The organism is Achromobacter sp. 2789STDY5608621 (assembly GCF_001299375.1).
In the GTDB taxonomy this organism is placed as follows: domain Bacteria; phylum Pseudomonadota; class Gammaproteobacteria; order Burkholderiales; family Burkholderiaceae_B; genus Achromobacter; species Achromobacter insuavis.
In genome coordinates this window covers 81,724-136,132 of sequence record NZ_CYTU01000004.1, presented here as the reverse complement: position 1 = coordinate 136,132, position 54,409 = coordinate 81,724, and the positions used below count along the sequence as shown (strand labels likewise).

Here is a 54,409-nt window from a genome sequence, read left to right as displayed (position 1 = left end):
GCCGCGACGCGCTGGAAGGCGGCGATCAGCAGGATCTGCGCCAGCCCGCTGCAGGCGCCCAGGCCCACGATCAAGGCCATGTCCGTCAGGTCCGGCCAGGGATCCGGCAGGAAGAACGGCGCGGGCAGCGCGGTGACGATCAGGCAGATGAAGGCGGTGTAGGCGTATTGCACCGGGCCGGCCACCTTGCCCGACAGCTTGCGGGTCAGCACCTGGAAGATGGCGTAGCTGACCGCCGAGACCGCCATCAGCAGGGTGCCCAGCGCCGGCAGGTCGGCGCCGGGCCGCACGATCAGCAGCATGCCGGCAAAGCCGGCCGCCACCGCCGTCCATTGCACCGGCCGCACCCGTTCGCCGAGCAGCCAGGGCGACAGCGCCACCATGATGAGCGGCGAGGTGAAGTAGATGGCCGTGGCTTCGGACAGCGGCATCCAGATCAGCGCCGTCATGAAGCAGGTCCCAACGGTGGCCAGCATCAGGCCGCGCAGGATCAGCAGGGGTTTTTGCGGCGCGCCGCGCAGGTCCGGCCAGCCGTGGCGCCACAGCAGTCCCAGCGCCAGCGTCGCCACCGCGATGTAGCGCATGATGTTCAGGAACGGCGCCGGATAGCGCATCAGCATCTGCTTGGAACCGGCGTCGAAGGTGGCGAAGGCCACCAGCGCCGCGAAGAACAGCAGGATGCCGGCCTGGCGCGAGCCGGTGGCCGGGATGGCGCCGGGCGCCGTGGCGGAGGAGGTGGCCATGGCGTGGCTCAGGCGCGGGCCAGGCCCTGCAGGAACGCGTCCAGCGCCGGGCCGATGGCCTGCACCATGTAGCCGCCTTCCTGCACCACCACCGTGGGCAGGCCCAGGCTGGCCACGCGCGCGCCGATGTCGCGGTAGGCGTCGATGTCCAGTTTCAGCACGCTGATGGGATCGTCCTTGTAGGTGTCGAAGCCCAGCGCCAGCACCAGCGCTTGCGGCCCGTAGCCGGCCAGCGCCGCCAGCGCGCTGTCCAGCGCCCGCAGGAATGGGTCGTTGCCGGCGCCATGCGGCAGCGGCAGGTTGAGATTGCGGCCCTCGCCGGCGCCGTGGCCGCGCTCGTGCGCGTAGCCGGTGTAGAACGGGTAGTAGCCGGTGGGGTCGGCGTGCAGCGATACCGTCATCACGTCGGCGCGCTGGTAGAAGATGTTCTGGGTGCCGTCGCCGTGATGCGCGTCCACGTCCAGCACCGCCATCTTGGACCAGGTCTGCAGCAGCCGGGCGGCGGCGGCCGCGCTGCTGTTCAGATAGCAGAAGCCGCCGGCGCGGTCGCGGTGGGCGTGGTGGCCCGAGGGCCGGCACAGCGCATAGGCCGCGCCGCCGTTGGCGGCCACGTGTTCGGCCGCGGCCACCGCGCTGTGGGTCGAGCGCAGCGCCGAGCGCCAGGTATGCGAGCCGATGGGGCAGGACAGGTCGCTCAGGTAGTAGCCGGTCTGCGCCACGATCGACGGCGACGGGCAGGGGCCGCGCCCGGCCGCTTCGACGCGGCCGCTGTAGTAGGGCGACAGGTTCGGCAGCACTTCGGGGCCGGGATCCACGCCCGGCGCCTTGAGCGCCTGCCAGCGGGCGAATGCGGTTTCCAGGTAGTCCAGGTAGTCCGCGCTGTGGATGGCTTCCAGCGGCTGGCGGCCGTAGTCGGGCGGCGCCTCGACCGCGATGCCGCGGGCGGCCAGCGCCCCTTGCAGGCTGTGGGCGCGAGAGGGCAGGTCGGTGGGGGCGCTGATGCGGCCCAGCCGCATGAACTGCTGGGGGGTGTGCAGCAGTTGTTCTTCCGAGAAAAACGCCTTCATGGTGTTCCTTTGCGCGTCAGTGCGAGCAGCCGGCGGCCGGGGCCTGCCCCGGCTGCTTGATCTCGATCTCGACGAACACGAATTCGGTGTCGCCCGGGTTGATGACGTTGTGCTCCACGCCCACCGGCCGGTAGTAGGACACGCCGGTGGTGAGCTGGCTGGTGACCTGGCCGTTGGGCGTGTCCAGCAGCAGCGGGCCGGTGGTCTGCGGCACCACCACGTAGTTCATGCCGTGGCGGTGCCAGCCGGTTTCCCCGCCGGGCGGAAAGCGCCATTCGGTGACGGTGACCTGGTCGTTGTCGATCTGGACGGTGGGCACGGCGGGGGGGCGTTGCATGCAAGTCTCCTGGTTGTGATGGCCGCTTCAGGCCGCGGCCTGCGCCTGGGTCGGATCCCAGTGCTGGCCGGGCACGGCGGCGATGAGTTGTTGCGTGTAGGCGTGCTGCGGGTTGTCGAAAATCTGGCTGGGCGATCCGTATTCCACCACTTTGCCCCGGTGCATGACCAGCACCGAATTGCAGATCTGCGCGGCCACGCGCAGGTCGTGGGTGATGAACACCAGCGCGATCTTCAGGCGCTGCTGCAGGTCGTGCAGCAGTTGCAGCACCTGGGCCTGTACCGACACGTCCAGCGCCGACACCGATTCGTCGGCCACCAGCACCTTGGGTTCCAGCGCCAGGGCGCGGGCGATGCCGATGCGCTGGCGCTGGCCGCCCGAGAACTGGTTGGGGTAGCGGTCGAAGGCCGACGGGTCCAGGCCCACCAGCGACAGCAGCTCGCGCACGCGGGCCTCGGCCTGGGCGCGCGGCACGCCGTTGGCGACCGGGCCGTCGCTGATGATGCGGCCCACGGTATGGCGCGGGTTGAGCGAGGCGAAGGGATCCTGGAAGATCATCTGGATGTCCTTGCGCAGCGGCCGGAAGCGCGACTCCGGCATGGCGGCGATGTCCTGGCCATTGAAGATCAGCTGGCCGCCGTTGATGCCGACCAGCTTGAGCAGGCACTTGCCGATGGTCGACTTGCCTGAGCCGGACTCGCCGACGATGCCCAGCGTCTCGCCGCGGCGCACGCTGAAGCTGACGCCATCGACCGCGTGCACTTCGCGCTTGCCGCCCAGCCAGCCGTGGCCGATGACGTAGGTCTTCTTCAGGTCCTTCACCTCCAGCACCGGCCGTTCCTGCTCGGCGGCGGCGCGCTCCTGCCCGCGGCGGTGCGGCACCGCCGCGATCAGGCGCTGGGTGTAGGGATGGCGCGGGCGGTTCAGCACTTCCTCGGCGGGGCCCTGCTCGACCAGCACGCCTTTTTCCATCACCGCCACCCGGTGCGCGATCTCGGCGACCACGCCGAAGTCATGGGTGACGAACATCACGCCCATGCCCTTTTCCTTCTGGATGCGGGCGATCAGCGCCAGGATCTGCGCCTGGGTGGTGACGTCGAGCGCGGTGGTCGGCTCGTCGGCGATCAGCAGCGCCGGTTCCAGCGCCAGCGCCATCGCGATCATGACGCGCTGGCGCTGGCCGCCCGACAGGCGGAACGGATAGACGTGGTAGAGCGTGGCCGGGTCCGGCAGGCCGACGAAGGCCAGCAGTTCCAGCGTGCGCCGCATGCGTTCCGGACCGGGGTAGGCGTTGTGGACGCGCATGACCTCGTTGATCTGCTCGCCCACCGTCATCAGCGGGTTCAGGGCCGACAGCGGCTCCTGGAAGATCATGGCCATGTCCTTGCCGCGCATGCCTTGCAGCGTGGCCTCGTCCTGTTGCAACAGGTCGGCGCCGCGGAACAGGATGCGGCCCTGCTGCGGCGTCAGGTAGTCGGGCAGCAGGCCCATGATGGCGTTGGCGCTCATGGACTTGCCCGAGCCGGATTCGCCGACGATGCAGAGGATCTCGCCGGCGTTGATGTCGTATGAGACGTCCTGCACCGCGAACGGGCGGTCGCCGCCGCGGGGCAGGGCGATGCTGAGGTTCTGGATGGAAAGCAGGGGCGCGGATGCGTTCATGCCGGTCTCCTATTCGCCGCGCTTGCGCAGTTGCGGGTTGAGGGCGTCGTTCAGGCCTTCGCCGATCAGATTGATGGCCAGCACGGTCAGCAGGATCGCCACGCCCGGCCACACACTCATCCACCAGGCTTCGCGGATCATGGTGCGCGCGGCGCCGATCATGAAGCCCCAGCTCATCTCGTTGCGGTCGCCCAGCCCCAGAAAGGACAGCGACGATTCGGTCAGGATGGCGGTGGCCACCATGAACGAGGCCGAGACGATGATGGGCGACATGGCGTTCGGCAGGATCTGCGTGCCGACGATGCGCGCCGGCGTCTGGCCGATGACGATGGCCGCCTGCACGAACTCGCGCTGCTTGAGCGTCATGAATTCAGAGCGCACCAGGCGCGCCGCGGGCGGCCAGGACACCACCGCGATCGCGCCCATGATGGAATACATCGAGGGGCTCAGGATGGCCACCAGCACCACCGCCATCGCCAGTTGCGGAATGGTCTGGAAGAACTCGGTGAAGCGCATCAGCAGGTCATCGACGCGGCCGCCGCAGTAGCCGGCGACGGCGCCGACGACGATGCCGAACACCAGCGCCACCGCGGTCGACAGCAGGCCCACCATCAGCGAGACGCGCGCGCCCCACACCAGGCCGGCGGTGATGTCGCGGCCCAGCATGTCGGTGCCGAAGGGGTAGGCGGCGTCGGTGAAGGGCGGGATCAGCGGATCGGCCACCATCATCCAGGGCGAATCCTGGTACAGCAGCGGCGCGGCCAGCGCCACGATGACCACGGCCAGCACGATGGCCAGTCCGGCCACCGCGCCGTAGTTGCGCATATAGCGTCGGGCGAATTGCTTCATGCCGCGGCTCCTTGCTGCGCGCCCGCGCCGATGCGCGGATCGATCAGGCGGTACAGCACGTCGGTCAACAGATTGAACACCACCACCATGATCGAGGTCACCAGGAAAATGCCCAGCAGCAGCTGGTAGTCGCGCTGCAGCAGCGCATCGAACATCAGCCGGCCGATGCCCGGCCAGGCGAACACGGTTTCGGTCAGCACCGCGCCGCCGGCCATCTGGCCCAGCTGGATGCCGGCGAAGGTGATCACCGGCAGCAGCGCGTTGCGCAGCACGTGGGCGCGGATCACGCGGCTGGGGCTGACGCCCTTGGCGCGCGCGGTCTTGACGAAGTCCATGCCGATCACTTCCAGCATCGAGGCGCGCGTCAGGCGCACGTACACCGCCATGAAGAAGCAGCCCAGCGTCACCGTCGGCAGGATCAGGTGCTGCGCGATGTCGGCGGCGCGCGCCCAGCCCGTCAGGCCGGCGCCCACGGTTTCCATGCCGAACGCCGGCAGCCAGCCCAGCACCACCGAGAACAGCAGGATGCCCATCAACGACAGCCAGAACAGCGGCGTGGCGTACAGCAACAGGGCGCCGGTCATGACCGAGCTGTCGATCCAGCGGCGCTTGTTGCGGTAGCGCGCCTTGGCCGCGACCACGCCCAGCAGCACGCCCAGCACGATCGAGAAGACGAAGGCGCAGGACATCAGCAGGAAGGTGGCGGGCAGGCGTTCGACGATCAGGTCCAGCACCGGCACGTGGTTGCGGTAGGAAAAGCCCAGGTCCAGCTGGACCACGCCCTTCAGGTACAGGAACAGCTGCGTCAGCACCGGCTTGTCCAGCCCGAACGCGACGCGCAGTTGCTCGACGTAGGCGGCATCGCCCGCGCCGGCCTGCCCCGCCAGCACGGCGGCGGGGTCGCCGGGCGCCAGGCGGATCAGGAAGAAATTGATGATGACCACGCCCAGCACGACCACCAGGGCCTTGCCGATGCGCGAAACCAGGAAAGACAGGAATTTCATGCTCTGGGTCCTCCGTGGACGGGCGCGGACGTCCGTCGCGCGGCCGGGCGCCGCGGGCGGGCCGGATGGCGCGCCCGCGGCTTGCGGCGTTTACTTCTCGATGTAGACGTCGTCGAACGACTCGTTCAGGCCGATGGCCGTCTTGACGAGGTTCTTGACGTTGGCGCGATACAGCGTGGGGAACTCCATGTCCACCAGGAAGCCGTTGGCGACTTCATTGACCAGCGTGGTCTGCAGCTGCGTGTAGAGCGCCTGGCGCTTGGCCGGGTCGACCTCGGACGCGGCGGCTTCCCACTGCTTGTCGGTCTCGGGGTTGCTGTAGCCCTGCACGTTGGCGAACGGCGACCCCTTGACGATGTTCGACGAGATGTACAGGCGCTGCACGCCCAGCGCCGGATCGCCGTACTGGTAGGTGAAGTTGGTGGTCAGGTCGAAGTCCCAGTTGCCGGTGCGGCTGGCCCAGCCGCCGGCGTCGGTCGATTCCAGGTTGACCTTGAAGCCCAGCTGTTCGAGCGCCTGCTTGGTGTATTCGCCCAGGCGGTCCCAGGTCGAGCCGTAGGGGAAGCTCAACTGGCGGATGGTGTAGTCGCCGGGCTTGATGCCCGATTCCTTGATCAGCTCGCGCGCCTTCTTCATGTCGAATGGCATCGGCGGCATGTTCTTGTCATAGAACATCTCGGTCGTGACGAAGGGGCTGGTCGAGACCTTGCCCAGGCCGAAGAAGATGTTGTTGACCACCATGTTGCGGTTGATCGCGGCCATCACCGCCTGGCGCACCTTCAGGTTGTCGAAGGGCGGCTTGCGCATGTTGAAGATCAGGTAGGCCTGGGGCGAGAACATCTCCCAGCCGGCGGTGGTGTATTCCACCTTGGGCAGGGCGCGCAGGCGCTTGATGTCGACGTTGTCGACGTCGCCGCCGCGCAGCACGTCGACGCTGCCGCGCTCGAACGCCACCGCGCGCGAGGCCGCGTCCGGAATCACGTTGAACACCAGCTCGTCCAGGTAGGGCTTGCCCGGTTTCCAGTAGTCGGGGTTGCGCACCAGCTTGATGTACTCGCCGCGCTTCCATTCCTTGAACATGAACGGGCCGGTGCCGATCGGCTTCTGGTTGGCCGGGTTGGCCATGTAGTCGGTGCCGGCATAGATGTGCTTGGGCATGATCGGCGCGAAGCCCGGCTCGAACATCAGCATGAAGGCCGGGAACGGCGACTTCAGCTTGATGACCACGGTCTTCGGATCCGGCGCCTGCACCGAGTCGACGAACTTGTTCAGGATCACGCGGGCCCGCGCATGGGTCTTGGGCAGCATGTCCGCCAGCGTGAAGACCACGTCGTCGGCGGTGAACGGCTTGCCGTCGTGCCACTTGACGTTGTCCTGCAGGTGGAAGGTGTAGGTCAGGCCGTCGGCCGCCGCTTCCCACGACTTGGCCAGGCCGGGCTGCGGCTTGAGGTCGGTGGTGTAGGTCAGCAGGCTTTCATAGATCTTGCCGGCGACGAATTGCGTCGGCCCCTGCTGGTTGATGGCCGTGACGATCACGGGCGGCTCGGGCTGGACGATCATGTTGAGCGTGCCGCCCTTGGTCTGGGCCAGGGCCTGCGTGGCGGGCAAGGCGGCCGCCAGGACCAGGGCGCCGATGCTGAGGGAGAACCAAGTCTTCGATTTCACTGCGAGCCTCCGGGCTGGAAGAGGGTTGTCAGGTGGCCGCGCGTCACGCGGCGTGTGCCGGCTATGACAAGCAAACCTCGTGCCACCTGTTTCTCGGGGAACTGCGGGGTGGAGCTGCTACAACAATGCTTCGTATGGGTGCAGGCCGCGCGCCGCGCACCAATGCGGCGATAGGTGAGGTGCACGGCGCGGCCCTACAGGGTGATGTCGATCCAGGTGGTTTTCAGGTCGCTGTACTTGTCCAGCGCGTGCAGCGACTTGTCGCGGCCGAAGCCCGATTGCTTGACGCCGCCGAACGGCACGGTGATGTCGCCGTCGGCATAGCAATTGACCCAGACCAGGCCGGCGCGCAGGCGGCGCGACAGGCGGTGCGCGCGGCCCAGGTTGGCGGTCCACAGGCCGGCGCCCAGGCCGTACGAGGAATCGTTGGCCAATGCGATGGCTTCGTCTTCCGTATGGAAGCGCTGCGCCGCCAGCACCGGGCCGAAGATCTCTTCGCGGATCAGCGCGCTGGACGCATCGGCGCAATCGAAGATGGTGGGCTCGATGTAGAAGCCGCCGCTGTCGGTGCGCACCTGCCGTCCGCCGATGCGCAGCGTCGCGCCCTCGGCCTGGCCGGCCGCGATGCGCGCCATGACCGAGCGCGTCTGGCGCTCGTCGACCATGGCGCCCAGCGCCGTGGCCGGATCCAGCGGATTGCCCGGCCGCATCTCGGCGGCATGGCGGGCCACTTTTTCCAGAAAGGTGTCGTAGATGGCGTCGTGCACGTACAGGCGCGAGCCGGCGATGCAGACCTCGCCCTGGTTCGAGAAGATCGCCAGCGCGGCGATCAGCGCGGCGCGGTCCAGGTCGGGGCAGTCCTCGAACACGATGTGCGGCGACTTGCCGCCGCATTCCAGCCACACGCGCTTGAGGTTCGATTCGCCCGAATAGCTCATGAAGCGCTTGCCGGTGGCGGTGGAGCCGGTGAAGGCCACGCAGTCCACGTCCGGATGCAGGCCCAGCGCGCTGCCCGCGATGGGGCCGGTGCCGGGCACCACGTTGAAGACGCCCGCCGGGATGCCGGCCTGCTCGGCCAGCGCCGCCAGCCGCAATGCGCTCAACGACGACTGTTCGGCCGGCTTGAGGATTACGCTGTTGCCGGCGGCCAGCGCCGGCGCGACTTTCCACGCCGCCATCAGCAGCGGGTAGTTCCACGGCACCACGGCGGCCACCACGCCGAGCGGCTCGCGCGTGACCGTGGCCAGGGCATTGCCTCCCGTCGGCGCGATCTCGTCGTAGCGCTTGTCGATGGCCTCGCCGTACCAGGCATAGCAGTGCGCGGTCTCGGGCAGGTCGAAGGCCAGCGCGTCGCGGATCGGCTTGCCCATGTCCAGGGTCTCGATCAGCGCCAGCTCCTCGCTGTGCTCGGTGATGAGCTGCGCCAGCCGCACCAGGCGCGCCTTGCGTTCGCGCGGCGCCAGGCCGGACCAGACGCCGGCCTCGAAGGCGCGGCGGGCGGCCGCCACGGCGCGATCGACGTCGGCCTGGCCGCAGGCGGCCACATCGGCCAGCTTGCGGCCGTCGATCGGGCTGGTGGCCGCGAAGGTGGCGCCGTCGGCGGCGTCGGCGTAGGCGCCGTCGATATAGGCCTGGCCGCGCAACGTCAGCATTTCGGCGCGGGCTTGCCAGTAGTCGAGAGTATGCAGGGTCATGACGATGTCCTCGGTTCAGCGCGCGGCGTTGGCGCGGGCCACCATGGCGTCCAGCAGCACGTTGCAGCCGGCTTCCAGGTGCGCGGGCTGCGCGTCCTCGATTTCGTTGTGGCTGATGCCGTCCTTGCACGGCACGAAGATCATGGCGGTGGGCGCCACCGCGGCCATGTAGACGGCGTCGTGGCCGGCGCCGGTGACGATGTCCATCGCCGGCAGGCCGCGGCGCGCGGCGCCCTGGCGCACCTTTTCGATCAGGTCCGGATCGAACGGGGTGGGGCGGAAGTACTGCACGTCCTTCACTTCCACCTGCACGCCGTGCTTCTCGGCGATCTCGCGGCAGGCGTCGCGCCACAGCTGGTCCATGCGCGTGAGCGTGGCCTCGTCCTCATGGCGCAGGTCGGTGGTGAAGCGCACCTGGCCCGGGATCACGTTGCGCGAGCCGGGATGCGCGTGGATCTCGCCCACGGTGCCGCGCCCGTGCGGCTGGTGGGCGTTGGCGATGTTGACCACCGCCTGCAGCAGGTAGCTGGCGGCGAACAGCGCGTCGCGGCGGATGCCCATGGGCGTGGGGCCGGCGTGCATTTCCATGCCGGTCACGGTGACGTCGTACCAGCGCAGGCCGAGCGAGCCGGTCACCGCGCCGATCACTTTCTCTTCGTGTTCCAGGATCGGGCCCTGCTCGATGTGGGCCTCGAAGTAGGCATCCACCGGGCGGCCGCCGACCGGATCGGCGCCGGCGTAGCCGATGGCCTGCAGCTCGTCGCGCACCGCCAGGCCCTTGGCGTCGCGCGCGCTCAGCGCCGTCTCCAGCGAGAACTTGCCGGCGAACACGCCCGAGCCCATCATCACCGGCACGAAGCGCGAGCCTTCCTCGTTGGTCCAGATGGCCAGTTCCAGTGGCGCCTCGGTCTGCACGCCGGCGTCGTTCAGGGTGCGCATCACTTCGAGGCCGGCCAGCACGCCGAAGCAGCCGTCGAACTTGCCGCCAGTGGGCTGCGTGTCGATGTGGCTGCCGGTCATCACCGGCGCCAGCGCGTCGTTGCGGCCGGCGCGGCGGGCGAAGATATTGCCCACCTGGTCCACGCGGATCGTCAGGCCGGCGTCGCGCATCCAGCCGGTGACGAGGTCGCGGCCCTGGCCGTCGAGCGCGGTCAGGGCCAGGCGGCAGTTGCCGCCCTTGGGCGTGGCGCCGATCTCGGCCAGATCCATCAGGGATTGCCAGAGCCGGTTGCCGTTGACGGACAGGGATGAAGTCATGGTGGTCCTCGTTCGGTGTCAGTGGGTGGAGGCGGCGGCCTGGCGCGCCAGCGCCGCGTCGCGAATGGCGGTAAGGGTCTGGCCGGGGGCGATGCCGTCGGCGTCGTAGCGGATTTCCAGCAGCGCGGGGCGTTGTTCGCGCTCGGCGTAGGCCAGCGCGCGGTCGAACGCCGCGGCGAAATCCTCGGTGCGTTCGACGGCTTCGCCGTAGCCGCCGTAGCCGCGCACGATCTGGGTGAAATCGGGATTCTCGAAGTCCAGCGCGATCGGGCGGCCGGGGAACTCGCGTTCCTGGTGCGCGCGGATCGTGCCCCACATGCCGTTGTTGAACACCAGCACCACGATGCCCAGCCGGTACTGCTGGGCCACGCCCAGTTCCTGCAGATTCATCTGGAAGCAGCCGTCGCCGGCGTAGCAGACCACGGTCTTGCCGGGATGTTCGAGCTTGGCCGACACGGCCGCCGGCAGGCCGTAGCCCATCGACCCGACCGTCGGCGCCAGGCTGGTGCCCAGGCCGGTGAACTGGCGGTAGCGGTGCGGATACAGCGCGTAGTTGCCCGCGCCCACCGTGATGCAGGCGTCCGGCGCCAGGCGCTGGTTGACCAGCGCGGCCACGGCGTCCAGGCCCAGCGGGCCGGGCGAGGGCAGCGGCTTGAGCGAATCCAGGTATTCGGCGTGGGCCGCGCGCACCGCGGCGCCGCGCGGCGTGGCGTGGGCCGGTTGTAGCAGGGCAACCGCCTGCGCGAAGCCTGCGACGCTGGCGGCGATCGCCTGGGTCGGGGCATAGACGCGGCCCGGTTCCTGCGGATCGGGATGGACATGGATCAGCGCCTGTCGCGGCAAGGGGCTTTCGATAAGTTGGTAGCCCTCGGTGGTGGCTTCGCCCAGGCGCGTGCCCACCGCCAGGATCAGGTCGGCTGCCTGGATGCGGGCGCGCAGCGCCTCGGTCATGCCCCAGCCCATCTGGCCGGCGGCGTTGGGATGGCGCTGGTCGAAGCATTCGAGCCGGCGCCAGGCGGTGGCCACCGGCAGTTCGAAGCGTTCGGCGAAGGCGGCGATCTGCTGGATCGCGTCGGCATTCCAGCCGCTGCCGCCCAGCACCATCACGGGCCGCTCGGCCTGGTCGAGCAACTGGCGCAGGCGGTCCAGGTCGGGCTGGCCCGGGCTGGCGGCCACGCGCTGGTAGCGCGGCATGTCGGCCACCGTCGCCGTGCCCCACAGCGTGTCTTCCGGCAGCGCCAGCACCACCGGGCCGGGGCGGCCGCTGGTGGCGGTGGCGTAGGCGCGCGCCACGAATTCCGGGATGCGGTCGGTGCGGTCGATCTGCGCCACCCACTTGGCCATCTGGCCGAACATGCGGCGGTAGTCGATCTCCTGGAAGGCTTCGCGTTCGTAGAAGTCGTTGCCGACCTGGCCGACGAACAGGATCATCGGCGTCGAATCCTGGAACGCGGTGTGCACGCCGATGCTGGCGTTGGTGGCGCCCGGGCCGCGGGTGACGAAGCAGACGCCGGGCTCGCCCGTCAGCTTGCCATGGGCCTCGGCCATGTAGGCGGCGCCGCTTTCCTGGCGGCACACCACCGGCTCGATGGCGCCGCGATGCTCGTTCAGCGCGTCGATGCAGGGCAGGTAGCTCTCGCCCGGAATCATGAAGATGCGGCGCGTGCCGTGGATGCGCAGCTGCTGCATCAGGATCTGGCCGCCGTTGCGCGGCAGGGGGGATACAACCGTCATGCAAACACTCCCGGGATGGGCTGTCCGCGCCAGGCGCGGGCTTGGGGTTCGTGGCAAGGGGGGCGGTCGGCGCCGCCGGCGGGTTGGCGAGCGGGGCCTAGATGTCGGGGCGGATGCTCCCGTCGTCGTCGCCGAAGTCTTCCCTCAGGCGGGCCAGGATGCCGATCAGGTGCGCATGCATGGCATGGCGCGCGCGGATCGGATCGCGCGCCAGGATGGCGGTCAGGATGCGCTGGTGCTCGGCGTGGGCGACCGCCCACACCTTGGTGTTGACGAAGTAATCCTGCATGCGGCTGAACACCGGGCTGGCCAGGCTCAGGTTCCACAGGTGGGCCACCGAGGCCGCCAGCGCCGCGTTGCCGCAGGCGGCGGCGATGGCGCTGTGGAATTCCCGGTCGTGCCAGCCCGGCGCGTCGGTCAGCGACATGGCCTCGTGGGCCGCGCGGATGGCGGCGATCTGTGCCGGCGAGCCTTGTTGCGCGGCCAGCGCGGCGCATTCGGGTTCGATCAGCATGCGCGCCTCGAGCAGGTCGAAGGGGCCGATCTCGTCCTGCGGGGCCGCCGGCGCGGAGGCCGTGGCGGCGGGCGCGGCCTCGCGGGTGGCGGTGACGAACACGCCGGTGCCCACGCGCACTTCGACATAGCCTTCGATCTCCAGCGCAATCAGGGCTTCCCGGATCGAGGCCCGGCTGACCTGCAATTGCTCGGCCAGCTCGCGCTCGGACGGCAGGCGGCCGCCGCGCGGAAAATCGCCCGCGCGGATCCGTCCGGCGATCTGGTCGGCGATCATGCGATAGAGGCGGGTGACGGCAACGGCTTGGAAGGTGTTCATCGTGGACTTGCGGTACGTATGGTCTGGTGGTCAGGCCACCAATATAGGCAGCGTCTCCTTGAAATAAAAGTAAAAATCGCTTTATCAAGGGAAAACGATCAGAGGGATTCCCCCTCTTCCTATCCAGTGGTCAGGCCAGCTAGGCGACCCTTTTCCAAGCGCCGCGCTTTACAGTTTTCGAACAATTGCCGGACAAATTCATCGACGTCGTGACATGTTCCGGACCCGATAATCCCTGCGTCCCGGAAACCGGGAGGAGAGGGCGGGGCTTTGCGTACGCCATGACAGGGAGTGTGGCGTGCGACGGAATGGCAACGAGGCCTGGAAACCGGATCCATGGCGGGTCGGGATCGGCATGCTGGCGTTCGCGGCCGCCTGGCTCTGGCTGCTGGACCGGGCCGTGCTGGCCCCGCCGACCGACAACATCGAGCAACTCATCTGGGTACGCAGCCTGGAGTGGGGCTACTACAAGCATCCGCCGCTGCCGACCTGGCTGCTGTGGCCGGTGGCGCAACTGATGGGCGGGACCGCCTGGGCCACCTATGTCATGGGCGCGGCCTGTGCGCTGGGGGCGTTCGCGCTGATGTGGCGACTGCTGCGCGACATGCGCGGCGAGGCCCATGCCGCGACCGCCGCGCTGGCGGGCCTGTGCGTCACCTTCTATAACGGCCGGCTGTATTTCTACAACCACGAGATCGTCCTGATCCCGCTGGTGGCCGGCTGCGCGCTGGCTTGCTGGAAGGCCTACACGACCCGCAAGATCGGTTGGTGGATCGTGCTGGGCGGGTGCCTGGGGCTGGGCGCGCTGGCCAAATACCAGATCGCGGTCGCCGGGTTGGCGGTGCTGGTGTTCTGGTGCATCCGCAAGGCCTGGCGCGATCCCATGCACGTATTCGGCCTGCAGGTGGCGGGCCTGACCGCGCTGGCGGTGTTCGCGCCGCACCTGGTCTGGCTGATCCAGCACGATTTCGAGCCGTTGAACTACGCCATGTCATCGTCGCTGGCGGCCGGCCTGCCGTGGCTCGCGCGGGGGCATGAGGTCGCCCGCTGGTGGGCCGACCAATTGCTGAACCGGGCCCTGCCGGCCTGGCTGTTCCTGGCCGTGCTGTGGTTGCTGGGCCACCGCGAACGGCGGCGCCTTGCCGTCTCACTCAACGCGACTTCGACCGCAACCTCTACCGCCTGCCCCACCAGCGGCGACGCAGGGCGCACCCTGCTGCTGTCGTTCGGCCTGACGCCGCTGGTGTTCGTCAGCGTCTTGGCGCTGATCTCGGGATCGCACATCCAGCTGCATTGGGGCACGCCGTTCCTGCTGTTCATCGTGCCGGCCGCGATGGAATGGGCGCGCGCGGCCTGGAGCGAACCGTTCCGGCCGCGCCGGGCGATGCTGGTGTTCATCGTCATCCAGCTGATGTTGATGCTGCGGGTGGAGCTGACGGCGCCCAATGGCCTGGCGCTGCTGCGGCGTCCGACCGACTGGCGCTACTTCGATGCGCAGGCGCTGGCCGACGCGCTGCATGGCCGCGCCGTTGCCGCGCTGGGCGGGCCGGTCCGGGTCATTTCCGGTCCCTGGGAAGAATCGGGCGCGTTGTCGTTGCGGCTGCCCGAAAGGCCGCTGGTGCTGATCCACGGGCAACTGCGATTCAGTCCGTGGGTCGACGCCACCCTGGTGGCCGATTGCGGCGCGCTGGAGTTGAGCAAGGCGCGGGTGTCGCCCGAGGGGTTCGAGCCGGTGGGAGCGGGATTTCCCAATCTGCACTGGCGCGTCAGGCCGCCTGTCGCGGCTTGCGGCGCCGGCCCCGCGCGCTAGCGGGGGCCGGAAGCGACGCGGCAACGGCCACGCCGGCTGGGCCCTATGCGCCGTCGCTGTCCGGTTCGGGCGTCTGGGTGAAGGCCCGCACCAGGCGCGCGATGCCCTCCAGTTCGTCGTGCGCGCCGAGCGCCCATTCGGGTTTTTCGAAGGGGCTGTCCGACGGCGTGTTGTCCAGGTTGGCCTTCAGGTCGTCCAGCAGTTCCAGCGCCATGTCGGTGGCCTGGGGGCTGCCGCGGGTGGACAGGGCGATGGCGATCGCCATCGCCTGGCGCAGGGCGAGCAGGCGGCCGTCGAGTTCGGTTTCCACGAGGATGTCCTTGTAATGGAGGAATCCCGCCATTTTACGGGGCGCCGGCAGGCGCTGGCGCCCCGCGGATTCAGGCGCGATGCCTCAATGGGACGTCATCGCCTGGCGCAGGAACGCCAGGATGTCCGGCGTGACCCAGGTGCCCGCCAGCAGCTCGGGTTCCTGGGCCATGGCGTGGCGGAATTTCTCGTGCGTGGTAGGGTTGTCGCCCGCGTACGAACGGAACAGTTCCAGCCAGCGCCGCGCCAAGGCCCGCGACGCGGGCGCCTCGGGCGCCTCGCCGTTGGCGATGGCGCGATGCACCTGCGCCACCAGCGGCATCCATTCCTTCACGCGCTTGCCGTAGTGGGCGCGCAGATGGGCGATTTCATCGGCGTCCAGGTACTTTTCGTACAGGCGCATCTTGGTCTCGGCGAACGCCGCGACGATGAAGTCGATCATGGCCGGCGTGACGCCCTGGCCCTGCTGCAGCGCCGGTTCGCTACTGAACATATGGTCCAGCCGCGCCGCCAGTTCCGGGTTCGACGCCGTGTCGTGCTCGAGCTGCAGCATCCAGCGGCGCGCCAGGTCCTGGGCCCGTTCGTCGGCGGGCGCCATGCCCGCGGCAAGCGCGGCGGCGGCTTCGCGCGCCAGCGCGGCCCAGCGTTCCTGGACCCCGCTATCGGGAGCGAAGTAGGGCAGGGTGCGCAGTTCGTGGTCGGTAAAGTACTTGTCGTACATGGTCATCAGCTCCAAAGTTTGCAACCAGTCGGCAAGGTCGGGCGTGGCGCCGCTCGCGTGCTGCGTCCGCAGGCGCAGCAGCCGGTCGCGCAGCCTCGCGGTTTGCGCCAGCTGGTGTTCCAGCATGTGGATCTGCTGGTCGATCACGCCAGCCAGCGACACGTCCGGCCTTGCCAGGAGATCTCCGATGTCCGCCAGCGGCAGGCCCAGGCGACGCAGCGCCTGGATCTGGTGCAGCCGCGCGATGTCGTCGCGGTTGTACAAGCGGTAGCCGGCATCGGAGCGTACCGACGCGACCAGCAGCCCGATGCTGTCGTAGTGGTGCAGCGTGCGCACCGTGAGGCCGGCGCGCCTGGCCAATTCACCCACTTTCAACAACATGCAAAGCTCCTGTTCGAATCGTGACGGGACTGATGGTGGAACCTGACGCGACGTGAGGGTCAAGCGCCTTGCGCGCAAGCTTATCGCGGGTTGCGTCCCCGCTTGGAATGGGGCGGCGCGTTTGCGCAAGATCAAGGCGGGTGGGGCGGCACAGGCGAATAATTCGAGGTATGCAAGCCGCCCTACGCCCAGCCTCCGCCGACCCCGCGGCTTCCGCCGCCGAACCCTTCTTTCCGCCGCAGTTGCTGGCGCGCCTGGACAAGAACGGGCCACGCTACACCTCCTATCCCACGGCCGACCGCTATCACGGCGATTTTGGCGTCGAGCAATACCGCCAGGCCCTGCGCCAGCGCCGCGATTCCTGTACCACCGAGCCGCTGTCGCTCTACGTGCACATCCCGTTCTGCGATTCGGTCTGCTACTACTGCGCCTGTAACAAGGTCGTGACCCGCCATCACGACCGCGCCGCCCGCTACCTGGACGCGCTGGCGCGGGAAATCGCGCTGCACGTGGCCGAACTGGGCCCGGGCGTGCCGGTCTCGCAGCTGCATTTCGGCGGCGGCACGCCGACCTTCCTGTCCGACGAGGAACTCGACCGTCTGATGGCGGACCTGCGCGGCGCCTTCCGCTTCGAGCCCGACGCCGAAATCTCCATCGAGGTGGATCCCCGCACCGCCACGCCGCAGCGGCTGGAACGGCTGCGCAAGCTGGGCTTCAACCGGCTCAGTTTCGGGGTGCAGGATTTCGACGCCAAGGTGCAGGTGGCGGTCCATCGCGTGCAGTCTTTCGAGGACGTGCGCGACCTGATGCAAAGCGCCCGCGCGCTGGGCTACGCCTCGATCAACGTCGACCTGATCTACGGCCTGCCGCTGCAGACCACCGAATCGTTCGCCCGCACCATCGCACAGGTCAGCGCGCTGCGGCCCGACCGCATCGCGCTCTACGCCTACGCGCACCTGCCGGAACGCTTCAAGCCGCAGCGCCGCATCAATCCGCTGGACCTGCCCGACCGCGCCACGCGCGTCGGCCTCTTGAGCGCCGCCATCGAGGGCTTCCTCAAGCAGGGCTACACCTACATCGGCATGGACCATTTCGCGCTCAATACCGACGCCCTGGCCATCGCCAAGCAGCGCGGCGAGCTGCACCGCAATTTCCAGGGCTACAGCACCCAGCCCGATCGCGACCTGGTGGCGCTGGGCATATCGGCCATCGGCCGCATCGGCAATACCTACAGCCAGAACGCCAAGGACCTGGACGGCTACTACGCCGCCATCGAATCCGACCGCTTTGCCACCGAGAAGGGCCTGGCGCTCAGCGCCGACGACTTGGCGCGGCGGGAGGTCATCATGGACATCATGTGCCAGGGGCGGGTGGATTTCGCCCGGGTCGAGGCGCGCCATGGCCTGCGTTTCGGCGACTACTTCGGGCCGGAGCTGTCGCAGGTGGCCAACCTGGCCGAACTCGGCCTGGTCAACCTGCGGGCCGGCGAACTGCGCGTGACCGGCCTGGGCTGGTATTTCGTCAGGGCCGTGGCCATGGCGTTCGACGGCTATCTGCGCACGGTCAGCACCGGCGCCAGCTATTCGCGCATCATCTGAGGCGCGCGCCGCCTCGCCGTGAGGACGTGGCCGACCGCGTCGGCCACGTCGTTGTCTATTCGGCGAACTTTTCCCGCAGATACAAGGCCAGCGACAGATCATCCGACAGCTGCAGCTTGCGCATGGCGCGGCGCTTGTGGGTGCTGACGGTCTTCTTGCTGCGCTTGAGGCGCGTGGCGATCTGCGTGACCGACATGCCCTGGCTGATGTGGCGCAGGACTTCGACCTCGGACGTCGTCAGCAGGGCGTGCGGCGGCCGCGGCGACAGCGGCCGGATCTTGCCATCCTGCACCGACAGGAACGGGTTCTTCTTGCTGAGGACGCCGTGGATCATCTCGGGCAGCAGCAGCATGCCCCATTGCTTGGCCAGGTAGCCGTTGGCGCCGGCGCGGAAGGCGGCGTACTGGGTCTCCTGGCGGTTGCCAGCCGAGAACGTGATGATCGCAAGATTGGGGTGATAGCGCCGCAGCCGGCGCAGGTAGTTGACGCCGTCCCAGGGTTCCTGCGGCAGGTAGAAGTCGACCAGGGCGATGTCGCACGGCGTGGTCGCGAGCTTGTCGAGCAGCCGGCGCGCGGAGGTCTCCTGGTGGATGACGCGAAAGCCGGGACGGGCGTCGAGGTAGGCGCCCAGGCCCAGCGCCACCACCGGGTGATCGTCCAGGATGGCCACCCGGATGACGGGGGGCGGGCGTGACAGCAGCAGGTGCTTGCGGGAATTGGGGCGGTCACCTGCATCGGGGGATCGCGGCTCGGACGAGACGACGGTGTCCGGCGCTGAGGGAGTATTCATCTAGGCTCCACAGAATGGAAAGGCACACATCGGTGCGGAGAGGGGAGCGCCCGAGGGCGGGGCCGCGCACACGCCGTAACCAGTCCGAAATTCGAGTGCGAAGCTTATGGTCTTACGGCGCCATACAGACGAAAACTAAGCGAGAATCAGACAAAGCGACGCCGACGGTGGCGTCGCGCGACGTTAAATCGCGGCGCGCGATCGTTGTCCGCAAGGCATAAAATCGCAGGATTTCCGGGCCGGCCGTTGAACGGCCCATGGCGCAGGACTGGCAAGGCGGCGGACGGCGGATGTCCAAGAAAATTCTGGTGATCGGCAGGGACGGGCAGCTCGGCTTCGAGCTGCGGCGCAGCCTCGCGCCGCTGGGCGTGGTGACGGCGGTCGGGCGGACCGACTGCGACCTGACCTATCCCCTGCAGATCGCGCGGCTGGTGCGGCGCGAAAAGCCCGACGTCATCGTCAACGCTGCCGCCTACACCGCGGTTGAGCGAGCCGAGGAAGACGGGGTGCGCGCCATGCGCATCAATGCCGAGGCCGCGGGCGAACTGGCCGCGCTGGCGGCCGACCGCGGCGCGCTCATCGTCCACTATTCCTCCGACTACGTGTTCGACGGCGCCAAGGCGGGCAGCTACGACGAGCAGGACGCGCCCGCGCCGCTGAATGTCTATGGCCGCAGCAAACTGGCCGGCGAGCAGGCGGTGCGGGCGCTGAACCCGGCCCACCTGGTATTTCGAACGTCGTGGGTCTATGGCGTGTTCGGCAACAGCTTCCTGAAGACCATGCTGATGGCGCTGCGCCAGCCGGAAGCGCTGCGCGTGGTGAGCGACCAGCGCGGCGCGCCCACCGGCGCCGCGTATATCGCCGATGCCACCGCGCAGGTCCTGGCGCGCTATCTGGCGCGGCCGGCCGAGGCGGCGTTTCCCTTCGGCCTGTATCACCTGGCGGCCACCGGCGACGCCAGCTGGCACGAATACGCCTGCTTCATCGCGCAGCAGGCCCGGCGCGCGGGCCTGGCGGTGACGCTGACGCCGGGCGACATCCGGGCCGTGGCGTCCGACCAATACCCCACCTCGGCGCGCCGGCCCCTGAATTCACGCTTGGACAGCCGGCTGCTGGAGCGCACCTTCGGGCTGCGCGCGCCGCACTGGGAAGAGGGTGTGATGCACGCCCTGGCCGCGATCGCCGACAGCCGCAACCTGGCCTGACGGGCGCCACCGTCCCGTCATTCGCCGCCCGCGGGCCGGGTTCGCTCCGTCATCCGCCCCTTTTGTAGCGTAAATGTCACGAAATGGGCCCAAAGGGTGCTACAATCGGCAACGATAAGCACGCCATTTGTCCCGGCGCTGCGCACCGCAAGTCAATCCCGAAGGCCCGAGCACCATGTTTTTCCCGCTGGCACGAACTACGACCCGGAACTTTCGCCCTATGTCGCGTTAGTTTTTCGTGCGTCGGGTTTCACCGTGTCAGGTCAGCGGTAAGACTCAGCAAGACAACCAAATGAACGCGGCTACCAGCCGCGTTTGTCGTTTCTGAATTTCGTTTTTTCTCCCAAGAACCCCAGGAAGCACTCCCGATGGTACAGATCACATTGCCCGATGGTTCGCAGCGCCAATACCCGGGGCCGGTCACGGTCGCCGAAGTGGCGCAATCGATCGGCGCGGGATTGGCCAAAGCCGCCTTGGGCGGCCGCGTGACCTTTGACGGCGCCGACTCCACGCTGGTCGACACCAGCTACCGCATCGAGGGCGACGCCCGCCTGGCCATCGTGACTGCCAAGGACGCCGACGGCCTGGACATGATCCGCCATTCGACGGCCCACCTGCTGGCCTACGCCGTCAAGGAGCTGTTCCCGGATGCCCAGGTCACCATCGGCCCGGTGATCGACAACGGCTTCTACTACGACTTCTCGTACAAGCGCCCGTTCACGCCCGAAGACCTGACGGCCATCGAGAAGAAGATGGCCGAGCTGGCCAAGAAGGACGAGATCGTGACGCGCGAAGTCTGGTCGCGCGACGACGCCGTCGAGTTCTTCAAGGGCATCGGTGAAAAGTACAAGGCCGAGATCATCGCCTCGATTCCGTCGAACGAGCCGCTCAGCCTGTATCGCGAAGGCGAGTTCATCGACCTGTGCCGCGGCCCGCACGTGCCGTCCACGGGCAAGCTCAAGGTCTTCAAGCTGATGAAGGTGGCCGGCGCCTACTGGCGCGGCGACAGCAAGAACGAGATGCTTCAGCGCATCTACGGCACGGCCTGGGCCACCAAGGAAGAACAGGAAGCCTACCTGCACATGCTGGAAGAGGCCGAGCGCCGCGACCACCGCAAGATCGGCCGCGAACTCGACCTGTTCCACTTCCAGGACGAAGCGCCGGGCCTGATCTTCTGGCACCCCAAGGGCTGGGCCCTGTGGCAGCAGGTGGAGCAGTACATGCGCTCCGTCTACCGCGACAACGGCTACCAGGAAGTGAAGGCGCCGCAGATCCTCGACATCTCGCTCTGGAAGAAGACGGGCCACTGGGACAACTACCGTGAAAACATGTTCACGACGGAGTCCGAGAACCGCGTCTATGGCCTCAAGCCGATGAACTGCCCGGGCCACGTGCAGATCTTCAACGCCGGCCTGCACTCGTACCGCGAGCTGCCGCTGCGCTACGGCGAATTCGGCCAGTGCCACCGCAACGAACCGTCCGGCTCGCTGCACGGCATGATGCGCGTGCGCGGCTTCACGCAGGACGACGGCCACATCTTCTGTACCGAAGAACAGCTCCAGGACGAGTGCGCCGACTTCACGGCCCTGCTGCAGAAGGTCTACCGCGACTTCGGCTTCACCGAAGTGCTGTACAAGGTCGCCACGCGCCCTGAAAAGCGCATCGGCTCGGACGAGGTCTGGGACACGGCCGAACAGGCCCTGATGGAAAGCCTGCGCCGCACCGGCTGCGAATTCGAGATCTCCCCGGGAGAGGGCGCGTTCTACGGCCCCAAGGTCGAATACACGCTGAAGGACGCCATCGGCCGCCACTGGCAGTGCGGCACGATCCAGGTCGACTTCTCCATGCCCGTGCGCCTGGGCGCCGAGTACGTGGACCAGAACGACCAGCGCCGTCCGCCCGTGATGCTGCACCGCGCCATCCTGGGTTCGCTCGAGCGTTTCATCGGCATGTTGATCGAAAACCACGCCGGCGCGATGCCGCCCTGGCTGGCTCCGGTGCAGGCCGTGGTGTGCTGCATTTCCGAACCTTCGGCCGATTATGCGGCTGAAATCACGCAAAGCCTGAAAAAACAAGGCTTTAGAGTAGAGTCCGATTTGCGCGGTGAAAAAATCACTCGTAAAATTCGGGAGCACAGCCTGCAGAAGGTGCCGTACATCCTCGTCGTCGGCGACAAGGAGAAGCAAAACGGTACCGTCGCCGTACGCGGTCTGGGTGGTCTGGACCTCGGCGCCATCGCGTTCGACGACTTCGTCGCCCGCCTGTCCGAAGACGTATCCACCCGCCGCGACGTCAATCAACCCGATGGCAGCGCTGCTTAACATTTGTAGGAGCTTTCAACATCGCCACTGAAAAAGCCAATCGCATCAACGGTGAAATCCGCGTCCCCGAGGTGCGCCTGATAGGTCTGGACGGAGAACAGCTGGGCATCGTCAAGATTGCCGACGCGTTCCGTCTTTCCGAGCAAAACGACGTGGATCTGGTGGAAATCGCGCCGAACGCCGAACCGCCGGTCTGCCGTTTGATGGACTACGGTAAGTTCAAGTACCAAGAGCAGAAGCGCCAAGCCGAAGCTCGTTCGAAGCAGAAGGTCATCCAGGTCAAGGAAGTCAAATTCCGTCCGGCCACCGACGAGGGCGACTACCAGGTCAAGCTGCGCAACCTGCGCCGCTTCCTCGAGGAAGGCGACAAGGCCAAGGTGACGCTGCGGTTCCGTGGCCGTGAAATGGCCCACCAGGAACTGGGCATGCGGGTACTTGAGCGTGTGCGCGACGATCTGCTGGAATTGGCCCAGGTCGAAGCCATGCCGAAGCTCGAAGGCCGTCAGATGGTCATGGTGCTGGCGCCCAAGAAGAAGGCTGCCCCCGCGGGCAAGCCGGAATCGGCGGCTTAAAGCTCCTGCCGGCCTTCCTGCCCGGGAAGGCCTGGCCGCTCTTCCCCGCGACCCGCCGTCCAGCCCATGTTCGGCGGGTTCGCTTATTGGGCGGCTCTGCGCTACGATGTCATAGATAGCCGCCTTCCCGAAAGGGAAGGCGGCGTACGTTCGGGGTGTCGCGATGCATGTTTTGTTCGTTTTGGATCCCTTGCCGCTCTTGAAAGCGTACAAGGACAGTTCTGTCGCCATGATGCGCGCCCTGGTGGCGCGCGGCCATACGCTCAGCGTGGCCCTGCAGGGCGACCTGTACATCGAGACCGGCACGGTCAAGGCCGTCACCACGCCCATCGAGCTGGTGGAAGGCGCGGACCTGCACGGCCATGACTGGTGGCGCGAATCGGCGTCCCGCGACCTGCCGCTGGCCGATTTCGGCGCGGTGGTGATGCGCAAAGACCCGCCTTTCGACATGGAATACGTGTATTCCACCCACCTGCTCGAGTACGCCCAGGCGCAGGGCGCCAAGGTGTTCAACAGCGGCGCGGCGATCCGCAACCATCCCGAAAAGCTGGCCATCACCGAGATCAGCGAGTTCACCGCGCCGACGCTGGTGACGCGCAACATGGCGCGCCTGAAGGCGTTCCACGACACGCACCACGACGTCATCGTCAAGCCGCTGGACGGCATGGGCGGCACCGGCGTGTTCCGCCTGCAGCCCAAGGACCCGAACCTCAACGCCATCCTGGAAACGCTCACCGACAACGGCGCGCGCACCATCATGGCGCAGCGTTACATTCCCGAGATCGTCAAGGGCGACAAGCGCATCCTGCTGATCGGCGGTGAACCCGTGCCGTATTCGCTGGCGCGCATCCCGCTGGCCGGCGAAACCCGTGGCAACCTGGCCGCCGGCGGCCGGGGCGTGGCGCAGCCGCTGTCGCCGCGCGACCGCGAGATCGCCGAGGCCGTGGCCCCCAAGCTGGCCGCGCGCGGCCTGCTGCTGGTCGGCCTGGACGTCATCGGCGACTACGTCACCGAAGTCAATGTCACCAGCCCCACCTGTTTCGTGGAAATCGCCGAACAGACCGGCTTCGACGTGGCCGGCATGTTCGTGCAGGCGCTCGAGAAAGCGGTTGCCGCCGGCGCCGCGGCCTGATCTTCCTGGGACTTTGTCATGACCACGGGTATCGTCATCGTCGTGCATGCGCCCCTGGGCGCCGCCATGCGCGAATGCGCCAGCCACGTCATGGGCAACCTCGACGGCATGCTGGCGATCCACGACATCCAGCCCGAGGACCGGCCGGACGATCTGGCGCCGGCGGTGCTCAAGGACATCCTCGAGCAGGACCACGGCGGCGGCGTGCTGGTGCTGACCGATCTGATCGGCGCCACGCCCGCCAATATCTCCAAGCGGGCCGTGGCCGACGCCCAGGCGCAGGGCATCCAGTGCTGCGTGCTGGCGGGCCTGAACACGCCGATGCTGTTGCGCGCGCTGACCTACCGTAACCTTTCGCTGGCCGAGACCCGTGAAAAGGCGCTGGCGGGCGGGGTGCAAGGGGTATTGCGGGTAGACTGACGGACAGGAACTCGTCCGGTTATTTCGGCTAATATTTCAAGCCGACGAGCGGTTCGACAATTTGCTGCAATCACCAACTGCGGTGTGATGCCGTGGTCATAATATTCACTATGCCTAATACAGACATTGTCATCAGCAATAAACTGGGTTTGCATGCGCGGGCGGCCGCCAAACTGACGCAACTGGCGAGCAAGTTCTCGAGCGAGATCTTCATCTCGCGCGGCGCGCAGCGCGTGAACGCCAAGAGCATCATGGGGGTCATGATGCTGGCCGCCGGCCTGGGCGTGACGGTCAAGCTGGAGGCCTCGGGCAGCGATGCCGAGCAGGCGCTCTCCGAAATTGAAACTCTGTTCGATAGCAAATTCGGTGAACAGGAATAGCAGCGTTTCCGAATCCGCCGGCCCTGACGATGTCGGGGCCGGCATGTCCGCGGCCGGTGCCGCGGTTCAGGCGCATGACGGGGCTGGCTCTGCCAGCCCCGTTATTTGTTTGTACGGCAAGGGCGTGGCGCGCGGTTACGCCATCGGCCGCGCGGTGGTCATGGGCGCGGCGGCGCTGGAAGTCGCGCACTACCGCATTTCGCCCGAGGACGTGCCGGCCGAAAGCCGCCGCCTGACCGAGGCGCTGGCCTCGGCGCAGCAGGAACTGCGGCTGCTGGCCGATACCCTGCCGGCCGACGCGCCGCGCGAGCTGGGGGCCATGCTGAACGTGCACAGCCTGCTGCTGGGCGACCCGCTGCTGGCCGAGCAGACGCTGGCGCTGATCGCCGAGCGGCACTACAACGCCGAATGGGCGCTGACCACGCAGGGCCAGATTCTGGGCCAGCAGTTCGACGCCATGGAAGACGAGTACCTGCGCGAGCGCGGCGCCGATGTGCGCCAGGTGATCGAGCGGGTGCTGCACGTGCTGTCGGGCACCTCGGCCACCTTGCCGGACATGTCGCACATGGGCGGCGACGACGCGCTGGTGGTGGTGGCGCACGATATTTCGCCCGCCGACATGCTGCGCCTGCGCGGCGGCCGTTTCGCCGCCTTCGTCACCGACCTGGGCGGCCCGACCTCGCATACCGCCATCGTGGCGCGCAGCATGGGCGTGCCGGCGGTGGTGGCCATGGGCAATGTGCGCGAGCTGGTGCGCGACGGCGACATGCTGATCATCGACGGCGCCGCCGGCGCGGTGGTGGTCAACCCGTCGGACCGCATCCTGCAGGAATACCGCCGCCGCCAGGCCGTCTACGCCGACGAGCGCGCCGAGCTGAGCCTGCTGCGCGACGAGCCGTCGGTCACCCTGGACGGCATCGACATCGTCCTGCACGCCAACATCGAGCTGCCGGAAGAGGCGGCGCTGGCGCTGGCCTCCGGCGCGCACGGCATCGGCCTGTTCCGCAGCGAATTCCTGTTCATGGGGCGTCCGGACCTGCCGGGCGAGGAAGAACAATACGAGGCCTACGCGTCGGTCGTGAAGGTGATGGCGGGCCGTCCGGTCACCATCCGCACGCTCGACATCGGCTCGGACAAGACGCTGGACGGCGAGGCCACCGTGGCCACCAATCCGGCGCTGGGGCAGCGCGCCATCCGCTACTGCCTGGCGCGTCCGGAGATGTTCGCGACGCAGCTGCGCGCCATCCTGCGGGCCTCGGCCCATGGGCCGGTGCGCCTGCTGATCCCGATGATCGCCCACATGCACGAAGTGATGGCGACGCGGGCGGCCATCGAGTCCGCCCGGCGCGAACTGGATGCGCGCGGGCAGGCCTATGCGCCGCACATGGAAGTCGGCGCCATGGTCGAGGTGCCCGCCATCGCGATCGCCATCGAACCGTTCGCGCAGGCGCTGGACTTCCTGTCGATCGGCACCAATGACCTGATCCAGTACACCCTGGCCATCGACCGCGGCGACCACGACGTGGCGGCGCTGTACGATCCGCTGCATCCCGCGGTGCTGCGGCTGGTAGCCCACACCATCAACGCGGGCGAGCGGGCTGGCAAGCCGGTCGCGGTCTGCGGTGAAATGGCCGGCGATTCGCGCATGACGCGATTGCTGCTGGGGCTGGGCCTGACCGAGTTTTCCATGCATCCGCAGCAACTGCTGGACGTGAAGCGGGAAGTGCGGCGGGCCCACACCAATGCGCTGCGCGTGAAGGTGGCCAGCGCCCTGAACCGGGCCTTGCCCGTGGACCTGGACACGCTCGATCTGGCCTGATCGACGCCGGAGCCTGCCTCCGGCAAACGGAAAAGCCCGTCGCATGCGACGGGCTTTTTTTTGGGCCTGGTCGAAAAAAAGCCCCCTCTCCGAGGGGGCTTTCCGCATTCCCGCCCGGTGCCGGGCGGGAGGGCGACGGATCAGCTGTGGTAGGCCGATTCGCCGTGGCTGGTGACGTCCAGCCCTTCGCGTTCCTGGTCTTCCGGCACGCGCAGGCCGCACAGGGCGTTGGCGATCTTGTAGGCGATCCAGGCGACCACGCCGGACCAGACGATGGTCAGCAGCACGCCTTCGAGCTGCACCCACAGCTGGCCCAGGATCATGCCGGGTTCCGCCAGGCCCGGGCCGCCAAGGACCTGGGCGTTGAAGATGCCGGTCAGCAGGGCGCCGACAATGCCGCCCACGCCGTGCACGCCGAATACGTCCAGCGCGTCATCGGCGCGCAGCAGGCGCTTCAGGCCATTGACGCCCCACACGCAGACCACGCCGGCAATCACGCCGATGATCAGCGCGCCCACCGGGCCGACCAGGCCGGCCGCCGGGGTGATGCCCACCAGGCCGGCGATGGCGCCGGAGGCGGCGCCCAGCATCGAGGGCTTGCCCTTGATGGCCCATTCCGTGAACAGCCAGGCCAGCACGGCGCCAGCGGTGGCGATCATGGTGTTGAAGAAGGCCAGGGTGGCGTTCTCGTTGGCGGCCAGGGCGGAGCCGGCGTTGAAGCCGAACCAGCCCACCCACAGCAGGGCGGCGCCGACGAAGGTCATCGGCAGGTTGTGCGGCTGCATGGCTTCACGGCCGTAACCGACACGCTTGCCGACCACATAGGCGCCCACCAGGCCAGCCACGCCGGCGTTGATGTGCACCACCGTGCCGCCGGCGAAGTCCAGCGCGCCCTTGGCGTTGAGCAGGCCCGGCGCGGTTTCCGAGGCGAACCAGACCATGTGCGCGATGGGGATGTAGGCGAAGGTGAACCAGATCACCGTGAACACCAGCACCGCCGAGAAGCGGGCGCGTTCGGCGAAGCTGCCGACGATCAGCGCGCAGGTGATGCCTGCGAACGTGGCCTGGAACGAGGCGAACAGCAGCTCGGTCAGCGAGTTCGACATGGCGTACTTGCCGTCGGCCGGATTGAACATGCCGGAGAAGAAGGCGCGCGAGAGGCCGCCGAAGAACGCGTTGCCTTCGGTGAAGGCGAGCGAATAACCGTAGATGAACCAGAGGACCAGGCCCAGCACGAACGTGCACAACACTTGCAGCAGCACCGACAGCACGTTCTTGCTGCGTACCAGGCCGCCATAGAACATCGCCAGACCGGGTACGGCCATCATCAATACGAGGAGGGTAGAGACGAGCAACCAGGAGATATCTGCTTTATCCATTTTCAGGCTCCAATGAGTCTTTCTTATTTGTCTACAGCGCAGCTTCGCCGGCTTCACCCGTCCGGATGCGGATCACTTGTTCAAGGGGGGCGGCGAAGATCTTGCCGTCGCCGATCTTGCCGGTGCGGGCGGCTTGTTCGATGGCTTCGATGACCTGGTCGACCAGGTGGTCGGGCACGGCGGCCTCGACACGCAGCTTGGGCAGGAAGTCGACGGCGTATTCCGCGCCGCGATACAGCTCGGTGTGGCCTTTCTGGCGCCCGAACCCTTTCACTTCGGTAACGGTGAGGCCCTGGACGCCGATTCCGGATAGAGCCACCCGCACTTCGTCGAGCTTGAAGGGCTTGATGATGGCGATGATGAGTTTCATGGCATTTCCTCTCATGGTTGCACGTTGGCATCGTCAATCAAGCAAATTCCATGCCATGCAGGCCGGTGCCCGGAAAGCGGAAACGCAGGCGCGTTTGTTGTGCCTGGCTGCACCAATATAGTGCGTCATGCACCAAACGTCAGCCTCAAACCGGTGCATGACGGGGCGGAGTGAGGAATGCAACGGAATATGTTTCACCGCCGCCATTTGTTGCCAGTTGATGCCGGCGCGGTAGCCCTTTGTCGCGTTTGCCGGATGCATGGAGGCCTTGGACGCTTTCTGCCCGACAGGCCGCTGAACGTTGCTGGCCGGGCTTCGGGCGATGGCGGACGTGGGTGTCAGGCGATTGAAAGCGGTCCGGACAGACCGTCAAAACGGGGGCGGGGCGTGATACGAGGGTTTACACGCATAAGCTTGTTGCCAAAGGTAGGCTGAAGAAGAATCAAGTCCAGCTCATGGCGGTATCTGGGCCTGACCGGGCCGCGGCAAAAGACACCGGCGCCGCGGCTCTCTGAACGAAGACAAAAAGCAAGAAAGGAAAGAGGAATGATGACGATCCAACGCAAGACCTTTGCCGTGCTGGCGCTGACCGCCGCGCTGGCCGCCCTGGCCGGCTGCAACAAGAGCGACGAAAAGGCCGCGCCGCCCGCGGCATCGACCACGCCGGCGCCGTCGACCACCACGCCGGGCACGCCGCCCGCGGCCACCACGCCGCCGGCTTCCACGCCCGCGCCGTCCAGCTCGGCTCCGGCCGCCGGCGCCACCGCCGGCCTGCCCGCCGAATGCGATGCCTACCTGACCAAGGTCAGTGCATGCATGGACAAGCTCGGCGCATCCAATCCCGCGGCGGCCAGCTTCAAGCAGCAGCTCGACGCGGCCAAGACCCAGTGGGCCACGATCAGCGACAAGACGCAGCTGGCGGCCCAGTGCAAGCAATCGGCCGACCTGTTCGCGCAGTCGGCGACGCAGATGGGTTGCCAGTAACGATGTTGGTAGGGGGCTGCCCCCAAGGCGGCCCGGTTTTCTCCTGTGCTTTGATGGGCGGTCACCGCATGCGGCCCGCCCTTTTTTTTGCCCGCAGCCCGGCCTGTGGAAAGCACTACACTTGAGGCACCAAGAACATCGTGAGGCCGCTATGAACAATCGCACCCAGTGGATGGAAGACATCCAGAAGAACATTTCCGACCTGATCGCCCGCAGCCCCGCCGCGGACGTCGAGCGCAATGTCCGCGCCATGATGACGCAGGCGTTCTCGAAGCTCGACCTGGTCACGCGCGAGGAATTCGATGTGCAGGCCGATCTGCTGGCGCGCACGCGCGCCCGCGTCGACCAACTGGCCGCCACCGTCGAGCAGCTGGAGTCGCGGCTGTCCGCCCTGGATAAGTAATCCGCGCGGGACCTTTTTGCCACGGCCGCCTGCGCGGCCTTTTTTGTTTTCGCCATACTCGTCTTCGATTGTTATCGGAGACTGCCTTGACGCTAGCCGTAATCGCCAGCCGCACCCTTAGCGGCCTGCATGCCCACGCGGTGCGGGTCGAAACCCACCTGGGGCCGGGCCTGCCCAGCTTCAACGTGGTCGGCCTGCCCGACACCGAGGTGCGCGAAAGCCGCGAGCGGGTGCGCGCGGCCATCATCAACAGCGGCTTCAATTTCCCCGCGGGCCGCATCACGGTCAACCTGTCTCCCGCCGATATTCCCAAGGAGTCGGGCCGCTTCGACCTGCCGATTGCCGTGGGCCTGCTGCTGGCGGCGGGGCAGTTGGCGCCGCCGGGCGAGGGCGCGGCGACAGCGGGCGCCGCCGTCGAGACCGCGCCGGATCCGTTGCTGGCCGGCCTGGTGCTCGCCGGGGAGCTGTCACTGACCGGCGCGCTGGTGCCGGTCGCGGCCGCCCTGGTGATCGCGCTGAGCGTGGCGCGCGAGTCGCCCGGCGCCACCCTGATCCTGCCCGCCGGCAGCGCCGGGCAGGCGGCCTGGGTCGAGGGGCTGCGGGTGTTGTCGGCGCGCAGCCTGGCGGACGTGGCGGCGCATGTGGCGGGCCATTGCCGTCTGCCGGACGCGTTGCCCGACGCCTGGCCCGAGGCGCCGCCGATGCCCTGCCTGGCGGACGTGCGCGGGCAACCCGGGGCGCGGCGCGCGCTGGAGGTCGCGGCGGCGGGCGGTCACAGTCTCTTGATGGTGGGGCCGCCCGGGGCCGGCAAGAGCATGCTGGCCGCGCGCCTGCCGGGTTTGCTGCCGCCGCTGGCGCGCACGCAGGCGCTCGAGGTCGCGGCCCTGGCCGCGCTGGCGGGCGCGCCGCCGGTACGGATGGGCACGCCGCCGTTCCGCTCGCCGCATCACTCGGCGTCCGCCATCGCCCTGGTGGGCGGCGGCGGCCGGCCGCGACCGGGGGAGATCAGCCTGGCCCATCATGGGGTGCTTTTTCTCGACGAACTGCCGGAATTCAGCCGGCGCACGCTGGAGGCGCTGCGCGAGCCGCTGGAGACGGGCAGGGTGGTCATTGCCCGGGCGCTGCAGACGGCGCAGTTTCCCGCCCGCTTCCAGCTGGTGGCCGCGATGAACCCGTGCCCTTGCGGCTGGCGCGGTCATCCGCGCCGGGCCTGCCAGTGCACGCCCGACCAGGTGGCGCGCTACGCCGGCAAGGTCTCGGGGCCGCTGCTCGACCGGATCGACCTGCACGTGGCGTTGCCGCCGACCGACCTGGAAAGCCTGCAGGGGCCGCCAGGCGAGGCGTCCGAGCCCGTCAGGGCGCGCGTGGCGCGTTGCCGCGAACGCCAGCTGGCGCGCCAGGGCAAGCCGAATGCGGCGCTGGCCGGCGCCGAGCTCGAGCGCCACTGCCCGCTGCAACCGCCGGCCCGCGACCTGTTGCTGCAGGCGATGCGCCGGCTGGCGGGCTCGGGCCGGGCCATGCACCGCGCCTTGCGGGTCGCGCGGACCATCGCCGATCTGGAGCAGGCGGACGGGCTGGAGGCGCATCACGTGGCGCAGGCGGTGCAGTACCGCCGCCCAGGGGCATAATGCGGGGCGCAGGCCGTTGCCGTCAGTCGGGCGGACGGGTTCTGTCCCTGGATGTTTCCCCGTGTCTGTCCGCAAGACCCGATCCGGCTCGACAAAACCGGGGAAATCACCATATAATCAAAGGCTTTCCCGGATCCAGGCCATTTTTTTCGCCCGGGCCATCGGGGAAAGTTGCAGTACCCCAGCAGTCGAAGTACCCCAGAAGTACCCCAGAAGTGGCAAGAGGTCCTCAAGTTTTGCCGCAATGGTGTAGGTCGAACGCTCCCGCCTTCATGGCTTGGGGCGGCGCCAACCGCCTTGCGACAAGCACCTCGCGTCATGTAAATCAACAATAGTGTTCAGTTTAGGGAATCATCATGCCCAAGATGAAAACCAAGAAAAGCGCCGCAAAGCGCTTTCAGGTTCGCGGCAGCGGATCCATCAAGCGTGGTCAGGCGTTCAAGCGTCACATCCTGACCAAGAAGACGACCAAGGCCAAGCGCCAGCTGCGCGGTTCGGCAGCGGTCCATGAATCCAACGTGGCTTCCGTGAAAGCCATGATGCCTTTCGCTTGATCTAAGGGAGATCTACTATGCCTCGCGTCAAACGCGGCGTAACTGCCCGCGCACGTCACAAAAAAGTCATTTCCGCCGCCAAGGGTTACCGTGGCCGCCGCGGTAATGTGTTCCGTATCGCCAAGCAAGCGGTCATGCGCGCTGGCCAATACGCCTACCGCGACCGCCGCAACAAGAAGCGCACGTTCCGCGCGCTGTGGATCACGCGTATCAACGCCGCCGTCCGCGAACATGGCGTCAGCTACAGCGTGTTCATCGCCGGCCTGAAGAAGGCTGCGATCGAACTCGACCGCAAGGTCCTGGCCGATCTGGCCGTGCGCGACAAGGCCGGCTTTGCCGCCATCGTGCAGCAAGCCAAGGCTGCCTTGGCTGCCTGATCGCGCGCTTTAACTCATCGCGCATCGCTGCAAACGGGGCTGTAATGGCCCCGTTTGCGTTTTGAAGGCTGGATTTCATGACTCAATCGGTTGACGACCTGGTTTCCCAGGCGCAAGAACGGTTCGCCGCGGCCACGGACGCCGCCGCGCTCGAAAATGCAAAGGCCCGTTTCCTGGGCAAGGACGGCGCGCTGACGGTCCTGCTCAAGGGGCTGGGCAAGCTCGATCCCGAGCAGAAGCGCGACATGGGCGCCCGGATCAATCAGGCCAAGCAGAAGGTCGAGGAGCTCCTGAACCTGCGCCGCGCCGCCTTGGTGCAAGCGGAACTCGATGCCCGCCTGGCGTCCGAAACCATTGACGTATCGTTGCCGGGCCGTGGTCGCGTGCCGGGCGGCATCCATCCGGTCATCCGGACCTGGGAGCGCGTCGAAGAGATCTTCCGCTCCATCGGCTTCGACGTGGCGGACGGCCCCGAAGTCGAAAACGACTGGACCAATTTCACCGCGCTGAACAACCCGCTGGACCATCCGGCGCGTTCCATGCAGGACACGTTCTACGTCGACATGAAAGACGCCGACGGCCTGCCGCTGCTGCTGCGCACGCACACCAGCCCCATGCAGGTGCGATACGCCCGCATGCACAAGCCGCCCATCAAGGTCATCGCGCCGGGGCGCACCTACCGCGTCGACAGCGACGCCACGCACTCGCCCATGTTCCACCAGGTGGAAGGGCTCTGGATTGCCGAGGACATCTCGTTCGCCGACCTGAAGGGCGTGTACACCGATTTCCTGCGTTGCTTCTTCGAGAGCGACGATCTCGTCGTGCGTTTCCGCCCGTCGTTCTTCCCGTTCACCGAACCGTCGGCCGAAATCGACATGATGTTCACGTCGGGCCCGAACCGCGGCCGCTGGCTGGAGATCTCCGGCTCGGGCCAGGTGCACCCGCAGGTGGTGCGCAACTTCGGCCTGGACCCTGAACGTTATATCGGCTTTGCCTTCGGCTCCGGACTCGAGCGCCTGACGATGCTGCGTTACGGCGTCAACGACCTGCGCCAGTTCTACGAAGGCGATTTGCGCTTCCTGCGCCAGTTCAACGAATAACAGACGGCTAGATCATGCAATTTCCCGAATCCTGGCTGCGTACGCTGGTCAATCCTCCGATCGCAACCGACGAACTCGCGCACCGGCTCACCATGGCCGGCCTGGAAGTCGAAGACACCGTGCCGGCCGCGCCCGCGTTCACGGGCGTGGTGGTCGCGCACATCGTCGAGATCGCCCCGCACCCCGACGCAGACAAGCTGCGCGTCTGCCAAGTCGATGACGGCTCCGGCGCGCTGTTGCAGATCGTCTGCGGCGCGCCCAACGCGGCCGCCGGCCTGAAGGTGCCGCTGGCCCGCGTCGGCGCGGAACTGCCCGGCGGCATGAAGATCGGCGTGGCCAAGATGCGCGGCGTGCAATCGTCGGGCATGCTGTGCTCGGCGCGCGAACTGGGCCTGTCGCAAGATCACGCCGGCCTGCTGGAACTGCCGGCCGAGATGGCGCCGGGCCAGTCGATCCGCGAAGCGCTGGACCTGGACGACACGCTCTTCACGCTGAAGATGACGCCCAACCGCGCCGACTGCCTGTCGATCCTGGGCGTGGCGCGCGAAGTCGCCGCGCTGACCGGCGCGCCGTTGTCGGTGCCCACCGCCAAGGCCGTGCCCGTGACGCTGGACGAGCTGCGTCCCGTCAAGATCGAGGCGCCCGACCTGTGCGGCCGCTTTGGCGGCCGCGTGATCCGTGGCGTGAACGCCCGCGCGCAGACCCCCGAGTGGATGAAGACGCGCCTGGAGCGCGCCGGCCAGCGCTCGGTGTCGGCGCTGGTGGACATCTCCAACTACGTCATGCTGGAACTGGGCCGCCCCTCGCACGTGTTCGACCTGGACAAGATCCACGGCGACCTGTCGGTGCGCTGGGCGCGCGAAGGCGAGACGCTCGAACTGCTGAACGGCCAGACCGTCACGCTGGATTCGAAGGTCGGCGTGGTGGTGGCCGGCGATCAAGTCGAAAGCCTGGCCGGCATCATGGGCGGCGAGGCCACCGCGGTCACGCTCGACACGCAGAACATCTACCTGGAAGCCGCGTTCTGGTGGCCGCAATCGCTGGCCGGCCGCGCGCGCCGCTTCAAGTTCAGCTCCGAAGCCAGCCATCGCGGCGAGCGCGGCGTGGACTTCGCCACGATCCCGCAGCACATCGAATTCATCACGCGCCTGATCGTCGACATCTGCGGCGGCCAGGTCGGTCCGCTGGACGACCAGATCGTCAACCTGCCCAAGCGCGAGCCGGTGCGCATGCGCCTGGCGCGCTGCCACCGCGTGCTGGGCGTGCCCGTCACGCAAGCCGAGGTCGCCAGGATCTTCGGCAGCCTGGGCCTGGAATTCACGCTCGACGGCGAAGACTTCATCGTCACGCCGCCGTCGTACCGCTTCGACCTCGAAATCGAGGAAGACCTGATCGAGGAAGTGGCCCGCATCTACGGCTTCGAGAACATTCCCACGGTGCCGCCGATGGCGCGCGCCAAGATGTTCTCGCAGCCCGAAGTGCGCCGCGGCCCGCACGCGCTGCGCCGCCTGGCCGCCGCGCAGGACTACCAGGAAGTCGTCAACTACAGCTTCGTCGAAGCCGAGTGGGAACGCGACTACGCCGGCAACGACACGCCGGTCAAGCTGGTCAACCCGATCGCCAGCCACCTGTCGGTGATGCGGTCGAGCCTGATCGCCGGCCTGGTGGCCAACATCCGCCACAACGCCAACCGCAAGCAGACGCGCGTGCGCCTGTTCGAACTGGGCCGCGTGTTCGCGCGCGACGACGCCGCCCAGGACGGTCCGCTGGAAGTCGCCGGCGTGCGCCAGCCGCTCAAGCTGGCCGGCGCCGCCTGGGGCCCGTCGGTGGAAGAGCAGTGGGGCGCGCCCGCGCGCCAGGTCGATTTCTACGACGTGAAGATGGACGTCGAGGCGCTGTTCGGCGCCCGTGGCGCCCGTCTGCGCTTCGAAGCCGCGGCCCATCCCGCGCTGCACCCGGGCCGCAGCGCCCGTGTCACGCTGGACGGCAAGCAGGTCGGCTGGATCGGTGAACTGCACCCGCGCTGGGCGCAGCAGGCCGACCTGGCGCACGCGCCGGTGGTGTTCGAGCTGGACGTGGATGCCCTGTCCGAAGGCGAGCTGCCGCAGGTGCGCGAGCTGTCGCGCCAGCCGGTGGTGGTGCGCGACCTGGCCCTGTGGGTCGATGCGCCCGTGACCGCGCAATCCATGCTGGACACGGTGGCGGCGACGGTCAAGGCCGATCCGCAGCTGGCCGTGGTGCAGGACGTGCGCCTGTTCGACGTCTGGCGCGAAAAGGTCCAGGGCGACCAGCCCGTGGCCGAGAAAAGTCTTGCGTTCCGTTTCTGGCTACAGGACACTGAGGTCACACTGGACGAAGCCCGGGTGGCCGATTGCCTGGCGCGCATCAAAGACGCTTTGGTCAGTGCCCACGGCGCGCGCCAGCGCGCTTGAACCATGGGGAACAGTATGCTTGCCGAGCCGCGTACCCTGACCAAGGCCGAGCTGGCCGAGCTGCTCTTTGAGCGGGTCGGCCTGAACAAGCGCGAAGCCAAGGACATCGTCGATACGTTCTTCGAGGAAATCCGCGATGCCTTGGCGCGCGGAGACTCCGTCAAGCTTTCGGGCTTCGGAAATTTCCAGGTGCGCGACAAGCCGCCGCGTCCGGGGCGCAACCCCAAGACCGGCGAGACCATCCCCATCGCCGCACGCCGCGTGGTCACGTTCCACGCGAGTCAGAAACTCAAGAGCGTGGTGGAGCAGGCCACTCCCGCAGCGCCAGATGCCGAGGAGTGATACGCTTTGTCGGTAATTGTTATCGGCACTCGACGCATCGCGGCATAGAATTCTCTTATGACACGTACCGAATCCACCGTTACCTTACCGCCCATTCCCGCCAAGCGTTACTTCACCATCGGTGAGGTCAGCGAGCTGTGCGGCGTCAAGCCGCACGTGCTGCGGTACTGGGAACAGGAGTTCACGCAGCTCAAGCCGGTCAAGCGGCGCGGCAATCGTCGCTACTACCAGCATCACGAAGTGCTGCTGATCCGCCGCATCCGTTCGCTGCTGTACGAGCAAGGCTTCACCATCAGCGGCGCGCGCAACCGCCTGGGCGATGCGCGCGACACGCCGCACGACCAGGACGCCGCGGTGCGCCTGACTGGCGCCGAGATGCAAGCCCTGCGCAACGAGCTGGGCAATGTGTCGACGATGCTGAGCGAAGCCCTGGGCTCGCCGGCGCCGGCAGCCGGCGGCAACGCGGTGAGCGCCAGCGCCGCGGCCTGAGCGGCGCACGGTTCAAGCGCAGTTCAACATTCAGTACCTTGCGTGCCATGCGCGAGCCTTGCATGAAAGCGGTGCAGGCATCACGCGGGGCACGCAAATTTTTTTGAGTATTCGGCACTTTTTTTGCACCAATGCGTGCAAACAATTTTTAGGTCTGCTATACTCTTTTTCTTTCGGGGCGTAGCGCAGCCTGGTAGCGCACTTGCATGGGGTGCAAGGGGTCGCGAGTTCGAATCCCGCCGTCCCGACCAGCAATACCCTAAGGGGGTTAGTGATGAAAATCACTAACCCCCTTTCTCATTTCCGGGCGCACATCTTCCGGGCGCACATCGCATGCGATGTGCCGATGGCGTCTTCAGCTCAGAACCTGAACCCGCTGATGTACTCCCCGCACGAGTTGTAGCTGATCTTCCCATTCGTCTTCATGTCGTAGCGCAGCACGGTGCCGGCCTTGTCGGTGTAGAAGATCACCGCGCAGTCGGTGTATTCGGGCACGTAGGCGCTGTAGGACCCATACGTCGTGCCCATCGGGCCGTTGGTGGAATAGCCGCGGCCTTCGTAGTGGCCCGGATGGTAGCCATACACATACGTGTAGCTCGTGGTCTGGTCATCGACCTTGTTCACGAACGGCTTGGCGCCGGTCTCGGGCGGCCAGGCGGGCAGCATTTCATTGATGTTCTTGCCGACCTGCGCATCGAGCTTGTTGCGCGTGGGCGAGTAGACGGACAGGCCCATGCAGGCGGACAGCGTGAGCGGCAGGATGACGGCGGGAGCAATGCGGCAGATGCTTTTTAGCATTTGGTGGCCTCAGTTGGTGCGCATCGGGTGCGCGAGTATAGCCACCAGTTCTTCGGTTTGAGAAGGCAGAACGGGCCCCGGCAAGGATTGGTTTCAACCGTCAGAAAAACTTCAGAAAACCGTCAGACAACCGCACACGTTTCTCCTTGCTTGTCCATGTTCCAAGACCGTCGGGCGCTGACGGTGTTGGCGATCTTGTCCGCGAAAAAGAAGACTGGCTGTTGCTGGACGAGAGCCGAAGAAGCTCTGGGTAGGGCTCGGGCAGAGGGCGGAATTGGCGTGTTGATCTTGTAAGAGGTTGCTGGATCGGCAGGTTGGACGTAGGCGCGTTAATATCGGTGCAGGCTCCAGGCGTGTTGTTTGCGCTGTTCTTTCTCTGAAACGATGGAATGGCTTCAACTTCGTGCCGGCTCGATCCGCGTGCCCTTTTACCGCCTATCGTCTAGAACCATGAACCAGAAATTAAAAGCGTTGCTTGATGCTTTCCCAGTTCCTCATGACATCGCCGACGAGTGCCAGAAACTGAACACCGCGCAGCAACGGGCGTTGGCCAATTTCTTGCATTACGAAATCGAGGGAGGGGATGGATTTCTCTTGCGCGATAAGTCCGAGATGGATTTCTACCAGTTCAATCACGGGTTGAACGAGTTGGTCGCCAGGATACTGGCGCTTCGTTATCCGATGCCTGAATTGCCCGAGTTGTCGCCGATCTTTGGCGAATTGGGAACGCTTGCCGAAGCGGTAAAAACGCTGCGTACGCACGGCTACCTCGTTGCCGATAGAAAACTGCCGGTATCCACGCTGGCAGCAGTCAGAGACGAGATTGGCAAATTTAGTTTCTATGAGAAGAGGCCCGGCGCTACGCTGCGCAGTGGCGAGGAGTTGTATGCGCTCGGCGCTAGCGGGGAACGTCTGGAAAGTGGCACCTTCTGGCTCAGGGATCTGGACCAGGCAACACATAGTGAATTGCTGGGCAGTCTTGCCTTCGACCCTTATATTCTGGCGATGGTGACTCAATATTTCGGCTGCACGCCAGTGCATGTGCAGACCAATACCTGGCTATCTTTCGCGGGAAAAGGCGACAAGAGCCAGCTGTCTTCCAGCGCACAGCTCTATCATCAGGACAAGGAGTTCACCAAGTTTCTCAAGGTCTTCATATATCTCACGGATGTCGGTGCCGATAACGGGCCCCATTGCTACGTGGACGGCAGCCATATTGACGAACTCTTCACCCGCGGCGTACCGTTCTCGACACGACTGACTGATGATGAGGTGCTCAAGTACTTCGATGCGAACCGTCTGAAGTCCGTGACGGGACCAGCAGGTACGATCATCTTTGGCGATACCAGCGCAGTACACAAGGGGTTGCCGGTAACGGGTGGATATCGCTGCATTCTGCAATTTGAGTATGCTGCTTCGCTCTACATGTCGCCCATCGAACCATTCCCGGACTTACCGGTTGCGCGGCTTGAAGCCATCCGGCAGCGGGACATATCGACTCGCCTGGTACAGAATTACGATAGCGCGGCACGCGACCGCTACCGTGGCTTTGCGAATACCAGCAAGTCTGCCAGCATCATGGATCGTGTCCGTTCCCGCATTCAGCAGCAGATCGTCATGCCTTGGAAACTTCGCAGACTCAAACGAGTAGCCTAATCCTGCTAGTGGCGTGCATGCGCGATCAGTCGATCACTTCCGCGCAGGCATCGGTCGGCGCGGCGGCGACGCCGCCCACCACCGGCACGATCTTGATGACCGCGGACGTGACGCGGCAGGGCGCGGCGGCGAGGCCGCAGCCCGTACAGGGCAGGCAGAGCAGGGAAATCAGCAACCACTTCATGGGATTCGTCGGCGAGGGATTGGCGCTGCGGGCGGGGCCGCGTCGCAATGCCTGGATTCTGCGCCGCGGGCCGGTCATGAATAGTGGGGAATTGAGCGGCGAATGTAATGACGTTTGCGCGAGGGCGCTCAGGATGTAACGCGGCCGGGCAATACGAGTGAAGGTGATGGTCACGCCATCCTCATCATGCTCAACCCCGCCGTGAACGCTCAGCCTATCGAGCGTTCCGCCCTTTCAGCGTTCCGCCCTTTCAGCGTTCCGCCTTTTCAGCGTTCCGCCTTTTCAGCGTTCCGCCTTTTCAGCTTGCATCCGCCATCGGCGACGCCGCTCACAGCGGCGCCTGGCCGCGCTGGCGGTACACGCGCGCCAGGCTGGCGAAGAACGACAGGGCGGCGATGCCGCAGGCCAGGGCGAAGACGTAGCGCGAGAAATGCCCCGAGGAGGCGCCGGCTTCCTTGCCGACCAGGGCGATCACCACGGCCACCAGCGCCGCGCCCAGCGATTGGCCCGTGGTGCGCGCGGTCGACAGGACGCCGGAGGCGGTGGCGGTGCGGTTCCTGGCGGCGTTGGCGAACATCTCCTTGTTGTTGGGCGGCAGGAAGAAGCCGTAGCCCATCCCGCACAGCGCCACGCGCCACAGGAAATCGCCGGTGCCCGGATCGGCGGGCAGCAGCACGAGTGAGCCGAGTCCCAGGCAGAAGGTGAAGACGCCGATGCTGGAGACCTGCGTGGCGTTGAGGCGGTTCGCGAGCCTCCCGGCGAACGGCGCGCAGACGGCGACCGCGATGGGCCACGGCGTGAAGACCAGCGCGGATTGCAGGGCGGTGTAGCCGTAGGCGTCCTGCAGCACGAACGGCAGCGCGACCAGCGCGATGCCTTGCGAGATGAACATGGTCAGGGACGTCAGCACCGCGAAGGAGTAGCGGCGCGACTTGAAGATGTCCAGGGGCAGCAGCGGATGCCGCGCACGGGTCTGGCCGAAGGCGAACAGGGCGATCAGCGCCAGCGCTGCGCCAGCGAGCAGCAGCACGGTGCGGTTATCCCAGCGGCCGATCTGGTCGACGGCCAGCGCCAGCAGGCCGAATCCGGCGGCGGAGGTGATCGCGCCGGGCAGGTCGAAGCCGCGTTCCCGGTACGTGTCCCGGCCCAGCGCGTGGTAGCAGCAGGCGATCGCGGCCAGGCCGAGCGGCAGGTTGATGTAGAACAGCCAGGGCCAGGAGGCATAGGAGACGATGAGCCCGCCCAGTGTCGGGCCGAGCGCCGTGCCGACGGCGAATACCAGGGCATTCAGGCCGAACACGGTGCCCAGTGAGGCGGCCGGGAAGATGACCCGGTACAGGCCGTAGCCGACGCTGATGAGCACGGCGTAGCTGATGCCCTGGAGCACGCGCAGCGCCACCAGCGCGTGGAAGCTGGACGCCAGTGCGCAGCCGAGCGATGCGAGCGTGAACAGCACCAGTCCGAGCGTGTAGAAGCGCCGTTCGCCGATCCTGGAGCCGAGCGATGCGCAGATGAGCATGGTGGCCGCGCTGGCCACCTGGTAGCCGTTCGCCACCCAGATGACGGCGGCCGCGCTGACGTCGAGATCGGTGGCGATGGTCGGCAGGGCGATGTTGACGATGGAGCTGTCCAGCGCCGACATGAATACGCCGATCAGGATGGCGGCCGCGGCGAAATAGCGCCTGGGGAGCTCGAAGCCTGCATCATCGGCGTCATGGGTCATGTCGGTGGCGGCGGGGCTAGCGTGAGGGTGAGGCGGGCGCGCCGGCCGGACAGGATGCCAGGGCCGCCAGCGATTTCAGGATGAGAGCGGTGACGCCCCAGATGTCGTGCTGTTGTCCGGCCCAGTACCAGGCGCCGGCGCGCTCGCCGTCCGCGTATTGCCTTGGCAGGTCCGGGTCCAGCAGCGCCGAGAAGGGGAACTCGAAGATCTCGTCGACCTCGGCGGGCGACGCCTGCCACGCGGCGGCGGGCGAGGCCAGGCCGATGACGGGGAAGATGGCGTGATTGCGCTTGCGCGTCTTGTGCAGCGGCAGGCAGCCCACCAGCTCGACGGCGCCGGGATCGAGCAGGATCTCTTCGCAGGCCTCGCGCAGGGCGGTGGCGCCGACGCTGCCATCGATGTCCTCGGGCCGTCCGCCGGGAAAGCTGACGTGGGAGGAGTATTCCTTCAGGCCCGATGCGCGCCGCGTGAGCAGGATCGTGGGGTCGCTGCGCGGCACGATGGCGACCAGCACGGCGGAGAATTTCCATTGTCCGTCGTTGTCGGGAAAGTGCAGTCTGGCGGCGGGCCAATCGGTGGCGGCGGGAATCTCCTGGGCCCGCACGCCGCGCAGGATCGTGTCCAGGATGGCTTGCCGGGGTGCGATGATGGCTGGCGGTCGCGTCGCGCCGTCATCGCTGTCCTGGGGTTCCATGTCGCGCTCCTTGCCGGGGTGGGATGTCCGCGCTTCGATTGAGGGTGTGGAACGTCCGGGTCTGGATCAGCTGCGCGCCCGCAGCCTGGCGGCCGCCGACAGCGCGAGTTGCAGGACCACGGCGATGCACAGCGCCGCCAGCATCGAGTCCAGCACCATGTTGTCCCACAGCCGCGGCGGGCCGACGCGGAACTGGATGGTGTCGAACACCATGCCGGCGGTGAAGCCGGTGGCGGCGATGCCGCGCCAGCCGCGCAGCGGCACGCAGCGCAGCGCCAGCAGCACGGCGAGGGTCAGGATCCACAGGCGCGGTTCCAGGACCTGGGTGAGAAAGTAAGCCAACGAGGCGTCTCCGGATGGGCGGGATGTGTCGCGACGGGGCCGGGCACAAAGCGGTAGTTTTAACCCAATCCGGCCGCTTTGGGCGGGGCGGCGGCGATCCTGGCCTGCAGCGCGATGCGGTTGCCTTCGCTGTCGCGGATCTCGGCCACCTGCCAATCGCCCGCCGGGGTCTTGGGGAACAATATGGCGCCGCCGAGGGCGGCGGCGCGGCGCAGCGCCGCGTCGATGTCGGGCACGGCGAAGTAGACCACGGCGCCGGCCTCGGTCGGCAGGTAGACGGGGCCTTCGGCCAGGGCGCCGCTGGCGCCGTCGCGGCCTTCCTGGAACGGGAAATAGGCCATCCTGCTGTCGTGCAGGTCGACGATGCCGTCGAACGCGATGCCGAAGACTTCGCCATAGAAATGCATGGCGCGCTCGAGGTTGGCGGCGGGGATTTCCACGTGCGATATCAGGTTCATGGGGCGGACAGCGGGGATGCGAGGGGCGGACCGCGTTGACGCGCGGGGCGGGTTGTGGGATTGTCCCAGGCCGTCGCCGCACTGCCTAGGGCCTGCGCGCCCTTCTGGAGGGAGTGCAGGCCCCGGCGCCGGATCGACATCCGCTTTCCCTTCCACCCTCATGGAGTCTTCATGGTTACCTGCTATCTGCGTTACGTCATCGACCCCAGCCGCCTCAAGGAATTCGAAGCCTACGGCAAGATGTGGATTCCGCTGGTGGAGAAGTTCGGCGGCACGCACCATGGCTATTTTCTGCCGTCCGAGGGCGCCAACAATATCGCGCTGGCCTTGTTCACGTTCCCCAGCCTGGCCGAGTACGAGCGCTATCGCCAGCAGTCGATGCAGGACGCGCAATGCCAGGCGGCGTTCAAGTACGCCGAGGACACGCGCTGCATCCTGAGCTACGAGCGCAGTTTCTTCCGCCCCGTGTTCGACTGAGCGCTGCGCGGCGCGTGGCCGGCCCGGTCCGGCCGCGCGCCTGTTATGCCCGGATTTCGGCGGCTCTGTGTCTGTCGCGCAAGGCGGGCGGCGCGGATAATTTTCCGCGTCCGCCATCCCTTTGAAGGAACCCGCATGCGCTACCGCTACGTCACCGCCGATGTCTTCACCGAACATGCCTACCAGGGCAATCCGCTGGCGGTGGTGCTGGAGGCCGAGGGCCTCGACACCGGGCAGATGCAGCGCATCGCCCGCGAATTCAATTATTCCGAAACCAGCTTCGTGCTGCCGGCGCGCGATGCCGCGCACACGGCCTGGGTGCGCATCTTCACGCCCGACCGCGAGGTGCCATTCGCCGGCCACCCGAACGTGGGCACGGCGGTGGTGCTGGCGCGCGAGATGATCGCGGCCGGCCAGCCGGCGCCGGCGCGCTTCGTGTTCGAGGAGGAGGCGGGCCTGGTGCGCATCGACCTGCGGTATGGCGAGGACGGCCGCCTGCTGGGCGCCGAACTGGCCGCGCCGCAGCCGTTGACGCGCGCCAGCCAGGTGACGGCCGAGGCCGCGGCGCGCGCCTTGAGCCTGGCGCCCGGCGATATCCTGCTGTCCGAGCATGCGCCGCAGGTGGTGTCGGTGGGCCTGATCTTCCTGGTGGTGCAACTGGCCAGCCGCGATGCGCTGCGCCGCGCGCGGCCGGATCCGGCGGGCTATGCCGCATTGCTGCCGCTGGACGGCGCCCGGTCCATCTACGCCTACACCACCGATTGCGGCGCCGAGACGCCGCTGGGACCGATCGACATCCAGGCGCGCATGTTCACCGGCCGCATGACCGAGGATCCCGCCACCGGCAGCGCGACCGGCGCCGCCACGGCATTGCGGGCGGCCCTGCGCGGCGCGGGTGAGTTGCGCCTGCGGGTGGCGCAGGGCGTCGACATGGGCCGGGCCAGCCTGCTGCTGGCGCATGCCGAGGTCCGCGCGGACGGTGTATGGGCCGGGGTGGCGGGGCAGGCGGTGGTGGTGATGGAAGGCTCGCTGCCGGCGCCCGCCACGGCCTGAGCGGCCGCTTGTCGCGGCGGGTCGGGGTCGTGTATGCTGCCCGCCATGAACCGCATTCTCATCGCCCCGCCGGCCGCGCCGGCCCGGGCAGACAACCGACGAATCACTCGACGCCTGCGTTGAGTGGCAAGCCGTGTTCGAACGCCGGATCCCCGGTGTTCCCTCCAGAAGGCCACGATACCCCTCGTGGCCTTTTTGTTTGCGCGGCATGCGCGCTTTGCTTTCCAGCCATCGAGGCGTAGCGCCCGGCCTTCGTTTTTCCTTCAAGAGGAACGAAGCATGAAGCATCCCGAACTGGCCATCCGGTCTTTTCATCCGGCGGACGAAGCCGCCATCATCCAGCTGTGGACCGACTGCGGGCTGACGCGCCCCTGGAACGATCCGCGCAAGGACGTGGCGCGCAAGCTGACCGTGCAGTCCGACCTGTTCCTGGTGGGCGAGGCGGACGGCGCCATCGTCGGCACCCTGATGGGCGGCTATGACGGCCATCGCGGCTGGGTCAATTACCTGGCGGTGTCGCCGGCGCATCAGCGCCGCGGCTATGCGTCGGCGTTGATGCGGGCGCTGGAACGCAAGTTCCTGGAGATGGGCTGCCCCAAGATCAACCTGCTGATCCGTTCCGGCAACCTGGCGGTCAAGGACTTCTATGCCAGCCTGGGGTTCCAGCAGGACGAGGTGATCAGCCTGGGCAAGCGCCTGATTCCCGATCTGTGAGCCGGGCGGTGTCTAATGAGCGCCTTCGATTCTTTTCCGATAACGGGTTTTCATGACGACACCAGACGAACAATTGCTGGAAGCGGCGACGGCCGGCGACGCACCGGGCGTGGCGCAGGCGCTGGCGCTTGGCGCGACGGTGGACGCGCGCAATGCGTTCGGCGCCACGCCGCTGTTCTGCGCGGCGACCGCCGGCGCGGCCGAGGCGGCGCGCCTGCTGCTGGCGCAGGGTGCGGACACGGCCTGCCGGGCGGGACATGGATTGACCGCATTGCATCAGGCCGCGGGCTGGGAGCGCCTGGAGCTGGTGGCCGTGCTGCTCGAGGCGGGGGCGCACGTGGACGCCGCGTCCGACGATGGCGGCACGCCCTTGATGGCGGCCGCGGCGCGCGGCAATGCCGCCATCGCCGCGTTGCTGCTGGCGCATGGCGCCGAGGCCGACCGCCGCGACGAGGAAGGCTGGAACGCCTGGGCCTGGGCCATCGAAAAGGGCGCGCAGGACGTGGCGGACCTGCTGGAGGAGGCGGGCGCCGAGCCGGCGTTCCCCGAGGCGTAGAGCCCGTCGCCCCGCGCGCTCAGTCGACGCCGGGCGGCAGGCGCCACGCCGGCGGAAGATGGGCGAACTGGCCCCAGGATGTCCAGGGTTGTCCGGCCGCGTCCCGCGGTCGGGTCCACAGTCCCCATTCGGGCGGATCGGGAAAGCCATGCCAGAGCCGTTGGGTCAGCACCCAATGCTCGTCCTGCACGGCGGCATGGCAGACGGCTTCGGCCGAGCGCAGTTGATCCGCGGTCAGGCCGAACAGTCCCTCGGCCGGCAGGTCGCCGAACGGGATGCTTTGCCAGCCGACGGCCACCATCCCGCGGACATGGAAACCCTGCCGCTGGATGTCAGCGGCGGCGTCGTCCAGGTCCCAGGGATGGGGCTCCCACATTTACATCGGCTCGGTCAGGTACACCGCTTCCCGGCCGACGATGGGCATGCGGGTCGGCATGAAGATGGTGCAGTTGTCGCAAGGCGAGCGGATTTCCTCGCCGGCGTTGATGGCGATGAGCTCGCCCTGGTTGAAGACCTCGAAGCCCAGCAGCGGCCGCGTGAAGGTGAAGTCCTCGGACTTGACCATGTGCACCTCGAGCAGCCGGAACGGCTGCGCGGGCGCCGCCGGCGCGCTGTTGGCCGGGGCGTCGATCAGGCCCAGGTGCGCCAGGAAGCGCAGCGTGACGTCGGTGGCGAGCGTTGCGGCCGATTGCGCGAAGTGCTGGCCGCATTCGACCACCAGCGCGCCGCCGCTGTTCGAGGCGGGATCGCCATGGCGGCCGTAGTTCAGCACGCCGGTGCCGGGGAAGCGGCCGGCCGGCATCACCAGTTGCACCGCGGGGGCGCCGACGGCGGCGGCCAGCGCGGTGTTGCGGTCCATCTCGGGATAGACCCAGAATGGCTGCACCGGCGCCCGCGTCGAATGGATATCGAGCACGTAGTCGGCCGCGTCCAGCACCGGCCGCAGTTCGCGCGCGCGCCGCAGTTCCGGGCTCTGCTCGCTGCCGTCGAGCCATTCGGGCGACCAGATGCGGTTCAGGTTGTGGACCAGCTGGCGGTTTTCGTAGGGGTTGTCGATGTCGAAGGCGTTGTAGGCCTCCATGTTGGCGAAGCTGACGGTGAGCGTGCCGATCTTGGGGCGCACGCCCGTATCGAGCAGGTGCGTGGCCGCCACCATGCCGCAGATCTCGTTGCCGTGCGTCAGGGCGTTGACCAGCACGTGCGGACCGGGCTTGCCGGATTCGAAGCGGTGCACGTAGTCGATGCCGGTGTTGCCCTGGCGATAGGCGGAAAGATCGCGCGGCAGGACTTCGAGCGGCGCGGTGTCGGGGGCGAAAGCGGGGTGGGTCATGTGGGGGTTCCTATTCCGGACGGATGCCGGCGCGGTCGATCAGGTCTTTATACAAGGCCAGGCGCTGCGACATCATGTCGGTGAATTGTTGGGGCGTCTGCAGTTCGGGCGGCAGCGCGCCGCTCTTTTCCAGGGACTGCACGGTGCCGTCCTGGCGCGCGGCGGTCTGCACCGCGTCCAGCAGTTTCCGGGTGATCTCGGGCGGGGTGCCGGCCGGAGCGGCGAGGCCGATCCACGACATCGCGTTCAGCACCGGATAGCCGAGCTCGGCGAAGGTGGGAATGTCGGGCAAGGCTTCCTGGCGCGTGGGCGCGGCCACGGCCAGCGCGCGCATTTTGCCGCTCTGGATGTGCGGCAGGAAGGGCGCGAGGTTGTCCAGCGCGAACTGGGCCTCGTTGGCCAGCAACGCATTCAGCAGCGGCGCGCCGCCGCGGTAGGGCACGTGCACCGCGCGCAGTTGCAGGGTGTGCTTGAGCAGCTCGGCGTTCAACTGGCCCATGCTGCCGACCCCGGCGGTGGCGAAGTGGACATCGTCCGGATGCGCCTTCAGGTAGGCGACGAATTCCGCGAAGTCCTTGACGGGCAGGGCGGCGCTGGTGACCAGCACGTTGGGCGTGCGCGCCAGCTGCGAGATGGAAGTGAAATCCTTGATCGGGTCATAGCCCAGGTTGGGATGCATCAGCGGGTTGGCCAGATGCGAGCTTTGCGACGACGCGACCAGGGTGTAGCCATCGGGTTTGGCGCGCGCCACGCGCTGGCTGCCGATCGCGCCGCCAGCGCCGTCGCGGTTCTCGACCACCACGGTCACGCCCAGGATCTTGCCCAGCACTTCGGCGTAGAGGCGGCCGACCAGGTCGACCGAGCCGCCGGCCGGGAACGGCACGACCAGGGAGATGGGGCGCGACGGATAGGCGTCGGCGCGCGCGGACAGCGGCAGCAGGGCGGCGGCCATGCCCGCGATGAGCAGATTGCGGCGGGCGGGCGATGCGGCCTCGGAGGGGTGCTTCATGACGCTCTCTTGTGGTGACGGACAGTTCGGTCTATTCTGCAACGGGCGTTGCAGAACGAAATATAGTCTGCAATGAACGTTGTTGAATTTGGGGTTATCACCTAGGGCCCGCGCGAGGCTGCCTTGGGTGTGAACCGGCCCTGGGACCTTGCCATCATGAATCTGCATCAACGCATCGCCGCCTACGACCGGAAACTGACCAAGACCGAACAGCGCCTGGTCGAGGACATGCAGGCGCGCTACCCGCAGGGCCTGCTCGAATCCGCGACGGCATTGGCGCGCCGGGTCGGCACCAGCGCGTCGACCGTGGTGCGCCTGCTGGCCAAGCTCGGCTACGACAGCTATGCCCAGGCGCAGATGCAGGCGCGCGCCGAACTCACGGCGCTGCTGGCCTCGCCGGGCGAGCGCGCCGACGCCGTCAGCGTCGACAATCCCTCGGCGCAGGCCTGCCTGCGCAATGCGCTGCTGCACGACCAGCACAACCTGGAGACGACCTTTGCCGCGATCGACGTGGCGGCGTTCGAGGCGGCGGTGCGGCTGCTGACGCAGCGCCGCGCGCGCGTGCACGTGCTGGGCCTGCGCCAGGCGGCGCCGCTGGCCAATCACATGGCGCTGTATCTCAACCTGTGCCTGCCCGACGTCAAGGCGATGGCGGCGTCGGGGCCGTTGTTCCTGGAAGACCAGTTGCTCTGGCTGCAACCGCACGACGTGCTGCTGGCGTTCACCTTCCGGCGCTATTCGGTGGCGGCGGCCAATGCCGTCAAGGTGTTCCGCGAGCGCGGCGGCAAGGTGGTGCTGATCACCGATTCCGCGGCCGCGCCCGCGGCCGCGCAGGCACACCACGTGCTGCTGGCTCGCACGTCGAGCGCATCGCCGTTCGATTCCCATGTGGCGGCGCTGTCGATCTGCAATGCGTTGCTGGCCGCGGTGGCGCTGCGCCGTAAAAAGGAACTGGCCGCGACGCTGGAGCGCGGCGAGGCCTTGTGGGATTCGCAGTGGATTCATCCGCCGGCGCGCTGACGCGCCGCGCATCGCGTGCCGCGCGCCGGTTTGCGCGCAAGTCCTGAAATGCCTGGAATCACCCCGAATTCACGGGGTTTTCGTGTTTGTCCAGGTGCCTTCGCACCAGTCCATCTAGTACGCCATAACCCCTTGAAAACAAGGCTTTTCAAGCCAAATTATTTTTTTTATATTGCGGCCGGGTAGAGCAGATTCAGGAGCACAGGAATGAACCCGTGGCCGCAACGTCACATCGACGGCTTCGAAGTGATGTGTGAAGTGGTCAGTCTCGATGCCGGGGTGCTGGCGATAGAAATCAGCGTGTCGCGGCCCGGCGAGGCGCACTTCCAGCAGCGTTGGTCCCTGCCGCGTTTCGTGACCTTCGTGGATGCCGGCGTTGCCCGGCGGCACGCTGAACTGGTGTTGTCCGGCATCGTGTCGGTCGACCCGGCGACGGGCGAGCCGCGCTACGGCATTCTCTGAAAAATGCGAGTATCGCGACGGGATGTCGATTCGCTTGCAGCCAGGTATCGAGACGCGGCCGGCCATACCAAATGTTGCCGCCGGCGGCAGGCCGGAAATGCGCTGGATTGCATCGCGCGTGGCGCCCGGCGCGAAAGCCGGGTCGGGCGTGATGTAGGTTTTGTTTCGTTTATCACATCATGTGCCTTGCGCGGCGGCCGCGTCCCGGTACAGTGGATAACGGATGACAACAAAAAAGGAGAGTTCCATGTTCGACACTTTTCCTCTTTTCCGCCGCGCCGGCATGGCCGCCGCGACAATCGGCGTGGCCGGCTTGTTGTTTGCCGGTTGCACCACCACGTCGCCGCAATCGAGCGCCTCGGCGTCAGAGCAGCGGCAGTCCATCAATAGCGCGGCCAACGCCTCGCTGGGCAAGCTCTATCAAGCCTCGCCTCAATCCAAGGAGCTGGTGGCGCGCGCCAAGGGCGTGCTGATCTTCCCCGATGTGCTCAGCGGCAGCTTCTTCATCGGTGCTGAACACGGCAAGGGCGTGCTGCGGGTGAACGGCGCCAATGCCGGCTACTACAGCACCACGGCCGGCTCGATCGGCTTCCAGGCGGGCGCGCAGTCCAAGGCGATGTTCGTGCTGTTCATGACGGACGAGGCCCTGAACAAGTTCCGCAACAGCAATGGCTGGACGGTGGGCGCTGACGCCACGGTGGCGGTGGTGAACATCGGCGCCAACGGCCGCATCGACACCAACACCGCGCAGCAGCCGGTGGTGGGCTTCGTGCTCAACAACGGCGGCCTGATGGCGGGCGTGTCGCTGGAAGGCACCAAGATCGCGAAGATCGATATGTAGGGATCATCCGGACCCGGGCCATCGCGTCCCGGGTCTTGCCGATGCCTGGCGCAATGAAAAACGCCGCGGTGCGAGCCGCGGCGTTTTTTTGTCCGGGTTGGCGCGTCAGCGCAGGATGTCGTCGCCGTGATTGCGCACCGCGCTCTCGCGTTCGATTTCGGCGGCTTCGATCTTCGGATCCAGGCCGCGCCACCGCAGGATGCGGCCGCGTTCCTCGGCGGGTTCCCAACCCAGGATGCCGTAGCGCGTGATTTCGGTTTCGCCGGTGTCGAACGCCACTTCGAAGTAGCCCTGACGATCGGGTAGCGTGCTGCCGGGGAACCATTCGGTTTCAGGCATGGTGTGCTCCTTGCTAAGCGATGGAGGGACGCCGGCGCCGGCCGGAACCGGCGGCGGACGTTTTCATTTTGGGCTGGCCGGCGCGATCCCGCAAGCGCCATCAACCGAGCGGCACCGCCGTGGTGTAGAGCACCTGCTTGAGGGCGAAGCTGGAGCGGATGCTGGCCACGCCGGGAATGCGCGTGATGTGTTCGACGATCAGCCGTTCGAGCGCATCGACGTCGGGCACCAGAGCGCGGATCAGGTAGTCGGCGTCGCCCGACATCAGATAGCACTCCATGATTTCCGGCAGCACGGCGATTTCGCGTTCGAACACGTCGAGCGCGGCCTTGCGCTGCTTGTCCAGCGAGATCTGGATGAACACGTTGACCTTCAGGCCGAGCTTGCGGGCGTTCAGCAGCGTGACGCGGCGGTCGATCAGGCCTTCGGTTTCCAGCCGCCGCACCCGCGCCAGGCAGGGCGAGGCCGACAGATTCACGCGCGCGGCCAGCTCGACATTGGTGAGGCGCGCGTCGCGCTGGAGTTCGTTGAGGATACGGATGTCGGTGGCATCCAGGTTGATATCCGGCATAAGCGACCTGTAATTGTGGAGAGAACCATGCACTTGTGCTGAGTATGCATGGTATGGCGGCAAATTGAGGTGAAATATGCTGGGGTTTACCCTATAGACTGTTTCTTTCTTTGGCGAATTGGCCAAAGCACGGAATATTCAAGCGGTAGACGCGGTAGCAATGAGTCAGCAGAGTACGTTGCGCAAGTTCTTGCCCCTGGCCGGGGCGGTCATGATCTGGGGCGGCAATTGGCCCGTCATGAAGCTGGGCCTGGCGCACATGAGCCCGTTGTGGCTGGCGGCCAGCCGGTTCGGCTCGGCCGCGTTGATCAGCGCGGTGGTGCTGGGCTTGCTGGGACGGTTGCGGTTGCCGACGCGCCAGGAATGGCCGCTGGTGGCGGGCGTGGCCCTCTTGCAGATGGGGGCGTTCACCGCGCTGGCGTTGTGGGCGTTGCAGTACGTGGCGCCGGGTCGCGCGTCGGTGATCGCCTACGCCACGTCGATCTGGGTCATTCCGCTGTCGTCGCTGGTGCTCAAGGAACGGCTGTCGCCGGCGCAGTGGCTGGCCACCGCGCTCAGCTACGCGGGCATCGGCGTGATCGTGGCGCCGGCCTTCAGCCCGTGGCAGGCGCATACCGTCATCGGCCTGGTGATGCTGCTGGGCGCCTCGTTCGCCTGGGCCTGCAACATCATCCAGCTGCGCGGCAATCGCCACGTGCGCCTGGGCGCCGACATGATTCCGTGGCAGACCGCGATCGCCACCGTGCCGCTGGTCGCGCTGGCCTGGCTGCGCGACGGCGCGCCGGCATTCCTGGCGGTGCCCGACGCCTGGCCGGTGATCCTGTATACCGGTCCGCTGGCCACGGCGCTGACCTTCATCGTGGTGCTGGGCATGACGCAGAAACTGCCGCCGGTGGCGACCTCGATCGCGATGCTGTGCGTGCCGGTCATCGGCCTGATCGTGTCGTCGCTGGTGTTCCATGAGCGCCTCTCGCCGGACCTGACGCTGGGCCTGGGATTGATCGCGCTGAGCGTGGCCGCGTCGGCCGCGGCGGCGCGGGTGAAGCGTCCCCTGGCGCTGCGGCCGTCGTAAGGGCGGCGTGCTATCGTTGCAGTATTGAACTGAGAGTCACGCATGGCATTGCATCGTTTCGAAAAAGGCGAACTGGGACATTGGCTGCGCATCGTTGCCGATAATTCGGAACCGGGCGCCGTCCAGACCACCGTGCCCGCGCACGTGGCCGAAGCCTTGCAGACGTTGCGCTGTATCGATCCCGGCCCCGACGGCGCCTGGCGGATCACCGAAAAGGGCAAGCTGGCGCTGCGCATGGAAGAACCCGGCGCCATCCATCTGCGTTGATCCCGATTTCCACTGCAGGTTTGTGACGGCGGTTTACGCGTCACGAATTAGTGCATTTCTTGCGAATGTCTGCATGCGGCGCGGTATGCGCGGCGGCTCATCCCGATGGGCTACGGGAATCTCCTGAGACGGTTTGTTCGATTTGGCAGCGTCCGGACGTATCGCCAGCCGCATGTCGCCGGTAAGATGAACTTGCGTGACGGATTCAGGTCTATTCATTGCGCGGGAATTCTGCACCCGCTACGTCACGCGTGGTTCACGCGTTTAGGTAACCGACTGGGAGGTAGCACATGCAGCATCGTGACCAGGAAGTACTGATCGACGTTTCCACAGCGGCCATGGATACCGGCGGATATGGCGTACTGCTGACGGTAACGGCTGAGGGCGGCACCGAGGTGGATGCCGCGTTTTCCCACTTGGGCAACTGCGCTTCGTTGGACGAAGCACGCGATCGCGCGGAAATATTCGCGCAGAACTGGGTCGAGGAAAACATCTTCCGCTAGGCGCATCCGCGCTTGAAGGAAGCTGAACGGCTGTACCGGTCTGTGTGCGCATGACGCTCAGAATGGCGTTCCAGAGATGGCGGCGGAAATTTCGGTTATCGTCGCTGCTTCAAAACAAATGGCTCTCATCGGGCCTGCGTCATTCCAAGATGACTGCCGCACAGACCAACTCCGCGCTGGCGGAGCACATCAAGGCTTTTCACGAGCATTTCGACTCTGTCATCCTGCCCATGTGGATGGGGCGGGGCTTCAATGACGCCCTGGGTCTGCCTTTCGAATCCCTGGATGCCGCCACTGGCGAGCCGCTGCCGGCCGAGCGCTATCGCGCCATGGCTTGCGCGCGCCAGCTGTATGTCTACGCCGGCGCGCCGGGCGCCGCCGCGGGCGCGCACGCCGACCGCTTGTTCGCCTCGTTGTGCCGCGTGTTCCGCGACGAGGAGCATGGCGGCTGGCGCTACAGCGTGGACGCCGAGGGCCGGCCGCTCGATCCGACCCAGGACCTGTATACCCATGCCTTCATCGTGTTCGCCTGCGCCGCGTATTTCCGCCGCTCGCGCAACGCGCAGGCGCGCAAGCTGCTGCTGGCCACGGCCGAGACCATCGAGTCGCGCTTCAGGATGGCCGACGGGCGTTATCACGCCGTGCTGAGCCAGGACTGGAGCGAGGCGCTGCGCGGCCCCGCGCAGAATCCGATGATGCACCTGACCGAGGCGTACCTGGCCGCGGCCCAGGTGGCCGAACCGGCGTTGTTCGCGACTCGCCTGCGCGGCCTGGCTCAGGTCATGAGCCAGGTGTTCCTGAGCGCGCCGACGCAATGCATCGCCGAATTGCCGCAGGGCGAGCCGGGCAACCGCATCGAGCCGGGCCATCAGTTCGAATGGCTGTCGCTGGTGCGCGAATCGGCCGAGGTGTTCGACGGGCTGGATCTGACGGAGTCGCTGCCGCGCGGGGTGCACTGGGCCCGCGGCCATGGGGTGGATGCGGGCGGCGTGCTGGCCGCGCTGGACGAGCATGGCGCGGTGCTGGATGACACCCGCCGGATCTGGGCGCAGACCGAGTACCTGCGCGTGCTGGCGGTGCTGGGCGACCTGCCGGCCTTGAACCAGGCGCTGGCGGGCTTCCGCGCCCGTTTCCTGCACCCGGGCGGCTGGCACGAATGCCTGGACCGGGACGGGGCGGTGGCGCGGGCGGACATGCCGTCGACCTCGCCTTACCATCTGGCAACCTGCCTGGCGGCCTTGCCGGCCGTTGTTTAATTGCGCCGTTAACAATTTTTGTCTAACGGGGGACAGATTTAATAGAAAAACATTGGTGAAATCCCTTACAATTTGGTTACCAAGTTAGTGGGGAAGCATCAATGAGCGTTATGTGCTTGGCTTGCCAACGCATCAACCCCGGGTTGGCGGGTGTGGCACCACACTCGCACCTGGGGCATCAGGGATTCACCAACCCGACTCAGAAGGGCCGCGAGGAAAGCCGCGAGGACCATTTCCGCTGCCTGAATTGCGGCGCCAAATGGCTGCGCGAGACGGACAAGTGGGGCGTGGACCTGGGATTCAAACTGGCGCCCTGAAGCGCCGCAACACGCCGGCCGAGAGGCCGCAAATCGCCTGTCATGATCGGGCCCCATATCGGGGCCCGTTTTGTTTTGTAACGTATGGTCGTGGTTTCAGGCTGGCGACGGGGCGCGGGCGTCTGGATCCCGTTCGGTGGTGTCGAGAAGCCACTGGCGGAAACAGGCCAGGGCGTAATGGTCGCGCCGCTGCGGCGGGGCGCACAGGTGATAGCCGCGCGCGATGGCGATGCGCAGGTCGGGGAAGGGGGCGGCCACGCGGCCGGCCTGCAGGTCGTCCTGCACCAGGCAGCGCTGCAGCACCGCGATGCCCATGTCGGCCATGACGGCGCGCACCAGGATGCTGACCTGGTCGAAACCGCTGGCCAGCGCGAGTTTGTCGCGGCACACGCCGGCGGCCTCGAACC

General features: G+C 67.0%; 60 protein-coding genes and 1 tRNA gene (1 of these 61 cut by a window edge). 32 read left to right on the top strand and 29 right to left on the bottom strand.

What is annotated here, in order from left to right:
- The 11 genes from AOZ53_RS06490 to AOZ53_RS06440 all read right to left on the bottom strand — a co-directional run.
- Positions 1-743, bottom strand: partial view of a DMT family transporter gene (locus AOZ53_RS06490; RefSeq protein WP_054487304.1) — the 5' portion only. Its footprint begins 154 nt before the window's first position; only the first 743 of its 897 coding nucleotides appear in the window; the start codon lies at positions 741-743; the stop codon falls past the left edge of the window.
- Between the two features lie 8 nt (positions 744-751).
- Positions 752-1,810 (bottom strand): histone deacetylase family protein, encoded by a 1,059-nt coding sequence (locus AOZ53_RS06485; RefSeq protein ID WP_054487302.1) that lies wholly within the window; start codon positions 1,808-1,810, stop codon positions 752-754.
- 16 nt (positions 1,811-1,826) lie between these two features.
- Positions 1,827-2,147 carry a cupin domain-containing protein gene (locus tag AOZ53_RS06480; protein ID WP_006394039.1) on the bottom strand — a complete coding sequence of 107 codons (321 nt, stop codon included), beginning with the start codon at positions 2,145-2,147 and terminating at the stop codon, positions 1,827-1,829.
- Between the two features lie 27 nt (positions 2,148-2,174).
- Entirely contained in the window at positions 2,175-3,809 is a 1,635-nt protein-coding gene (locus AOZ53_RS06475; protein ID WP_054432371.1) for an ABC transporter ATP-binding protein, read from the bottom strand.
- 9 nt (positions 3,810-3,818) lie between these two features.
- Complete coding sequence (locus tag AOZ53_RS06470) at positions 3,819-4,658, bottom strand: ABC transporter permease (RefSeq protein WP_054432370.1); 840 nt, start codon at positions 4,656-4,658, stop codon at positions 3,819-3,821.
- Positions 4,655-5,662 carry an ABC transporter permease gene (locus AOZ53_RS06465; protein WP_025135337.1) on the bottom strand — a complete coding sequence of 336 codons (1,008 nt, stop codon included), beginning with the start codon at positions 5,660-5,662 and terminating at the stop codon, positions 4,655-4,657. Before AOZ53_RS06465 ends, AOZ53_RS06470 begins: the two co-directional genes overlap by 4 nt.
- A 90-nt stretch (positions 5,663-5,752) precedes the next feature.
- The gene (locus tag AOZ53_RS06460; protein ID WP_054432369.1) at positions 5,753-7,327 is read right to left on the bottom strand and encodes an ABC transporter substrate-binding protein; all 1,575 of its coding nucleotides are present in this window, start codon (positions 7,325-7,327) and stop codon (positions 5,753-5,755) included.
- A 194-nt stretch (positions 7,328-7,521) separates the two neighbouring features.
- Positions 7,522-9,021: an aldehyde dehydrogenase gene (locus AOZ53_RS06455; protein ID WP_054432368.1), complete on the bottom strand. Its 1,500-nt coding sequence runs from the start codon at positions 9,019-9,021 to the stop codon at positions 7,522-7,524.
- A gap of 15 nt (positions 9,022-9,036) precedes the next feature.
- Positions 9,037-10,278: a Zn-dependent hydrolase gene (locus AOZ53_RS06450; protein WP_054487300.1), complete on the bottom strand. Its 1,242-nt coding sequence runs from the start codon at positions 10,276-10,278 to the stop codon at positions 9,037-9,039.
- Positions 10,279-10,296: 18 nt separating this feature from the next.
- Entirely contained in the window at positions 10,297-12,012 is a 1,716-nt protein-coding gene (locus AOZ53_RS06445) for a thiamine pyrophosphate-binding protein (RefSeq protein WP_054432366.1), read from the bottom strand.
- 97 nt (positions 12,013-12,109) lie between these two features.
- Positions 12,110-12,844 (bottom strand): FadR/GntR family transcriptional regulator, encoded by a 735-nt coding sequence (locus AOZ53_RS06440; protein WP_054487298.1) that lies wholly within the window; start codon positions 12,842-12,844, stop codon positions 12,110-12,112.
- Between the two features lie 298 nt (positions 12,845-13,142).
- Here AOZ53_RS06440 and AOZ53_RS06435 point away from each other — a divergent pair, with 298 nt between their 5' ends.
- Entirely contained in the window at positions 13,143-14,654 is a 1,512-nt protein-coding gene (locus tag AOZ53_RS06435; protein WP_231689928.1) for a glycosyltransferase family 39 protein, read from the top strand.
- A 43-nt stretch (positions 14,655-14,697) separates the two neighbouring features.
- On the opposite strand, the gene AOZ53_RS06430 is transcribed toward AOZ53_RS06435, so the two are convergent.
- Both AOZ53_RS06430 and AOZ53_RS06425 read right to left on the bottom strand, forming a co-directional pair.
- Positions 14,698-14,997: a hypothetical protein gene (locus AOZ53_RS06430; protein ID WP_231689927.1), complete on the bottom strand. Its 300-nt coding sequence runs from the start codon at positions 14,995-14,997 to the stop codon at positions 14,698-14,700.
- Between the two features lie 51 nt (positions 14,998-15,048).
- Positions 15,049-16,065 (bottom strand): MerR family transcriptional regulator, encoded by a 1,017-nt coding sequence (locus AOZ53_RS06425; protein ID WP_054487296.1) that lies wholly within the window; start codon positions 16,063-16,065, stop codon positions 15,049-15,051.
- A gap of 170 nt (positions 16,066-16,235) precedes the next feature.
- On the opposite strand from AOZ53_RS06425, the gene hemN reads away from it, so the two are divergent.
- Entirely contained in the window at positions 16,236-17,663 is a 1,428-nt protein-coding gene (hemN, locus tag AOZ53_RS06420; protein ID WP_180180144.1) for an oxygen-independent coproporphyrinogen III oxidase, read from the top strand.
- Between the two features lie 55 nt (positions 17,664-17,718).
- Here hemN and AOZ53_RS06415 read toward each other — a convergent pair whose 3' ends face one another.
- Positions 17,719-18,453 (bottom strand): response regulator transcription factor, encoded by a 735-nt coding sequence (locus AOZ53_RS06415; RefSeq protein ID WP_054432362.1) that lies wholly within the window; start codon positions 18,451-18,453, stop codon positions 17,719-17,721.
- Between the two features lie 290 nt (positions 18,454-18,743).
- On the opposite strand from AOZ53_RS06415, the gene rfbD reads away from it, so the two are divergent.
- The 7 genes from rfbD (at position 18,744) to ptsP (ending at position 26,302) form a co-directional block, all read left to right on the top strand.
- Entirely contained in the window at positions 18,744-19,658 is a 915-nt protein-coding gene (gene rfbD / locus AOZ53_RS06410; RefSeq protein WP_054432489.1) for a dTDP-4-dehydrorhamnose reductase, read from the top strand.
- Between the two features lie 368 nt (positions 19,659-20,026).
- The gene (thrS, locus tag AOZ53_RS06405; protein ID WP_054432361.1) at positions 20,027-21,979 is read left to right on the top strand and encodes a threonine--tRNA ligase; all 1,953 of its coding nucleotides are present in this window, start codon (positions 20,027-20,029) and stop codon (positions 21,977-21,979) included.
- 20 nt (positions 21,980-21,999) lie between these two features.
- Positions 22,000-22,551 carry a translation initiation factor IF-3 gene (gene infC / locus AOZ53_RS06400; RefSeq protein ID WP_076410237.1) on the top strand — a complete coding sequence of 184 codons (552 nt, stop codon included), beginning with the start codon at positions 22,000-22,002 and terminating at the stop codon, positions 22,549-22,551.
- 163 nt (positions 22,552-22,714) lie between these two features.
- Positions 22,715-23,683: a glutathione synthase gene (gene gshB / locus AOZ53_RS06395; RefSeq protein ID WP_054487294.1), complete on the top strand. Its 969-nt coding sequence runs from the start codon at positions 22,715-22,717 to the stop codon at positions 23,681-23,683.
- Positions 23,684-23,701: 18 nt separating this feature from the next.
- The gene (locus AOZ53_RS06390) at positions 23,702-24,103 is read left to right on the top strand and encodes a PTS sugar transporter subunit IIA (protein ID WP_054432359.1); all 402 of its coding nucleotides are present in this window, start codon (positions 23,702-23,704) and stop codon (positions 24,101-24,103) included.
- Between the two features lie 110 nt (positions 24,104-24,213).
- On the top strand, positions 24,214-24,483 hold the full coding sequence (locus AOZ53_RS06385) for an HPr family phosphocarrier protein (protein ID WP_006387993.1): 270 nt from the start codon (positions 24,214-24,216) through the stop codon (positions 24,481-24,483).
- 43 nt (positions 24,484-24,526) lie between these two features.
- Positions 24,527-26,302 (top strand): phosphoenolpyruvate--protein phosphotransferase, encoded by a 1,776-nt coding sequence (ptsP, locus tag AOZ53_RS06380; RefSeq protein WP_054432358.1) that lies wholly within the window; start codon positions 24,527-24,529, stop codon positions 26,300-26,302.
- Positions 26,303-26,442: 140 nt separating this feature from the next.
- Here ptsP and amt read toward each other — a convergent pair whose 3' ends face one another.
- From amt to AOZ53_RS34665, 3 genes are read right to left on the bottom strand one after another with little or no spacing between them, the layout of a single operon-like run.
- On the bottom strand, positions 26,443-27,681 hold the full coding sequence (amt, locus tag AOZ53_RS06375) for an ammonium transporter (protein WP_054432357.1): 1,239 nt from the start codon (positions 27,679-27,681) through the stop codon (positions 26,443-26,445).
- A 31-nt stretch (positions 27,682-27,712) separates the two neighbouring features.
- Entirely contained in the window at positions 27,713-28,051 is a 339-nt protein-coding gene (locus AOZ53_RS06370) for a P-II family nitrogen regulator (RefSeq protein ID WP_006218735.1), read from the bottom strand.
- A 33-nt stretch (positions 28,052-28,084) separates the two neighbouring features.
- On the bottom strand, positions 28,085-28,312 hold the full coding sequence (locus tag AOZ53_RS34665; RefSeq protein ID WP_197286454.1) for a hypothetical protein: 228 nt from the start codon (positions 28,310-28,312) through the stop codon (positions 28,085-28,087).
- A gap of 285 nt (positions 28,313-28,597) precedes the next feature.
- On the opposite strand from AOZ53_RS34665, the gene AOZ53_RS06365 reads away from it, so the two are divergent.
- The 10 genes from AOZ53_RS06365 to AOZ53_RS06320 all read left to right on the top strand — a co-directional run bounded on the left by AOZ53_RS06365 (position 28,598) and on the right by AOZ53_RS06320 (position 36,611).
- A complete protein-coding gene (locus tag AOZ53_RS06365; RefSeq protein ID WP_054432356.1) occupies positions 28,598-29,035 on the top strand; it encodes a DUF5339 family protein in 438 nt (145 codons plus the stop codon).
- A 151-nt stretch (positions 29,036-29,186) separates the two neighbouring features.
- On the top strand, positions 29,187-29,438 hold the full coding sequence (locus tag AOZ53_RS06360) for an accessory factor UbiK family protein (protein ID WP_006394062.1): 252 nt from the start codon (positions 29,187-29,189) through the stop codon (positions 29,436-29,438).
- A gap of 86 nt (positions 29,439-29,524) precedes the next feature.
- The gene (locus tag AOZ53_RS06355; RefSeq protein WP_054487292.1) at positions 29,525-31,066 is read left to right on the top strand and encodes a YifB family Mg chelatase-like AAA ATPase; all 1,542 of its coding nucleotides are present in this window, start codon (positions 29,525-29,527) and stop codon (positions 31,064-31,066) included.
- A gap of 356 nt (positions 31,067-31,422) precedes the next feature.
- Positions 31,423-31,620, top strand: a complete 198-nt coding sequence (gene rpmI, locus AOZ53_RS06350) for a 50S ribosomal protein L35 (RefSeq protein WP_006394064.1) — start codon at positions 31,423-31,425, stop codon at positions 31,618-31,620.
- A gap of 17 nt (positions 31,621-31,637) precedes the next feature.
- Positions 31,638-31,997: a 50S ribosomal protein L20 gene (gene rplT / locus AOZ53_RS06345; protein ID WP_006387998.1), complete on the top strand. Its 360-nt coding sequence runs from the start codon at positions 31,638-31,640 to the stop codon at positions 31,995-31,997.
- 77 nt (positions 31,998-32,074) lie between these two features.
- On the top strand, positions 32,075-33,097 hold the full coding sequence (gene pheS, locus AOZ53_RS06340) for a phenylalanine--tRNA ligase subunit alpha (RefSeq protein ID WP_054432353.1): 1,023 nt from the start codon (positions 32,075-32,077) through the stop codon (positions 33,095-33,097).
- Between the two features lie 14 nt (positions 33,098-33,111).
- The gene (gene pheT, locus AOZ53_RS06335; protein WP_054487290.1) at positions 33,112-35,529 is read left to right on the top strand and encodes a phenylalanine--tRNA ligase subunit beta; all 2,418 of its coding nucleotides are present in this window, start codon (positions 33,112-33,114) and stop codon (positions 35,527-35,529) included.
- A 3-nt stretch (positions 35,530-35,532) separates the two neighbouring features.
- Positions 35,533-35,871, top strand: coding sequence for an integration host factor subunit alpha (locus tag AOZ53_RS06330; protein WP_006388001.1), 339 nt, complete (start codon positions 35,533-35,535; stop codon positions 35,869-35,871).
- Between the two features lie 57 nt (positions 35,872-35,928).
- Positions 35,929-36,360 carry a MerR family transcriptional regulator gene (locus tag AOZ53_RS06325; RefSeq protein ID WP_054487289.1) on the top strand — a complete coding sequence of 144 codons (432 nt, stop codon included), beginning with the start codon at positions 35,929-35,931 and terminating at the stop codon, positions 36,358-36,360.
- A 174-nt stretch (positions 36,361-36,534) separates the two neighbouring features.
- A tRNA-Pro gene (locus tag AOZ53_RS06320) sits at positions 36,535-36,611 on the top strand.
- Positions 36,612-36,720: 109 nt separating this feature from the next.
- Here AOZ53_RS06320 and AOZ53_RS06315 read toward each other — a convergent pair.
- Positions 36,721-37,158, bottom strand: a complete 438-nt coding sequence (locus tag AOZ53_RS06315) for a hypothetical protein (RefSeq protein WP_049051322.1) — start codon at positions 37,156-37,158, stop codon at positions 36,721-36,723.
- Between the two features lie 450 nt (positions 37,159-37,608).
- On the opposite strand from AOZ53_RS06315, the gene AOZ53_RS06310 reads away from it, so the two are divergent.
- Positions 37,609-38,814 carry a phytanoyl-CoA dioxygenase family protein gene (locus tag AOZ53_RS06310; protein WP_197286453.1) on the top strand — a complete coding sequence of 402 codons (1,206 nt, stop codon included), beginning with the start codon at positions 37,609-37,611 and terminating at the stop codon, positions 38,812-38,814.
- A gap of 25 nt (positions 38,815-38,839) precedes the next feature.
- On the opposite strand, the gene AOZ53_RS06305 is transcribed toward AOZ53_RS06310, so the two are convergent.
- The 5 genes from AOZ53_RS06305 to AOZ53_RS06285 all read right to left on the bottom strand — a co-directional run bounded on the left by AOZ53_RS06305 (position 38,840) and on the right by AOZ53_RS06285 (position 42,215).
- Complete coding sequence (locus AOZ53_RS06305; protein WP_054432349.1) at positions 38,840-38,998, bottom strand: DUF6726 family protein; 159 nt, start codon at positions 38,996-38,998, stop codon at positions 38,840-38,842.
- Between the two features lie 328 nt (positions 38,999-39,326).
- Positions 39,327-40,721, bottom strand: a complete 1,395-nt coding sequence (locus tag AOZ53_RS06300) for an MFS transporter (protein WP_054432348.1) — start codon at positions 40,719-40,721, stop codon at positions 39,327-39,329.
- Between the two features lie 16 nt (positions 40,722-40,737).
- Positions 40,738-41,415: an NUDIX hydrolase gene (locus tag AOZ53_RS06295; RefSeq protein WP_054474760.1), complete on the bottom strand. Its 678-nt coding sequence runs from the start codon at positions 41,413-41,415 to the stop codon at positions 40,738-40,740.
- Between the two features lie 66 nt (positions 41,416-41,481).
- Positions 41,482-41,757, bottom strand: a complete 276-nt coding sequence (locus AOZ53_RS06290; protein ID WP_054432346.1) for a hypothetical protein — start codon at positions 41,755-41,757, stop codon at positions 41,482-41,484.
- Positions 41,758-41,816: 59 nt separating this feature from the next.
- On the bottom strand, positions 41,817-42,215 hold the full coding sequence (locus AOZ53_RS06285; RefSeq protein WP_054432345.1) for a VOC family protein: 399 nt from the start codon (positions 42,213-42,215) through the stop codon (positions 41,817-41,819).
- Positions 42,216-42,386: 171 nt separating this feature from the next.
- On the opposite strand from AOZ53_RS06285, the gene AOZ53_RS06280 reads away from it, so the two are divergent.
- From AOZ53_RS06280 to AOZ53_RS35190, 4 genes are all read left to right on the top strand, one after another.
- Positions 42,387-42,692 carry an NIPSNAP family protein gene (locus AOZ53_RS06280; RefSeq protein WP_006388009.1) on the top strand — a complete coding sequence of 102 codons (306 nt, stop codon included), beginning with the start codon at positions 42,387-42,389 and terminating at the stop codon, positions 42,690-42,692.
- Positions 42,693-42,827: 135 nt separating this feature from the next.
- Entirely contained in the window at positions 42,828-43,745 is a 918-nt protein-coding gene (locus tag AOZ53_RS06275) for a PhzF family phenazine biosynthesis protein (RefSeq protein WP_054487284.1), read from the top strand.
- 279 nt (positions 43,746-44,024) lie between these two features.
- On the top strand, positions 44,025-44,459 hold the full coding sequence (locus AOZ53_RS06270) for a GNAT family acetyltransferase (RefSeq protein ID WP_006388011.1): 435 nt from the start codon (positions 44,025-44,027) through the stop codon (positions 44,457-44,459).
- A 52-nt stretch (positions 44,460-44,511) separates the two neighbouring features.
- On the top strand, positions 44,512-45,015 hold the full coding sequence (locus tag AOZ53_RS35190) for an ankyrin repeat domain-containing protein (protein ID WP_054487282.1): 504 nt from the start codon (positions 44,512-44,514) through the stop codon (positions 45,013-45,015).
- 19 nt (positions 45,016-45,034) lie between these two features.
- On the opposite strand, the gene AOZ53_RS06260 is transcribed toward AOZ53_RS35190, so the two are convergent.
- From AOZ53_RS06260 to AOZ53_RS06250, 3 genes are read right to left on the bottom strand one after another with little or no spacing between them, the layout of a single operon-like run.
- A complete protein-coding gene (locus tag AOZ53_RS06260; protein WP_054432341.1) occupies positions 45,035-45,391 on the bottom strand; it encodes a hypothetical protein in 357 nt (118 codons plus the stop codon).
- Complete coding sequence (locus tag AOZ53_RS06255; protein ID WP_054432340.1) at positions 45,392-46,345, bottom strand: M14 family metallopeptidase; 954 nt, start codon at positions 46,343-46,345, stop codon at positions 45,392-45,394. It abuts the gene before it with no gap.
- 10 nt (positions 46,346-46,355) lie between these two features.
- Entirely contained in the window at positions 46,356-47,354 is a 999-nt protein-coding gene (locus AOZ53_RS06250) for a Bug family tripartite tricarboxylate transporter substrate binding protein (protein WP_054474758.1), read from the bottom strand.
- A 156-nt stretch (positions 47,355-47,510) separates the two neighbouring features.
- Between AOZ53_RS06250 and AOZ53_RS06245 the strand changes: the two genes are divergently transcribed.
- The 3 genes from AOZ53_RS06245 to AOZ53_RS06235 all read left to right on the top strand — a co-directional run bounded on the left by AOZ53_RS06245 (position 47,511) and on the right by AOZ53_RS06235 (position 49,677).
- Positions 47,511-48,374, top strand: a complete 864-nt coding sequence (locus tag AOZ53_RS06245) for a MurR/RpiR family transcriptional regulator (protein ID WP_054432338.1) — start codon at positions 47,511-47,513, stop codon at positions 48,372-48,374.
- A 207-nt stretch (positions 48,375-48,581) separates the two neighbouring features.
- The gene (locus AOZ53_RS06240) at positions 48,582-48,836 is read left to right on the top strand and encodes a hypothetical protein (RefSeq protein ID WP_054432337.1); all 255 of its coding nucleotides are present in this window, start codon (positions 48,582-48,584) and stop codon (positions 48,834-48,836) included.
- Positions 48,837-49,083: 247 nt separating this feature from the next.
- On the top strand, positions 49,084-49,677 hold the full coding sequence (locus tag AOZ53_RS06235) for a BPSL1445 family SYLF domain-containing lipoprotein (RefSeq protein WP_054432336.1): 594 nt from the start codon (positions 49,084-49,086) through the stop codon (positions 49,675-49,677).
- 105 nt (positions 49,678-49,782) lie between these two features.
- Here the strand turns inward: AOZ53_RS06235 and AOZ53_RS06230 are convergent, their stop codons facing one another.
- Together AOZ53_RS06230 and AOZ53_RS06225 are read right to left on the bottom strand one after the other, a co-directional pair.
- Positions 49,783-50,016, bottom strand: a complete 234-nt coding sequence (locus AOZ53_RS06230; protein WP_054432335.1) for a hypothetical protein — start codon at positions 50,014-50,016, stop codon at positions 49,783-49,785.
- A 100-nt stretch (positions 50,017-50,116) separates the two neighbouring features.
- Positions 50,117-50,587: an Lrp/AsnC family transcriptional regulator gene (locus tag AOZ53_RS06225; protein ID WP_006388018.1), complete on the bottom strand. Its 471-nt coding sequence runs from the start codon at positions 50,585-50,587 to the stop codon at positions 50,117-50,119.
- A 160-nt stretch (positions 50,588-50,747) separates the two neighbouring features.
- Between AOZ53_RS06225 and AOZ53_RS06220 the strand changes: the two genes are divergently transcribed.
- The 5 genes from AOZ53_RS06220 (at position 50,748) to AOZ53_RS06200 (ending at position 54,002) form a co-directional block, all read left to right on the top strand.
- On the top strand, positions 50,748-51,659 hold the full coding sequence (locus tag AOZ53_RS06220) for a DMT family transporter (RefSeq protein WP_054487280.1): 912 nt from the start codon (positions 50,748-50,750) through the stop codon (positions 51,657-51,659).
- Positions 51,660-51,701: 42 nt separating this feature from the next.
- Entirely contained in the window at positions 51,702-51,926 is a 225-nt protein-coding gene (locus AOZ53_RS06215; protein ID WP_006394087.1) for a hypothetical protein, read from the top strand.
- A 290-nt stretch (positions 51,927-52,216) separates the two neighbouring features.
- Positions 52,217-52,429: a hypothetical protein gene (locus AOZ53_RS06210; RefSeq protein ID WP_006218759.1), complete on the top strand. Its 213-nt coding sequence runs from the start codon at positions 52,217-52,219 to the stop codon at positions 52,427-52,429.
- 149 nt (positions 52,430-52,578) lie between these two features.
- Positions 52,579-53,685 carry an AGE family epimerase/isomerase gene (locus AOZ53_RS06205; protein WP_054432333.1) on the top strand — a complete coding sequence of 369 codons (1,107 nt, stop codon included), beginning with the start codon at positions 52,579-52,581 and terminating at the stop codon, positions 53,683-53,685.
- A gap of 101 nt (positions 53,686-53,786) precedes the next feature.
- The gene (locus AOZ53_RS06200; RefSeq protein WP_006388022.1) at positions 53,787-54,002 is read left to right on the top strand and encodes a hypothetical protein; all 216 of its coding nucleotides are present in this window, start codon (positions 53,787-53,789) and stop codon (positions 54,000-54,002) included.
- A 96-nt stretch (positions 54,003-54,098) separates the two neighbouring features.
- Here the strand turns inward: AOZ53_RS06200 and AOZ53_RS06195 are convergent.
- Positions 54,099-54,409 (bottom strand): LysR substrate-binding domain-containing protein (locus tag AOZ53_RS06195; protein WP_231690577.1); only part of this gene is annotated, 311 nt, incomplete at its 5' end.

Bases quoted from the DNA above. Each gene is read 5' to 3' on its own strand.
- AOZ53_RS06485 (WP_054487302.1), bottom strand. From the start codon at position 1,810: ATGAAGGCGTTTTTCTCGGAAGAACAACTGCTGCACACCCCCCAGCAG.
- AOZ53_RS06480 (WP_006394039.1), bottom strand. From the start codon at position 2,147: ATGCAACGCCCCCCCGCCGTGCCCACCGTCCAGATCGACAACGACCAG.
- AOZ53_RS06475 (WP_054432371.1), bottom strand. From the start codon at position 3,809: ATGAACGCATCCGCGCCCCTGCTTTCCATCCAGAACCTCAGCATCGCC.
- AOZ53_RS06470 (WP_054432370.1), bottom strand. From the start codon at position 4,658: ATGAAGCAATTCGCCCGACGCTATATGCGCAACTACGGCGCGGTGGCC.
- AOZ53_RS06465 (WP_025135337.1), bottom strand. From the start codon at position 5,662: ATGAAATTCCTGTCTTTCCTGGTTTCGCGCATCGGCAAGGCCCTGGTG.
- AOZ53_RS06455 (WP_054432368.1), bottom strand. From the start codon at position 9,021: ATGACCCTGCATACTCTCGACTACTGGCAAGCCCGCGCCGAAATGCTG.
- AOZ53_RS06450 (WP_054487300.1), bottom strand. From the start codon at position 10,278: ATGACTTCATCCCTGTCCGTCAACGGCAACCGGCTCTGGCAATCCCTG.
- AOZ53_RS06445 (WP_054432366.1), bottom strand. From the start codon at position 12,012: ATGACGGTTGTATCCCCCCTGCCGCGCAACGGCGGCCAGATCCTGATG.
- AOZ53_RS06440 (WP_054487298.1), bottom strand. From the start codon at position 12,844: ATGAACACCTTCCAAGCCGTTGCCGTCACCCGCCTCTATCGCATGATC.
- AOZ53_RS06430 (WP_231689927.1), bottom strand. From the start codon at position 14,997: ATGGCGGGATTCCTCCATTACAAGGACATCCTCGTGGAAACCGAACTC.
- AOZ53_RS06425 (WP_054487296.1), bottom strand. From the start codon at position 16,065: ATGTTGTTGAAAGTGGGTGAATTGGCCAGGCGCGCCGGCCTCACGGTG.
- hemN (WP_180180144.1), top strand. From the start codon at position 16,236: ATGCAAGCCGCCCTACGCCCAGCCTCCGCCGACCCCGCGGCTTCCGCC.
- AOZ53_RS06415 (WP_054432362.1), bottom strand. From the start codon at position 18,453: ATGAATACTCCCTCAGCGCCGGACACCGTCGTCTCGTCCGAGCCGCGA.
- rfbD (WP_054432489.1), top strand. From the start codon at position 18,744: ATGTCCAAGAAAATTCTGGTGATCGGCAGGGACGGGCAGCTCGGCTTC.
- thrS (WP_054432361.1), top strand. From the start codon at position 20,027: ATGGTACAGATCACATTGCCCGATGGTTCGCAGCGCCAATACCCGGGG.
- gshB (WP_054487294.1), top strand. From the start codon at position 22,715: ATGCATGTTTTGTTCGTTTTGGATCCCTTGCCGCTCTTGAAAGCGTAC.
- AOZ53_RS06390 (WP_054432359.1), top strand. From the start codon at position 23,702: ATGACCACGGGTATCGTCATCGTCGTGCATGCGCCCCTGGGCGCCGCC.
- AOZ53_RS06385 (WP_006387993.1), top strand. From the start codon at position 24,214: ATGCCTAATACAGACATTGTCATCAGCAATAAACTGGGTTTGCATGCG.
- ptsP (WP_054432358.1), top strand. From the start codon at position 24,527: ATGTCCGCGGCCGGTGCCGCGGTTCAGGCGCATGACGGGGCTGGCTCT.
- amt (WP_054432357.1), bottom strand. From the start codon at position 27,681: ATGGATAAAGCAGATATCTCCTGGTTGCTCGTCTCTACCCTCCTCGTA.
- AOZ53_RS06370 (WP_006218735.1), bottom strand. From the start codon at position 28,051: ATGAAACTCATCATCGCCATCATCAAGCCCTTCAAGCTCGACGAAGTG.
- AOZ53_RS34665 (WP_197286454.1), bottom strand. From the start codon at position 28,312: ATGCATCCGGCAAACGCGACAAAGGGCTACCGCGCCGGCATCAACTGG.
- AOZ53_RS06365 (WP_054432356.1), top strand. From the start codon at position 28,598: ATGATGACGATCCAACGCAAGACCTTTGCCGTGCTGGCGCTGACCGCC.
- AOZ53_RS06360 (WP_006394062.1), top strand. From the start codon at position 29,187: ATGAACAATCGCACCCAGTGGATGGAAGACATCCAGAAGAACATTTCC.
- rpmI (WP_006394064.1), top strand. From the start codon at position 31,423: ATGCCCAAGATGAAAACCAAGAAAAGCGCCGCAAAGCGCTTTCAGGTT.
- rplT (WP_006387998.1), top strand. From the start codon at position 31,638: ATGCCTCGCGTCAAACGCGGCGTAACTGCCCGCGCACGTCACAAAAAA.
- pheS (WP_054432353.1), top strand. From the start codon at position 32,075: ATGACTCAATCGGTTGACGACCTGGTTTCCCAGGCGCAAGAACGGTTC.
- pheT (WP_054487290.1), top strand. From the start codon at position 33,112: ATGCAATTTCCCGAATCCTGGCTGCGTACGCTGGTCAATCCTCCGATC.
- AOZ53_RS06330 (WP_006388001.1), top strand. From the start codon at position 35,533: ATGGGGAACAGTATGCTTGCCGAGCCGCGTACCCTGACCAAGGCCGAG.
- AOZ53_RS06325 (WP_054487289.1), top strand. From the start codon at position 35,929: ATGACACGTACCGAATCCACCGTTACCTTACCGCCCATTCCCGCCAAG.
- AOZ53_RS06315 (WP_049051322.1), bottom strand. From the start codon at position 37,158: ATGCTAAAAAGCATCTGCCGCATTGCTCCCGCCGTCATCCTGCCGCTC.
- AOZ53_RS06310 (WP_197286453.1), top strand. From the start codon at position 37,609: ATGAACCAGAAATTAAAAGCGTTGCTTGATGCTTTCCCAGTTCCTCAT.
- AOZ53_RS06305 (WP_054432349.1), bottom strand. From the start codon at position 38,998: ATGAAGTGGTTGCTGATTTCCCTGCTCTGCCTGCCCTGTACGGGCTGC.
- AOZ53_RS06300 (WP_054432348.1), bottom strand. From the start codon at position 40,721: ATGACCCATGACGCCGATGATGCAGGCTTCGAGCTCCCCAGGCGCTAT.
- AOZ53_RS06295 (WP_054474760.1), bottom strand. From the start codon at position 41,415: ATGGAACCCCAGGACAGCGATGACGGCGCGACGCGACCGCCAGCCATC.
- AOZ53_RS06285 (WP_054432345.1), bottom strand. From the start codon at position 42,215: ATGAACCTGATATCGCACGTGGAAATCCCCGCCGCCAACCTCGAGCGC.
- AOZ53_RS06280 (WP_006388009.1), top strand. From the start codon at position 42,387: ATGGTTACCTGCTATCTGCGTTACGTCATCGACCCCAGCCGCCTCAAG.
- AOZ53_RS06275 (WP_054487284.1), top strand. From the start codon at position 42,828: ATGCGCTACCGCTACGTCACCGCCGATGTCTTCACCGAACATGCCTAC.
- AOZ53_RS06270 (WP_006388011.1), top strand. From the start codon at position 44,025: ATGAAGCATCCCGAACTGGCCATCCGGTCTTTTCATCCGGCGGACGAA.
- AOZ53_RS35190 (WP_054487282.1), top strand. From the start codon at position 44,512: ATGACGACACCAGACGAACAATTGCTGGAAGCGGCGACGGCCGGCGAC.
- AOZ53_RS06260 (WP_054432341.1), bottom strand. From the start codon at position 45,391: ATGTGGGAGCCCCATCCCTGGGACCTGGACGACGCCGCCGCTGACATC.
- AOZ53_RS06255 (WP_054432340.1), bottom strand. From the start codon at position 46,345: ATGACCCACCCCGCTTTCGCCCCCGACACCGCGCCGCTCGAAGTCCTG.
- AOZ53_RS06250 (WP_054474758.1), bottom strand. From the start codon at position 47,354: ATGAAGCACCCCTCCGAGGCCGCATCGCCCGCCCGCCGCAATCTGCTC.
- AOZ53_RS06245 (WP_054432338.1), top strand. From the start codon at position 47,511: ATGAATCTGCATCAACGCATCGCCGCCTACGACCGGAAACTGACCAAG.
- AOZ53_RS06240 (WP_054432337.1), top strand. From the start codon at position 48,582: ATGAACCCGTGGCCGCAACGTCACATCGACGGCTTCGAAGTGATGTGT.
- AOZ53_RS06235 (WP_054432336.1), top strand. From the start codon at position 49,084: ATGTTCGACACTTTTCCTCTTTTCCGCCGCGCCGGCATGGCCGCCGCG.
- AOZ53_RS06230 (WP_054432335.1), bottom strand. From the start codon at position 50,016: ATGCCTGAAACCGAATGGTTCCCCGGCAGCACGCTACCCGATCGTCAG.
- AOZ53_RS06225 (WP_006388018.1), bottom strand. From the start codon at position 50,587: ATGCCGGATATCAACCTGGATGCCACCGACATCCGTATCCTCAACGAA.
- AOZ53_RS06220 (WP_054487280.1), top strand. From the start codon at position 50,748: ATGAGTCAGCAGAGTACGTTGCGCAAGTTCTTGCCCCTGGCCGGGGCG.
- AOZ53_RS06215 (WP_006394087.1), top strand. From the start codon at position 51,702: ATGGCATTGCATCGTTTCGAAAAAGGCGAACTGGGACATTGGCTGCGC.
- AOZ53_RS06210 (WP_006218759.1), top strand. From the start codon at position 52,217: ATGCAGCATCGTGACCAGGAAGTACTGATCGACGTTTCCACAGCGGCC.
- AOZ53_RS06205 (WP_054432333.1), top strand. From the start codon at position 52,579: ATGACTGCCGCACAGACCAACTCCGCGCTGGCGGAGCACATCAAGGCT.
- AOZ53_RS06200 (WP_006388022.1), top strand. From the start codon at position 53,787: ATGAGCGTTATGTGCTTGGCTTGCCAACGCATCAACCCCGGGTTGGCG.